We start from the raw sequence: 57671 nt of genomic DNA, 5'->3' as shown, positions 1-57671 counted from the left end.
TGCTGATACCGGCGAGCTTGGCCAGCGCGGCAGAGAAGCCGGTACAGATCTGTCTGGGGGAGGGCAATGAGTGGGCCCCCTTTACTTACTGGGAGCGCAAGGATGGGGTGCCCGATACCAGCCGGCTGACCGGCTCGGCCACCACGCTGGTGCTCGATGCCATCAAGAAAAATGGCTTGTCCTATCAGATCCGCTATCTGCCCTGGGCACGGGTGCAACAGGAGCTGGCGGATTATCACCAGAACGGCCTGTGCGAGCTGACCTGGGATGCCAGCTACAAGCCGGAGCGTGCCGAGTTCGCCTTCTACAGCGTGCCGCTCTACTACACCCATCTCGGTTTCTTCTATCTCAAGCGCCGCTATCCTGAAGCCCCCGATCTGCAGACGGTCAACAGCTCGCGGGTATGCGGCGTGATTGGCTATAACTATGCCCCCTACGGGCTTGCGCAGGAGCCACGCCGGGTCAAGCAGCTGCAACAGGCGCTCGACATGCTGGGGCGGGATCGCTGTGACTTCCTGCCAAGCGAGATTGAGCCGCTGGTTGGCGGGTTAACCCTGGGCATCTACCAGAGCGAACCCGGTCTGCTCAATCTCGCCCTGCCAAGTCGCAAGGGATTCTATCTGCTGGTCAGCAAGGGATCGCCTCGCGCCTTCGAGCTGGTTACCCGCCTGAATCAGACGTTGGTGGCATTTCAGGAGCAGGGTCATGCGGAGGAGGTGATGCGCCGCTTCCTGCCGCCGATGGAGTAAGCGCCAAGAAGGATAATCACTCAGATTTATCAGATGAAAAAGAGCCAGCCGGTGCAAACCGGCTGGCTCTTCCGTTTTATGGGAAAACCATCAGGCTGCGATGCGGGTCAGCACCTTCACCAGCAGTTCGATGCGAGGGCCAATGCTGGCCAGATCGAGATACTCCTCGTCACTGTGGAAACCGGCACCAATGGGGCCCAGACCATCCAGCGTGGGGATGCCGAGGGCGGCAGTGAGGTTGGCATCGGAGCCGCCCCCTACCTCTTGCCAGCGAATGGGCAGCCCCAGTTCGGCGCCGCACTCCTCCACCAGCTGCATCAGTGCCTGAGTGCCTTCTGACGGCACCATGGCCGGTTTATGCGCCTCGCGGGTCAGCTTGATGGTGACCCCTTCCAGATGGGGCCGCTCGACCAGGGTCAGCAGATGATCGTTGACCTGGCTGTACTCCTGATTGTCCCAGAAACGGACATCCACCACCGCGCTGGCGTGGGCCGGCACTATGTTGGCGCCGTTGCCCCCCGCGACGATACCGATGTTGAGGGTAGTGCCGCTCTCGAAGTTGGTCAGGGCATTAATGGCGAGGATCCAGTGACCCAGCTCGGTGATGGCGCTGCGCCCCTTCTGCGGCTCGTTGCCGGCGTGAGCCGCCTTGCCGGTGAAGTCGATACGATAGCGTGCCATTCCCTTGCGAGCCTTGACCAGCGAGCCATCGGCACGGGCCGCTTCGGCCACCAGCACCTGTTTCGCCTGTTTGGCCACCGCGGCCAGCCAGTCGCTGGAGTGGAGGGAGCCGATCTCCTCGTCCGGGTTCATGCAGACGCAGATGCTCAGGCGATCGCGCACCTCGCGGGGCAGGGCACGCAGGGCATAGACGATGTTGAGCAGACCTGATTTCATGTCGGAGACGCCGGGGCCGTAGGCGCGCTCGCCATCGACACTCATCGGGCGGGCGGCGGCGGTGCCGACCGGGAAGACGGTATCCATATGACCGATCAGCATGATGTCGATCTGCTCGGACTGCGGCTGGTTGCGGATCTCCAGTCCGACCCCGGCGATGCCGCAGTCGACCCGTTTGATCTGCCAGCCGCCCATGGCCTCGTATTTGGCGGCCATCAGCTCGGCCACAGTGGCAATGCCCGGCTGGTGCAGAGAGCCGCAATCCAGATTGATCAGGGGGGCCAGCTCGGCCAGATATTGATCCAAAGAAAAAGTCATTGTTTGCTCCGCTATCAGATCCGGGGTCACAGGATGATGTTCATTACCAGCATGGCGCCAAAGGCGTTGAGCACCGAGATGGCGATCATGACCGGGATATAGCGCCCTTCGGTGCCGATGCAGCCGAGAATGCGGCCCATGTACTGCACCTGTGAACCCATCAGGTAGATGGCTGGCGCCAGAATGGCGATGTGGGTGCCGTTGAGGATGCCCTGATCGAACAGGGTGATGACCACACCGACTGCACCGCCCATCGACATCCAGGCGCCGATCAGCACGGCTGCCGCTTCACCGGGCAGGCCGAAGATGGCCATGACGGGGGAGAAGATGGCGCCCATGGCGTCCAGCGCGCCGGTGATCTGCAGTGCCTTGATGATGACAAAGGCCATCAGCACGTTGGGAACGGTAGAGGTGGTGGCGATGACCCATCCCTTCTTGGCCCCTTCGACGAAGATATCGGTGACGATGGGTTTCTTGACGTTGGCCTGGCTCATTTGGCTTGCTCCTGGGTGGTAAGGGTCTGTTCGCGTTTGCTGTTGTCGGCACTCTTGCCTTCGGTGAGGTTGAGATAGACCCGGAACAGATTGGCGCCAATGAACTTGAAGACGAACATCACGGCGACTGCCAGCCCGATGGAGGAGCTGACTGCCTGGGTGCCGTCAGCCAGGGTCAGAGTGAAGAGCACGGCACCGGAGGAGAAGAAGTTGACTATGGTGGCGCCAGCGGAGAACTGGAACATGGTGAACACGTCGGTCTCACGCTTGGTGATGAGCCCTTCATCCTTGAGCTGGCGAGTCATGGCGGCACCGGCATCGGTACTCTGCAGCGAGGCGATAAGGGCGAGGCCGGTATTGCCCGGGATCCCCATCAGCGGGCGCAGCAGCGGAGTCAGCAGCTTGCGGGCGGCATCCAGCGCGCCGTAGTGCTCCAGCACGTTGATCATGCCGAGGGCAAACATCACGGTGGGGATCAGGGTCAGGGCGAACAGGAAGCCATCGCGAGCGCCATTGCCTCCCTTGCCACGCATGTCGGTCATGGCTGTTTTGATGCCATCCCCGTTTTCGCTGACGCTCTGCACCATGGTGCCGAACGAACCGTTCAGCGTGGTGAAGTCAAATACCCCGTACCACTGGTTGGACTGCAGCAGCCCGGAGAAGAAGACAATGGCAAAGGCCAGTGCCAGATAACAGCCGATCGTCACCGGACGGTTTTTATCGCTCATAGATAGCTCCACATGAATAATTATTTAATCAGATTAATTATGGTTGATACGGCTATCAATTATTTGATGGGGGTCAAGGAGCCTTGCTGATATGCGGGGTGACGTTGGTGATATGTGAGGATGATCGTCCTCTGAAAAGAAGAAGATCCGGTTTTTGTTTAATTTGTTGAAAAAGTCAGCGGCAAGGATGCATGGGGATGTTGCAATAAAAAAACCGGGCACTTGGCCCGGTTTGTTCAATCAGTTGCGCGGTGATTACTGGAGTACCAGCACCATCAGCAGACCGACGGTAATGGCAGATACCAGGAAGGCAAAGCCATAGAACACATAGTGGTGCAGCTTGGTGGTGTGGATCCCCAGATCATGCAGACCGTGGTAGATACGGTGCATACCGTGCCAGATCGGCAGGGCGATGATCACCAGCAGGATGCAGGCACCCCACCAGGAGCTGGCGAATGCCAGAACGCGGTCATAGCTCATGGTCTCTACGTCCATGATACCCATGGGTACCAGCAGACCGGTGATGAGGACAATGACCGGCAGCAGCATGGCAACGACCATGCCACCCGCACCAAACAGACCCCAGTAAATTGGCTCGTCAGAACGTCTCATTGTTTTCTCCTCAGGCCACGATGATCAGGACAAGCAGGGATACCACAGCCAGCGCCACATACTGGGCGATGACGATCGGTTTCTCCGGCACCAGGTCTTCACCACGGAAGATACGCATGGCTTTCGGCGCCAGAGCGAACCAGGTCTTGGCATGGAACAGGCAGGCTGCCAGCGCAATCACGTGGAACAGGATGGCGATCGGGCTTTGCAGGGATTCCAGCCAGCCGTTGAACGCTTCCTGACCCTGTACCAGACGCATCAGACCCCACATCAGCACAACAGCGTAGATGGAGACGAAGATACTGGTGCCTTCGCGGATCATGTAACCGGTGTAGAAGGCGTTCTTCAGCCACCAGTCTTTCTTCATTTCGCGGACGTAAGGTTTACGTTTGCTTTCAGTGTTGTTCATGGTCTCAATCCTGCTCTCAATCTGGCTTGAACATGGCGATCATGTAGTCCTTGGCACTCTCTACCTTGCCAAGCTGGATGGCCGCTGCCGGATCGACGCCCTTCGGGCACACTTCGGAGCAGTAGCCCACGAAGGTACAGCCCCAGACGCCTTCGTCCTGGCTGATGATGCGCATACGCTCTTTGGCGCCGGCATCACGGTTGTCGACGTTGTAGCGATAGGCCAGAGCCAGTGCCGCCGGACCGGTGAACTTCTTGTTGATGCCGTACTGCGGGCAGGCCGCGTAGCAGAGACCACAGTTGATGCACTGGGAGAACTGCTTGTACTTCGCCATCTCTGCCGGAGTCTGGATGTATTCGCCATCGCACAGGTTGCGCGGCTCGCTCGGGATGATGTACGGCTTGATGCTTTCCAGCTTCTCGATGAAATCGGACATGTCGACCACCAGGTCACGCTCGATCGGGAAGTTGTTGAGCGGCTCGATGGTCATCTTGCCCGGCAGATAGTCGCGCAGGAACGCTTTGCAACCCAGCTTGGGCACACCGTTGACCATCATGCCGCAGGAGCCGCAGATCGCCATCCGGCAGGACCAGCGGAAGCTCAGGGTAGAGTCCAGGTGATCCTTGATGTACTGCAGCGCATCCAGCAGAGACATCTCTCTCTGGTAAGGCACCTGGAAGGTCTGCATCCAGGGCTCGTTATCCTGCTCCGGACGATAGCGCAGGATTTCAATTTCAATCATCTCAGCCATTCTTCTTAGCCTCGTCTTGTTTCTCACCCTCGGAGCCGTACACGCGTTTTGCCGGCTGGGACTTAGTGATCTTCACATCGGAGTAATCGATGGAGGGCGTTTCGCCATTGTTGTAGAACGAGAGCGTGTGCTTGAGGAAGTTCACGTCATCACGCTCTTCGTAACCATCCAGACGCTGGTGGGAACCGCGGGACTCTTTACGATTGATGGCGGAGTGAGCCATGGCTTCTGCCACGTCCAGCATGTAACCCAGTTCGATGGCGTACAGCAGGTCGGTGTTGAAGACAGAGGACTTGTCGTTGATCTTGACCTTCTTGTAACGGGCTTTCAGCTCGTTGATCTTGTCGATGGTGCCCTGCATCAGCTCTTCGGTACGGTAGATACCGACGCCGGCTTCCATGGAGGTGCCCAGTTCGTTGCGAATATCGGCCGGGTTCTCGGTGCCATCGATGTCGAGCAGGGAGAGGTGCTGCTTGACCAGAGCCTCGGCCTTGGCGACCAGCGCTTCGGTATTGCCATGCTTCTGGGTCTTGGCGAATTCACCGGCCTGTTCACCAGCCAGCTTGCCGAATACCACGATCTCGGACAGGGAGTTGGAACCCAGACGGTTGGCTCCGTGCAGACCAACAGAGGCACATTCGCCAGCGGCGTAGAGGCCGGCCAGACGGGTGGCACACTTGTTGTCGGTCTCGATACCACCCATGGTGTAGTGGGCAGTCGGACGTACCGGGATGGGCTCTTTGGCCGGATCCACGTTGACGTAGGCTTTGGCCAGTTCGCAGATGAACGGCAGACGCTCTTTCAGGTACTTCTCGCCGAGGTGACGCAGGTCGAGGTGAACCACATCGCCCATCGGGCCCTGGATCACGCGGCCTTTCTGCTGCTCTTGCCAGAATGCCTGGGAAACGCGGTCGCGCGGACCCAGTTCCATGTATTTGCTCTTCGGCTGGCCGATCGGAGTTTCCGGGCCCAAGCCGTAGTCTTGCAGGTAGCGGTAGCCATCCTTGTTGAGCAGGACGCCACCCTCACCACGACAACCTTCGGTCATCAGGATGCCGGTACCCGGCAGACCGGTCGGGTGATACTGAACGAATTCCATGTCACGCAGCGGTACACCGTGACGATAGGCCAGCGCCATGCCGTCACCGGTCACGATGCCGCCGTTGGTGTTGTAACGGTAAACACGACCAGCACCACCAGTTGCCAGAATCACTGATTTGGCCTGGATGAAGCGGGTGATGCCGTTCTGGATGTCAAAGGTCAGAACGCCCTGAACGCGACCATCTTCCACGATCAGGTCGAGGCAGAAGTGCTCGTCGAAGCGCTTGATGCTCGGGTATTTGACGGAGGTCTGGAACAGGGTGTGCAGAATGTGGAAACCGGATTTGTCAGCGGCGAACCAGGTACGGGGAACCTTCATGCCACCAAACGGACGCACGTTGGCTTTGCCATCCGGCTTGCGGCTCCAGGGGCAACCCCAGTGCTCCAGCTGGATCATCTCTTTGGTCGCATTGTTGACGAAGTAATCGACAACGTCCTGCTCACACAGCCAGTCACCACCGGAGACGGTGTCGTTGAAGTGGTTTTCGAGGGAGTCGTCATCACGAACGACACCGGCGGCACCACCTTCGGCTGCCACGGTATGGCTACGCATCGGATAGACTTTGGAAATCAGGGCGATATCCAGGTCTGGCTGTGATTCGGCTATAGCGATAGCGGCGCGCAGGCCAGTACCGCCGGCACCGATGATGGCTACATCGGTCTTGATAATATCCACATCTGCCTCCTTAGGGATAGATTTGCTGGGCACGATTTTGCTCTATGAAAAAAATTCAGGCTTGATGCAAGTCAAACAGCTTGGTTTTATTCCATTTTTCGTAGTTATTTTTTTCTAAAACACCCTGTTCCCTGGATGAAAATGTCGTAATTTTCGTCATTTTTTGGTGTTATTGAGCAGTAAAACACCTTGCTACGAAGACTTTAACTTCCGGATTATACGTAGTTTTCTTTCAATAAAATGCGAATCACCTCTCTTTTTAGGTACTCACAAAAAAATTTTAAGTTTTTTATTAAAACTTTTTAATGATAATTATTGGCATTTAAATATATGCATAAAAATTACTAATCCTTTTCTCGGCTGAAAAAGTGGAATATATCCGATAGGAGCTACTGAATGGCGGGGGCAACAGGAAGGAGGAGAGGCGACGGTAGTGTTAGATTACTCACTGATAATTAAGCGATATTTAAAAAAGTAAAGGGGCCTGTACGGCCCCTTTTTTATCATCGTCAGATACGGAACATACCGACCTGATTACTCAATTCACCCGAAATATTTTTAAGTTGTTCAGAGAGATGGCGTGAGCTGTCGGCATCTACGGCCAGCTCGTCCGACACATCTTTTACCGCCTGAATGTTGCGGCTGACTTCGTCAGTAACGGCTCGTTGCTCCTCGGCGGCGCTGGAGATCTGGGTCGCCATGTCGGAGATCTGGTTGATGGAAGCGGTGATCTGCTCCAGCGCCTGGGTGGCGTTGTTGGCATCATCCACGCTGTTCTGAGCCAGCAACTGCCCTTCATGCATGGTACTGACCGCACCCTGGGTATTGCGCTGCAGGGTTTCGATCATGCTGCGGATCTCGACGGTGGAGCTGTGAGTACGCTGTGACAGCACCCGTACTTCGTCTGCAACCACCGCAAAGCCACGGCCCTGCTCGCCGGCACGAGCAGCTTCAATAGCGGCGTTCAGTGCCAGCAGGTTGGTCTGCTCGGCGATGCCCTGAATGGTGGAGAGGATGGTATTGATCTCCTGCGCGTTCTTCTCCAGCTCTTGAATGATGTTGGAGGCCTGCTCGACCTGAGTCGCCAGATCGGTGATGGAACGCTGGTTGCGGGCGATGACCTGCTTGCCATGTTCACAGCTGCTGCTGGAGGAGCGCGCCGCTTCGGCTGTCTGCTCGGCGTTGCTGGCTACCTCGACGGCTGTGGCTGACATTTCGTGGACGGCCGTTGCAATCTGGGAGATCTCGTTTTGCTGGCGAGCCAGCCCCTGATTGGCCTTCTCTGCCATGTTGTGTGAGGACTTGGCCTGCTGGTTGAGTTGGCCGGAGGAGTTAGATATATCCTGCACCATCACATGGATCCGCTCGATAAAGGTGTTGACGTGTTTGGCGACTACGCCGACCTCGTCTTCACGCTCGATCTTGATGCGGCGAGTGAGATCGCCATTGCCACGGGAGAGATCGGCAATCGCTTCACCCAGGGTTTTCAGCGGAGCCAGAGAGCCATTGATGGCGACATAGGAGAAACCCGCCACGATGATGATGGTGAGCAGGCCTTGCAGAAGTGCTGACGTGACCATGCGTTTGACCGACTGATAGGCCACCGCCTCATCGACCACAATGCCGTAGTACCAGTCGGTATTGGGGATCTGGTTCAGGTCAAACACGCTCAGTTTGCCGCTGATATCCATCTCTGAAATGGTGCCGTCATGAGCAATGCGATTGACCCCGGAGGCAGTCAGCTCAGGGGAGAGGGCGGTGGCTGGTTTCAGGGTCAGTGAAGCATCCGGGTGGGCAATGATGGTACCGCTGCTGTCGATAAGTACCGCGTAGGTGCCTTCGGTATTGACCGCCAGAATGTCGGAGACCAATCCGCTGATGGATACGTCACCGGCGATCACCCCCTGGGTATTGCCACGCTGGAACGGTTCGGCGATGGTGATAATCAGCTGCCCGGTGGAGATATCTGCATAGGGTGCAGTGATGGTCATTTTACCTGCGGCCATGGCGTCCTTGTACCAGGGGCGCTGGCGCGGGTCGTAGCCGGCGGGCAGATCGGTCGGCTTGCTCTGGATCATCTTGCCATCATTTGTGCCCACATAGACGAGATCAAACCCGCCCGCATTCATGGACTGGGCCAGATGGCTGATGGGGTTATCCTCTTTGGCAAACGCCTCCTTGGTGGAGCTGACCATATTGACGCGGGCATCGAGCCAGCGGGAGATCCCCTTGACGTTGGCGGCTGAACTTTCGTCGATAAAGCTCCAGATCAGTCGCTGGGTTTCGCTGCGCAGCTGCGAGGTGTTGTACCAGACCTGCAGGCCGGTGATCACCAGAATGATGATCCCGATAGCCAGAACAAGTTTGTTTTTAATGGATAAGTTCATAGTTACTTCCTTGTGAGCGTCTGTCTGAAGTGTGTTCGAGCGAATTATTGTTATGTGCCATCTCTTATCGGCCGAAGTTGGACTCTTTTTATCCCGGTCTACGACTTAAAGTTAGCGGTTAACCTCACGCTTATCCATCCGGATGCTGGTTGCTCACTGTGTTAAAAAACGGTCGGGCCGATTGGTGAATATGCCGTCGACCCCCATGGCAGCCAGCTGTTGCTGGTCGGCAAGGTGATCGACCGTATAGACCAGTACCTTTAATCCACGGCGATGTGAATCATCGACCAGCGCAGCGTCAATGAAATCAACATCGCAATTGATGGACCAGGCTCCCAGCTGTTCGGCAAAGTGTGCCAGTTCTAGTGGCAGATTGGTCGTAAGAGCGCCAATCCGGATATCGGGTCGCAGGGTCGCAAAGCGAGCCAGCTCTGGATGGTGGAATGAGGAGACCACCCATTGGTTGGCGGTGAAGCCGAGCTCGTTCTCGGCCCGTTTGGTAAGCGCTGCGACGGCATCGGCGGTATTGGCTCCCTTGAGTTCGATATGAAGCTCACAGCTGCCGTCAATCAGGCTCATCACCTGCCACAAGGTCGGAATGATCTCCCCCTCACCAGCATCGAGCTGCTCCAGATAGGAGCGGGATTGTTCGGTCAATACCCCCTTGCCGTTGGTACAGCGATCGAGCCGCCGATCGTGGAATACCCACAACTCGCCATCGGCCGCCTGCACGTCGATTTCGATAGCTGTGACCCCCAGCTCCAGCGCTTTGGCCATCGCCTTGAGGGTGTTCTCGGGGGCCAGGCCGCTGGCCCCCCGGTGAGCAATGATCTGCATGGTTTGCTCCTTTCTCATTTGCCGGGTTAGCCCCTGCTCAAGTGAATATCGATCTGTTGGTGGGGCAGGGTGAGCCCCTGTTGCTGCATCTTCTCCAGCACCAGCGAGTGAACTTCGTGGGTGATGGGCATCCGGTGATCCATGTTGTTCACGTAGAGCCGGATCTCGTAGATCAGTGCCGAGTCGGTGAACTCGATCAGGAACACTTCGGGAGTCGGGGTATCGAGTACCAGTGTTGATGCTTTGACCGACTCTTCCAGAATAGTCTGAACCAGTTTGGGATCCCGGGTCAGGCCAATACGGATCCGCAGTCTTACCCGGGTGATAGCATCGGAGAGCGACCAGTTGATGAACTGCTCGGTGATGAAGGCCTTGTTGGGGACGATGATCTCCTTGCGATCCCAATCCACTATGGTGGTGGCGCGCGTCTTGATCTTGGTCACTGTGCCGGTGAGATCGCGGATGGTGACGGTATCACCCAGCCGGATCGGTTTCTCGAACAGGATGATGAGGCCAGAGACGAAGTTGGCGAAGATCTCCTGCAGACCGAAACCCAGACCGACCGAAAGAGCTGCAACCAGCCACTGGGTCTTGGACCAGTCGATGCCGAGCATCGAGAAGCCGGTGAGGGCACCGATCAGGATCACCAGATACTTGCTGGTGGTAGTGAGCGCAAAGCCGGTGCCAGGGGAGAGGCTCAGATGCTGTAGTAGAGTCAGCTCCATCAGGCTCGGCAAGTTGCGAGCGGTGACCACGGTCAGGATGAAGACGAAGGCGGTCAGCATCAGATCCTGCAAGGTGATGGCCGAGAGCTGCTCTATGCCGCCAATCTTGCTGCTGACCTGCCACACCTCGATGTTGCTGAGGAAGCTGAAGGCGGAGTTGAGATCCGACCATTGCACCACCACCAGCAGGGTGAAGCCGAGCATCAGCAGAGTGCGGATCAGCCCCAGCGACTGGGTGCTGAGGGTATCGAGGTCAAGCTCGGTCTCCTCTACCACATCCGGGATCTCCGAGCTCAGCTCCTCGTGCGGTTCATCCCGGCCACGCAGGGCCAGGATCTCTGCCCGCTTGCTCTTGGCCCGATCGAAGGCCAGCCGGCGACGTTGGATCAGCATCCAGCGTCTGGCCAGATAGTAGACAAGCAGACAGCCAAGCCCCATCAGCAGGCTCAGCTCCAGCTGGCGTAGCAGAATGCGCGAGGTATAGAAGTAGCCAAACAGGGTGCCAATCACCGCCAATAGCGGCGCCAGCATCAGGCTGTTCCAGATGAAGTGGTGCAGCAGATGGGGTTTGGTCATATCGCTCTGGCCCCAGGTGAGCGGCAGTCGCTCCCGGTTGAGTCGGGCGAAGAAGAGCAGCAGCCAGAGGGCGCCGATGATAAAGGCCAGCCGCCCGAGGGAGTCGTAGAAGGCGTGCTCCTGATAGCTGTTGGCCATCCCCTGCACGAAAAAGCTCGGGATCAGTACCAGCAGCAGGGTGCGAAACTGTCCCCACACTTTCTGCACCTGCTCTTTTGGCCAGCGGAAGTGGTGGATCAGGATCCCCTTCTCAAGGGTGAGATGACGGGCCAGCACCAGTGCCAGCAGCAGAAACCAGATCTCGCCAAGGCCACGGCCGATAGCCACGGCAAAGGGGTATTGCCAGGCACCGCCCAGTAGCCCCCGCACCATCAGCACCATGGCGGGGAGCGGCATGGCTGCAAGCAGAGAGCGCAACAGCAGCCGGCTGGTAAGACTGAACTTGTCCTGGGTTACCTTGCCGATCCGTGGTGCTATGTGGTCGCAGTATTGGGTCAGATGGCGAGCCAGTTTGAACCAGCTCCATGCCAGCACCAGTAGTCCCAGCGTGGCCAGGGTCAGACTGAGTGGCGTGTTTTCGGCGATAGCGTGGGGGACTTGCAGCCAGTTCTCCGGATTGAAAGCCAGCGAGAGGGCGGCAGGCACCCCGAGCATGACGGAGGGGGTGAGCGGCCGCACATCCGGCATCCAGAACAGGTGACTGGCGCTGAGCTCACGGATCTCGTCGATCTTGCTGTTGCGATGGCTGTAGAGCAGCTTGAGTCTGGTTTGCTCCTGAATCAGGGTGTCGGACGCGTCGTTGAGACGGGTCAGCAGCTGGCGGCGAGCCTTGAGCAGATTGTCGAGCACTGCCTGCTGCGGGCGGTCAAGGGAGACTTCTTCATTGGCGAGGAGCTGGTCGCGCAACTGGCGGGGATCCTTGAGGGTATCCTGCTCGGTCTCGTACTGGTATTTGGCCATGCGGGCGCTGACGATTTCGGATTCGAGTTTGTCGAGGGGGTAGTAGGCGGGCAAATCGGCTAGCTTGCTGCGCAGGTTCTCGCCGTAAGCGTCGCTTATCTGCAGCCATTCAAGCTGCTCGCGCACCGAGTTGACCAGTTCGTTGAGCTCAAACAGATTCTTGTCGACACTGCGCTGTCTGTCCTGCACCTCTTCGATCTGCTCCTCCAGCCGGCCGAGCTGGATGGAGAGAGCCTGATTCTGTTGCTGCTGCTCCAGCAGCAGGGGCATATCGTCCGAGAGCTGTTTGCGCAGTCGCTCGCTCTCTTCCAGTGCCTGCTCGGTCTTCTCCCGACGCAACTGGTTTTGCTGGGCCATCAGGGTCGCTTGCCACTCGTCCTCATCGGCAATGGTCAGATTGAGCTCCTGCAATTTGAGTTTGCCAAGATCGCTGCGCTGCTGGGCCGAGAGCTGCTCCAGCTCCAGCATCTGGATCCGGTCGGAGATACTCTGCTCCTTGATCCGGGTCAGCAGCAGTTGTGCCTCCTGCAGCCGATCCGATTCGCTGCTGAAATTGAGTCTCTCCAGCTGACTGCGGGTAACTTGCAGCTGTTTGCGCAGATCATCCACCCGCAGATGATAATCCTGCCCGGTGCTCTCCAGCTGATTGAGGCTGTCCATGATGCCCTGACGCTCTTTGCGCAGCATCATCTGGCGGTTGCTGCTAAGGCCAATGGCCTGGCGCAGGCTCTCCTCCTTGAGACTGGAGAGGGCTGGGCGGCTCTTGGGCTGATAGTTGCGCAGGCTCTCCTTGAGGCGGGCCGACTCCTCGGGATAGTCGATCAATACCTGCTGATAGGCTTTGCCCTGCTCCCGGTAACGTTCTGCCTCTCGGGCAAACTGCAGTGCCTGCTGATAGCTCTCCCTCAATTTCTGGTTTTCCGGCGTATCGCTCTTGGGGACGCTTTGCAGCAGCGCTTCGGCCTGGGCGATGGTGTCATCGGCCTGTGCCGTGGTCGTGAGCAGAGCGAGGGAAAGAAGCAGGAGGGCGAGCAGGCGTTGCAACATGAAGCACGTGTCCGTTCATAAGAGGTTGCCCTAGCCTAAAGCAGGGGCAGAAGAGGGTAAAGCGTTCAATATTAATGATTTGTAACACAAATAACGGGCGATCCCGGCCCGATTTGGCTATTATTCTGGCCGTTTTTCCCTCCATTGAGCATTTTATGTCCGCAGTCGATCTGGGCACCGCCCCTCTTTCCCGCCTCTTTTGGCGCTATGTCACCCCGACCGTGGCCGCCATGCTGGTCACCGGCATCTATGTCACCATCGATGGCATCTTTGTCGGCCATATTCTGGGGCAGGATGGCTTGGCCGGACTGATGCTCGCCTATCCCATCTGCGCCGTGCTCTACGCCGTTGGTGCGCTGATCGGCATGGGCTCCTCCTCGCTCGCCTCTTTCTATCTTGGCAAGGGGGAGCAAAAACGGGCGCGCCATATCGTCGGCAATGCACTGGTGATGGTGCTGGTGGCCGCCGCCGTGCTCGCTTTCATCGGCATCAACTATGGCGATGAGATGCTGGCCTGGATGGGGGCAGAAGGGGATATTTTTACCGCCGGTCTGGCCTATTTGCAGTGGTATGCCTGGCTCGGCGTCTTTGCCGTGCTCTCCATGGCCTTTACCGCCCTGCTGCGCAACGACGGGCGGCCGGGACTGACTACCTGGATCTTGGTCGGGGGCGGTTTGCTCAACGTGCTGTTCGACTATCTGCTGATGGCGGTCATTCCATGGGGGCTGGCGGGTGCCGCGATTGCCACCATGCTCTCCCAGGCGGTCACCGGTGGCCTCTGCCTGTGGCACTTCTTTACCCCGCGCAGCAAGTTGCGTATTGGTTGGGATACCCTGCTGCCCGACTGGCGGCTGATGCTGGAGACGGTGAAACTCGGCTTCTCCAGCTTCCTGATGTACCTCTATCTCTCGGTGGTGCTGGCGCTGCATAACAAGGCACTGCTGGCTGTCGGCACCTCTTTGCATGTCGCTGCCTACGGGGTGATCAGCTATACCGAGGCCTTCTTCTATCTCATCTTCGAGGGAATCGCCATGGGGATCCAGCCCATTGCCAGCTTCAATGCCGGCGCGGGCAACTGGCAACGGGTGTTGCGGATCCGCAATCTGGCGCTGGGGGTGACCGTCGTCATCGCCCTGTGTGGCATGGTGCCGCTCTATCTCTGGCCCGAGGGGGCGGTCTACCTCTTTGCTGGCGACAATGCGACTCTGCTGCCGGTGGCAACGCTCGGGATCTGGCTTTACTTCTGGGGGCTGCCGATGGAGGGATTGCTGCTGGTGGGCGCCACCTATTTTCAGGCGATCAACCGCCCCCGCATCGCCTCGTTGCTGACCGGTGGCAAGCTGCTGCTGATCGGTGGCTTCCTGTGGGGATTCTCGACCCTCTGGGGCGTGGCCGGGGTGTGGCTGGCACTGCCGACCTGCAGCACTCTGCTGGTGTTGCTGATGTGGCGGGCGATGCGTCAGGAGTCCGGCTCCCACACACCGGTCTAGTCAGAATACCGGGCGTTTTATACAACAAAGGCAGCCATTGGCTGCCTTTGTCATTATTAGGGTTTGAACGCGCCGATAAAGATGGCGGGATCGACCCGGGTGTCGTTGAGGCTGACGTTCCAGTGCATATGGGGCCCGGTGGCGCGACCGGTTGAACCGACCCGTCCGACAATGCCGCCGCGCGGCAGACTCTGGCCCAGCTTCACATCGATTTTCGACATGTGGCAGAACATGCTGATGAGCCCCTGACCGTGGTCGACAAAGACGGTATTGCCGTTGAAGAAGTAGTTGCCAATCAGGATCACCTTGCCGGCAGCGGGGGATTTGATCGGGGTACCGGCGCCGACGGCGAAGTCGAGCCCGGAGTGCGGATTGCGCTCCTCACCATTGAAGAAGCGGCGCAGGCCAAACGGGCTCGACAGCGGGCCATTGACCGGCTTGTCGAACATCAGGTTGCTCGGCTGGTTGGGACTAAAGGTTTGATAAGCACGGGTCTGTTCGGCCAGTTCACGGTTGATGCGGGTCATGTCTTCGGCGAGCGGATTGACCTGACGACTGTTCTTGAGCTTGATGTGCTGCTCGCGGTAGTGCTTCGGTGTCACGGTAAAGGCGAGGGTGCGACCATCGCTTGTGGTCAGGTTTTGGGTACCAAGCGGGCTTTTGAGGGAGATGCCGACGATGGCGACCCACTGGCCATCTTCCTGCACGACCAGGACGGGCTTGCCCTGATAATGGGCTTGTGGCGCCGGGGATGCCTTGCCAAGGGGCACGACGGCGACGCCGCCCGGCACCGGATGGTTGAGCAGACGGCTGATAAAACCTTCGGCAAGCGCCGACTGGCTGGCCAGCAATAACAACAGACAACACACAACTCTCATGACGATACCACTCGCTGTTAAAACGCCTCAGATGGCGGAAAGGGCGCCCCGTGGACTGGCTGATTGGCCTGCGGGCGCAGGGAGAGGATTTTGCCCTCTCTGCGTAGTTGCAGCCAGTGCCGGGTGGTGAAAAGAGCGGACAATCGGGGTTGGCTGCGTCAGGTTTTATGTCGCTGACAATCCGCTTCGCCATTGAGTCACTGGTGTCCAGCCTCTAGAATCGGCATCCGGCACTGATGCCTGCGATACACCGAGGAGACGACATGAATGGATTATCCCCTTTGCGCCAAGCACCGGCCCGCCACCCGCTCAGCCGTGGCTGGGTCTGGGTTCGCAGCGGGTTTGATATCTTCAACAAGGGGATGGGTGCCAGCGTCGCCATGGTGGTGTTCTGGTTCGGCGTTGGCATGGTGCTCGACCTGCTGCCAGCCGGCGGGTTGATCTCCCAACTGCTCTACATGGTGTGGGGGGCGGGGTGGGCCGTTGTGGCTGCCAGGGGATACCGCGGTGAAGCGCTCAACTTCAACGACCTCTTTGCCGGTTTTCGCCACAAGCTGACCCCCCTGATGCTGGGTGGTCTGCTGGTATTGGCACTTTTCACCCTGATTGGGCTGGTTTGCGTGGGGTTGCTCTCCATGTGGGGTCTGCTCTCGGTGTTGACTCAGGATCCCGATAGCATGGTGGTCTCTGCCCTGCAGGTGCAGCAGCTGTTGATCGTGCTGCTGGTGGGGATGGTACTGGTTATTCCGGTGTTGATGGCGGTCACCTTTGCGCCGGCCCTCATCTATTTTCACGATATCGGTATTTTGCAGGCGGCTCGCCTCAGCTTTGCCGGTTGCTGGCGCAACATGTGGCCCTTCTTCTGGTGGGGGATCCTCTGCGCCATCCTGCTGCTCTTTGGCGCTGTGCTGCTACTGGTGGGTCTGCTGGTGGTAATCCCAGCGCTCAACTACTCCATCTATGTGGCGTACCGCGACATCTTCGTCGACGAAGAGGGGGAGGTAACGCCTCCGGTTACTCCATTTGGTTTCGAAGCCTGACGCAGTCTTGAACCATTGATTAAGGAAGGGGCCCTCTGTGGCCCCTTCTGCATTGCTGGATGTTTCACTCCCGCCAAAGCGGGTCGGCCGCCATGCGGGCCAGCAGAAAATCGAGGAAGCTGCGCAGCAGCGGTGACATCTGCTTGCGGGTGGCATACACCCCGTAAACGCCGAGTCGCTTGGGCTGCCACTGAGTCAGCAGAGGAACCAGCTCTCCCCGCTCAAGATAGGGTTGGGCCGAGTAGCGTGGTTGCAGGCTGATCCCGGCGCCGCCCAGGGTCGCCTCCAGCAACAGGTTGGAGATATTGGCACTCAGGTTGCCGCTGACCGGCACCGATTCGGGGCCGTCCGGGCCGTTGAACTCCCACAGACTCTTGCCGAAGTAGGTGTAGGTGAGGCAGTTGTGCAGTGCCAGATCCTGCACCTTTTGCGGTGCCGGGTGGTTGGCCAGATAGGCCGGGCTGGCGCAGACCACCGAATGGCAGGTGCCAAGTCGGCGAGCCACCAGATTGGGGTCGAGATCGTTGGTGATGCGCACGGCCAGATCGATCCGCTCCTCCACCAGATTGACGGTTCTATCCAGCAGCAGGATATCGATGGCGGTGCCCGGGTATTGCGCCAGATAGTCGTTGGCCGCGCCAACCAGCAAGGCTTCCGAGAGGGAGTAACTGCTGGTGATCCGCAGTTGCCCCTTGGGGGCATCATCCCCCTTCACGGCGATCTGCTCCATCTCCTCTCCCAGCGCCAGCATGGCGCGGGCCCGGTTCAGCGCCTCCTCGCCCGGGCCGGTCAGGCTTAGACGCCGGGTGGTGCGATGCAGCAGCCGGGCCCCCATCCAGCTCTCCAGCTCAGCCAGGTAGCGCGACACCATGGCGCGCGACATATCCAGTTTCTCGCCAGCGCCACTCAGGCTCCCCTGTTCGACTACGCTGACGAAGACCCGTAAAGCGGTCAGTCGATCCATGTATGGCTCTCTATATGTTCGATTTGTGCAACAGTGATGCGCTGTTAGTGCTGTATTTGCACCTTAAGTGATCTAATAAACTCTGTCCATCAAATGAACCCCCGAATGATTAATGAGGAAAACATGATGAACAACCTGATCCGCAACCTGACTCTGACCACCACCCTGCTGAGTGGCGCCGTTCTGGCGGGCCCGCTGAGCGTGACCGTCTACAACCCCGGTGAAAAGGCGATCTTCCCGGTCTCCTCCTCGCTGGTAGCGGGAGATAAAGAGGCCATCCTGATCGATGCCCAGTTCGACGTACAGAATGGTCAGGCGCTGGTCGACATGATCAAGAAGAGTGGCAAGCAGCTGACCACCGTCTATATCAGCGCCGGTGACCCCGACTTCTACTTTGGTCTGGAGCCGGTACTGGCCGCCTTCCCGAACGTGAAGGTGCTGGCCGACCAGCATGTGGTCGACCACATCAAGGAGACCAAGGATGCCAAACTGGCTTACTGGGGACCGATCCTGGGCAAAGGGGCACCGAAGAGCCTGACCGTGCCGCAAGTGATGACTGCCAGCCAGCTGACCCTTGATGGCGAAAAGATCGAAATCAAAGAGATGAACACGCCGAATGCCTACCTCTGGGCACCTTCCATCAAGACCGCTTTTGGTGGTGTGCCGGTTTACCACGGTGTGCATGTCTGGATGGCCGACAGCCAGACCAAAGCTGCCCGCAGCAACTGGGTTCAGGCTCTCGACAAGCTGCTGGCGCTGAAACCCGAGCGGGTAGTGCCGGGCCACTTCCTGGGTGCTGAACCGAAAGGGAGCGAAGCAGTGACCTTTACCCGTGACTATGTGCAGCGCTTCGAGCAAGAGCTGGCGAAAGCGAAGAACTCCGGCCAGCTGATCGATAGCTTGAAGAAGGCCTACCCCTCCCTGCCGGTTGACGATGGTCTGGCCATCGGTGCCAAGGTCAATACCGGCGAGATGAAGTGGTAATTCACTGAGCCGTATCCCTGTGTTTTTTTACCGGGCCAGAGGGCCCGGTTTTTTATCCTGAATGTGAAGAGAGATACCATGAAGCAACAGAATCCCGTTCTCCATTATGTTTACGACCCCCTCTGTGGCTGGTGCTACGGTGCAGCGCCCCTGCTGCAAAGTGCTGCCACCATTACCGGGCTGAAGATTGAGCTCCATGCTGGCGGACTCTGGCTGGGTGTGCGTCGTCAGCCGATGGGCGAAGCGCTGCGCGACTACGTCCGGCCTCATGATCAGCGGATCGAAGCGCTGACCGGTCAGCCTTTTGGCGAGCGCTATTTCAACGATCTTCTGCTGCGCGATGGCTGTTTGCTGGACTCCGAACCGCCGATCCGTGCGGTACTGGCAGTCACCGCACTGGGTGGTGATGGCCTGACCATGCTGCACCGGATCCAGCAATCCCATTATCGGGATGGGATCTGGGTGGGCTCTGCCGAACATCTGGCCACGCTGGCTGCAGAGCAGGGGATCAGTGAAGAGGCGTTCCAGCAAGCCTATCTGCAGGCCCCTCTGCTGCAACATCTGGCTGACAGCCAGGGGTGGATGAAGAGGGTTGATGGTCAGGGCTACCCCACGCTTGGGTTGGAGTGTGATGGCAAGGTGAGCCCTGTCCGAGTGTCCGACTTCTTGGGTGACCCGGCCGGGTTGCGTCAGCAGCTGCTGGAACTGATGAAATAGTTATTAAAGTGTGAACAGATAATGCACCTTTAGCGCGGAGGGGGCGGGCCGATATTCCGGTATGCAGAAGCGATATGAAACACTTCGATTTTCTGCTTGCAGGCTATGCTCTATATGACCATTCCCGAGGGATGTTGCGGGAGTGCAGACCTATTTCAAGGAACCCCTCCTATGTTCAAAAACATGTCTATTGGCCAGAAGCTGAGTGCTGGTTTCGCCATACTGGCTTTGCTGGTGCTGGGCTTGGCTTGGTTCTCCATCAGCCAGTTGGCCAAGCTTTATGATGATACCGAAACCATCACTACCAATTTGCTGCCTTCCACCCGCTATGCCAGCCAGATGCATGTGGCCATTCTGGATGCACGCCGTTCTGAACTGGCTCAGGTCATTGGCGGGCTCAACAAGGATGCGCAGGAGGTGAGTGAACGGACGATCACCTTCAACAAGGCCAAGCAGGAGTTTGAGACTGCGGCAGATAAATATGGTGCCTTGCCTTTCACCACCGATGAAGAGAAGCAAGTTTATGATCAACTCCGCAGTGCCGGAGCCAAGTATTTCTCGGTGCACGAAGAGTTGATGAGCGCCTTTGCTGCCGGTGATCTGGATAAAGTCAGAAGCCTGCGCAAAAACGAGACCAGAGCTGCGTTGGAAGAGACTGGGGCCAAATCCTATCGCCTGCGGGAGATCAACAATGAAATCGCCGAGCAGATGACCAAAGGGGTGGCCGATCTCTACGACAGTGCCAGAACCATGAGCATCGTCGTTAGCCTGATCACCCTTGGCTTTGTCGTTGTGATTGCCTGGTTGCTGACTGGCCAGATCCGCAATCCGGTGATGGCCCTGCTTGAGCAGACTCGCAGAGTCTCTGCCGGGGATCTCACCTCGCGTATCGATATGCAGCAGTTCAACAACGACGAATTGGGTACGCTGGCCAAGGGGTTTGGCGAGATGCAGACCAATTTGCGAACTCTGGTCAGCGAAGTATCAGGTTCCGTGGTGCAACTGAGTTCGGCTGCCGAGGAGATTAGCTCGGTTGCCAGCCAGTCTGCCAACAATATGCATTCCCAGCAGCATGAACTCAATCAGCTGGCAACGGCGATGAACGAGATGCAAGCCACAGTGCAGGAGGTATCGCGCAACACCAGCGATGCCGCCAGTGCGGCCACTTCTGCCAGTGAAACTGCTGAACTGGGGGCCAAGACGGTCAATGACTCCATCCAGCGCATTGAGCGGGTGGCGAGCGCTATCGAGAGTACCGCGGTGGTGATCCGCCAGTTGGGTGATGACAGTCGCAACATTGGCATGGTGCTGGAAGTGATTCGCGGCATTGCCGAGCAGACCAACCTGCTGGCGCTCAACGCGGCTATCGAGGCTGCCCGTGCCGGTGAACAGGGGCGCGGGTTTGCGGTGGTGGCGGACGAGGTGAGAACCCTGGCCAAACGTACTCAGGACTCCACTTCCCAGATCAACAACATCATCGCCGAGCTGCAACAACGTGCCGAACAGGCGGGCAGCACTATGCAGCAGAGCCAGGATCTGATGAATACCACTGTGGCCACGGCGCGGGAAGCTGGCGAGTCTATCTCCCAGATCAGTGGCTCGGTCAGCAGCATATCTCACATGAATATCCAGATCGCGACAGCGACCGAAGAGCAGGGGGCGGTGAGCGAAGAGCTCAACCGCAACGTGGTCAATATCAGCCACGCCTCCGAGGAGGTCGCCTCCGGTGCAACCCAGATGGCGCAGGCGTGCAACGAACTGAACCATCTGGCAACCCAGCTGCAGGAGATGGTGCGCCGTTTCCGAGTTTGATTGTTACAAAAGCAAGGCCGACAACCGCAAGGTTGTCGGCCTTTTTTATTAACGTAGCAAGATGGTGTAAGCCCTGGGATGGTGATGGCTTGTTCCTGGTGAGGATATTGGGCATTCTGTTGACCCATTTGCCGGGCAGGACTCTTGCTGTATGAACCTTCGTGATCTCGAATATCTGGTGGCACTGGATGAGGAAAAGCACTTTCGCAAGGCGGCCGAGCGCTGCTTTGTCAGTCAGCCAACCCTGAGCGGCCAGCTGCGCAAGCTTGAGGATGAACTCGGGGTGATCCTGATAGAGCGCACCTCACGCAAGGTTCTGTTTACCCCTGCAGGGGATGCCATGGCCCAGCAGGCGAGACGCGTGCTCAAGGAAGTGCGTGAGCTCAAGAGTATCGGCCAGCATTTTTCAGAACCCATGTCGGGGGAGATCCATATCGGATTTATCCCGACGGTGGGGCCTTACCTGTTGCCCCGTATCATTCAAGCCCTGCGCGAGAGCTTCCCCCAGCTGGAATTCTATCTCTATGAAGAGCAGACCCAGAGCTTGCTCAAGCGGCTGGAGGAGGGAGAGCTGGATTGCGTCATTCTGGCCGAGATGGCTGGCATGGAGGGCTTTGGTTCCATCCCGCTTTATCACGAGCCGATGTGGCTGGCAGTGCCTTGCCAGCACCCGGAGGCAAGTGCCAAAGAGGTGCCGCTCGGGCATCTCAAGGGTAAAAAGCTGCTGATGCTGGAGGATGGCCACTGCTTGCGGGATCAAGCCATGGGCTTCTGCTTTGCCGGCGGCATCGGTGAGGATCAGCGGTTCAAGGGAACCAGTCTGGAGACGCTGCGCAACATGGTGGCTGCTGGTAGTGGCATGACCCTCATCCCCCGTCTGGCAGTGCCTGCCGATCGTGATGAAGGGGGCGTCAGTTATCGACCTGTTATCGATCCGGTTCCCGGTCGCACGATCTCTTTGCTCTACCGTCACTACTCGGTACGTCGCCCATGTTTCAATGAACTGGCAACCAAAATTGCGGGCTTGATGAAGGTCGCTCTGGCGCAATAAAAAAACCGGCAGCGCAGGCTGCCGGTTTGATTTGAACCATTGAGCTGATTTAGAAGATATCGTCGGTGGAGACGGGGCCTTCTACATTCGGATTATCTCCGCCATACACCTGATTGCCATCAGAGGTCGGTGTCGCATAGCGGGTTGGTTCGGTTCCTTCCTTGAAGTATTCATCGGTACCGCCACCCGTGGCCAGCAGCCCTGTTTCATTGTCAATCTTGACGGTCATGATCCCTTCCGGCACCGGCATCTTGTGCTCGGGGATATTCTTGAGCGCCACCTTCATGAAGTCGATCCAGATAGGCTGAGCAGCGCCACCGCCAAACTCGGCACGGCCCAGACCGCGCTGGTGGTTGTCAAACCCGATCCAGGATGTGGCGACAATATCCGGGGTATAGCCGGAGAACCAGGCATCACGAGATTCGTTGGTGGTACCGGTTTTACCGGAAATATCGTGACGTTTCAGGTCACGCGCTGCACGCCAGCCGGTACCACGCCAACCGTTGCCGCCCCAGATCGCGGTGCTCAGGGTATCGGTAATGAGGAAAGAGCTCTGGGCACTGATGGTATGCGGAGCTATAGCAGCAGTTGCACTGGGAGCTACACCTTCAGTGGCAGGTGCAGTCTGTACGGTCTGTTGCTGCGGGTCACTCTGCTGTTCGCAGGTGGCGCAGGCGATCGCCGGATTGGCTTGATAGAGGGTGTTCTCCTGGCTGTCGGTTACCTTGTCGATAAAGTAAGGGGTGACCAGGAAACCGCCGTTAGCCAGTACCGAGTAGCCGCGCACCACTTCAAGAGGCGTGAATTCAGCTGCGCCCAGCGCCAATGCTTCATGAGGTGAAATGAAGTCGCGCGGGAAACCGAAGCGGGTCAGGCCGTCGATATAGGTATCGAGGCCAATGGCGCGCATCAGGCGTACCGACATGACGTTCTTGGACTTGGCGAGACCCAAACGCAGTGGTGTCGGACCATCGTAGACGGCCGGCGAGTTTTTGGGTTGCCACATCGGCCCCTTGGAGGGATCCCACTGGTTGATCGGCGCGTCGTTGATAAGTGACGCCAGGGTATAACCATGCTCCAGCGCGGTGGCATAGAGGAAAGGCTTGATGTTGGAACCAATCTGGCGACGAGCTTGATCAACTCGGTTGAACTTGGATAGTTCGAAGCTGAAGCCACCGACCAGCGCTTCCAGCGCACCATTTTTCGGGTTCATGGCAACCAGTGCCGCGTTGACATCCGGGATTTGAGCCAGCAGCAGCTCTTCGCCCTGCTCGCGAACCCAGATCCTGGCTCCCACTTTCAACACATCCCGTGCGGATTTGGGGGCATAGCCCTGGCGGTCGTCGGTAATAAAAGCGCGAGCCCATTTGATGCCGTTCCAGCCAAGGGTGGCTTCTTTGCCATTTTTCAGAACCAGGGTGGCATTACGGTCATCCAGCTTGGTGACGACGGCAGCCATCAGCGGATCATAGGTAGGCTGTTTGGCCAGATGGGCGACGATCTGCTCGTAGTCCCAGCTCGGCTCGCCAGCTTTCCACAATTGTTCGCTCGGTCCGCGGTAGCCGTGGCGCATGTCATAGGCAAAGACACCGTCCAGCAGGGCCTGTCTGGCCGCGCGCTGACGTTCGGCAGAGACGGTGGTGTAGACATGCAGGCCCATGGTGTAGGCATCTTCACCAAACTGCTCGACCATTTTCTGGCGCACCATCTCACCCAGATAGGGGGCATGCAGGGTCACTTCGGCGCCGTGATAACGAGCCTTGATCGGCATCTTGGAGGCTTCGTCAAACTGGGCCTGAGTGATCTTGCCTGTCTCCAGCATCCGACCCAGCACCACATTGCGGCGTGCAAATGCGCGTTCCGGCGAACGGATTGGGTTGAGCATGGAGGGGGCTTTTGGCAGACCGGCGATGATGGCGATCTCGTCGAGTCCCAAATCTTTTACTTCTTTACCGAAGTAGACCTGGGCTGCTGCGCCGACACCAAATGCACGGTAACCAAGGGGAATCTTGTTGAGATAGAGCTCGAGGATCTCGTCTTTGGAGAGGTTTTGCTCAATCCGCCAGGCAAGGAAGACCTCCTTGATCTTGCGGATCAAGGTTTTCTCGTTGCTCAGGAAGAAGTTGCGGGCAACCTGCTGGGTGATGGTACTGGCACCCTGACGGGCTTGGCCGGAGACAGCCCAGACAGTTGCTGCGCGCAGGATGCCGATGGGGTCGATCCCCGGGTGCTCATAGAAGCGGGCATCTTCCGTTGCCAGTACGGCATCGATCATCGGCTTTGGAATTTCATCCAGACGCAACGGAATGCGACGGATCTCGCCATATTGGGCGATCAACTCGCCATCACGACTATAGACCCGCATCGGAGTTGCCAGTTTGACGTCACGCAGTGCAGTAACGTCAGGCAGTTGAGGCTTGATGTAGAAGTAGATACCGATGAGGCTGGCAACACCCAGCACAGCACCCAGCATCATGACAATAAACAGGCGAACGAGCCATTTCAGCATGGAAGAACTACCAATCGTCTTAAAATTAGCCAACGGGCGCAGAGTATAGCCCTTTTGCTATCTGGAATTCGAGGTTTTCCTGTGGCGAGCCACCCACCTCGAAGGATGCGAGAGGTTAGCACTCCGGGGCGCAATAACCAAGGAGACGTCTTCCGATTAAGAAAGCGAGGCAAGTCACTTTTCGGTATAAACTTTATGACATTGATAGATAGAGCATTTAGGATAGCCAAAGACCTCTTCGGGTGGGCTGTCCTACACTCAACCCAGAAACCAAACCCAATAACGCATGGATGTGTATATGTTTGGGCTATTCAACAAGGGATCCCTCCTCCCGTTGGTGGGCGTTGATTTTGGCAGTCAGACCATCAAGGCGGTCACCCTCAGTGGACGTCCCGGCAAGCTGCATATCGATTCCGTCGCAGATATCGTTACCCCGAAGGGGACACTGGTGGATTACCAGTTACAGGATATCGAGCGAGTCAGCCAGTCCCTCAAAAGCCTTAAACGCCTGCTCCCCGGTAACAGCGACTATGCCGCCACGGCTGTGACGGGTTCCAACGTGATCACCAAAGTTATTCAACTTGATGCCGCTCTCAGCGACAAGGAGCTGGAGAATCAGGTTCAGCTCGAGGCCGAGCAAATCATTCCCTTTCCGCTTGATGAGGTCAGCCTCGATTTTGAGGTGCTGGGTAATAGCCTTAACAATGAAGAACGTCTTGATGTGCTGCTGAGTGCAGCACGAACCGAAAGTGTGAATGGCAGGTTTAGTGCGCTTTCAGAGTCAGGTTTTATGGTCAAAGTGGTTGATATCGGGTCACACGCACTGGGACGTGCTGTGGTGACTTGTCTGCCTGACCTGCTGGAAAACGAACGGCCTGTGGGGGTAATTGATATCGGTGCCAGCTCAATGACCTTTGCTGCGCTGGTTAAGGGAGAGGTTATCTACTCCCGGCTGCAAAACTTCGGTGGCGATCAATATAGCCAGGCACTCTCCTCCTTTTATGGCATGACGCTGGAAGAAGCAGAGCAGGCCAAGATCAAGGGTACGCTACCGGTGGATCACGAGCTGGATGTGCTGATGCCCCATATCAACTCACTGCTTCAGCAGGTTCGCCGCAATATTCAGCTCTTTTGCAGCTCTTCCGGCTATCGGGAAGTATCCAGGCTGGTGTTGAGCGGTGGAGGGAGCTTGTTGCCGGGTCTGGTGGTGCAGCTGAAAGAGGAAGTCAACTGCGAGGTATTGCACCCGGATCTCTTTGCCTTGTTTGGCAAACCCAAAAGTGAAGTCGAACAGTCACATGGTGCGAAATATATGACTGCTTTCGGGCTGGCCTTGAGGAGCTTCACTCCATGTCAAATATAAACCTCCTGCCCTGGCGCGAGGTACGAGCGCAGCGCCAGAAGAAACAGTTTGGTGTCTTATTGGGAGCCTTTGTGCTGGCTACAGTGGCACTCGGGTTCTTTGTCGACTGGTTGGTTGAACATCAGGTGGGCTCGCAGCAGCAGCGAAATCAGCGTCTTGTTCAGGAGATGGCTATTTTGGATGCGCATCTGGGAGAGATCCGGTTGCTCAAGGAGCGGCGCAAAGAGCTGATCGACAGAATGCAACTGATTGAGCAGTTGCAGATGCGCCGCAACTTGCCGGTTCGCCTCTTCAACCAACTGCCATCTTTGGTGCCTAACGGGGTTTATCTCAATACTCTCGCCTTGCAGAACAATACGATAGATGTAAATGGCAAGACGGAGGCATATGGTCGGGTAGCCAGCATGATGCGCAGGATTGATGCTTCCGGTTGGCTGGGGCAGTCCAAGATCAGCACTATTTTTACTGCCGACGTTGAGCCTGTTTCCCTCAGCCAGTTTTCCATGATGTTCCTTATCGCCAACAATGCGGCAGCTGCCGATGAAGCGAACAAGGAGAAAAAATGAATATTCAGCAACTTAATGAGCTGGATTTCAACAACATAGCGAGCTGGCCCAAGGCTGCAAAAGTGATCTTTATTCTGTTTTGCTGTGTGTTGACTGGTGGGCTCCTCTACTACTACGTGATAGCCAATTCACTTGCTGTGCTGACACAAGAAACGGAGAAGGAGACTGAACTGAAGTCTCAGTTTGAGAGCAAAGCGATGCTTGCTGCGAACTTGGGGGTATACAAGGCTCAGATGGTTGAGCTGGAGCATCTGGTCGATACCCAGCTAAAGCAGCTGCCCAATACTCATGAAGTAGCGGGGTTGCTGGATGACATCAGTTTTATTGCCACTGATAACGGCTTGAAGCTGAATCGAATTAATTGGGAACCTGAAGTGAAACACGAATTTTCGACCGAGCTTCCCATGCGTATCGAGGTGGTAGGAACCTATCATGAACTTGGCAAGTTCACGGCTGACATGGCGGCGTTACCTCGTATCGTCATCCTCGACTCCTTTACGCTCGATCAGAACAAGGATTCGGGAGACCTGATCTCGATGTCGATGCTGGCCAAGACCTACAAATATAACGGCAAAACAGTGGGGTCTAAATAATGAAGCGTATCTGCTGGTTGTTACCTGCTCTCCTGCTGGCGGGGTGTGGTGGCCAGGAGGACATGGATTCCTATATTGCCGACGTCAAAGCAAGGCCGCCGATCCCCATTGAACCATTGCCAGAGCTCAAGCCATTTTCTCCCATGCACTACCAACAACAGGAGTTGCGTAGTCCCTTCATGATGCCTCAGCCCGAGGCGAGCAGTGGGGCCGAGAATAGTGCCAAGCTAAAGCCTGATTGTGCACAAGTAGTAAGCGATCGGGAAAAAGAGGTGTTGGAGAATTACTCGTTAGCCAGCCTGTCGATGCAAGGTTCATTGGCCAAGGCCGGGCAATTGTGGGCGTTGATCCGAACTCCCGATGGTCAGTCTATGCGGGTCGGGCTAAACCAGTATATGGGGCTTGATCAGGGGCGGGTCATCAAAATTACCGATACTGCAGTGGATTTGCTGGAAACCATACCGGATGGGAAGGGGTGCTGGGTAACAAGAGAAACCCAGTTGGCCATGGCCAATACGCAGGCAAAACAATAATCAGGGATGAGCAGCAATGAGAAGAACAATGGAACATGTAACCAAGGTGGCCCTGCTGTTTTGTGCCAGTGCCTTTACTCAGGCCTGGGCGGTTGCAACCCTGCAAGAGATCAAGGTCAATCCTCTGCTTGCTGACCAACTGCAGCTTGAATTGAGTTTTAGTGAGCCAGTCAGCAGTTTTACCGATCGTCTCTCCTACCAACCCAATCAGCTACTGTTACATATTCCCGGTGCAGTAGGTGCCCTCAAGGTCAATCCGTTACCAATCCAGAGACAGGGGGTTGATAACATCAAGGTGGAGGGTAAAGGCGCCGGACTTGATATCAAGATCGCTCTTGATCAGTTGGCCCCCTACCAGGTACAGCAGCAGGGCAGCAAATTGCTGGTATCGCTGGGGGAGGGGGCATCAACGACGTCTTTTAGTGCACAGAATGCTCTGCTGACCCCAGCTGCGACACCTGCTTCTACTTCAGCAACGCCTGTCACCACATCGGCATTGATCAATTCCAACGTTGTAGCCAGTTCGCAGTCTATTCAACCGCAGGCGATGCCTGTTGCCTCAACGGCCTCAGCCAAACCCGTTCTCAATAATTATCAGAACAGTGGCAGTGGCGCCTATTTCAATACGGTAACGGGCGTTGATTTTCGTCGTGGCAAGGATGGTCAGGGCGAGTTTCTGGTAACACTGGACAACAGCTCCGCTGCGGTGGATGTGAGCAGTCGCGGCCAGACTGTGATGGCCAAATTCCACGGTACCAGCGTGCCTGACGGCTTGCTCAACCTTATCAATGTGCAGGATTTCGCGACCCCGGTTTCTCAGGTCGAAGTGTCCCGTCAGGGCAGTGATACCCTGTTCGAGTTATCGGTAAATGGTCAGTTTGATTATCGTTATGATCAGGCAGACAAAATGTTCATTATCGAGGTGAAAAAGCGCACGGCCGCGGCTGGTTCCAAGCAGTATCAAGGAAAACCCATCTCATTGAACTTTCAGGATATTCCTGTAAGGACCGTGCTGCAGCTCATTGCTGACTTCAATAACCTCAACCTGGTTACCACCGATTCTGTATCCGGTAACATCACGCTGCGTCTTGATGGCGTCCCCTGGGAGCAGGCACTCGATATCATCCTGAAGGTGCGTGGGCTGGATAAGCGGCTGGACAACAATATTCTGCTGGTTGCCCCTGCTGACGAGATTGCTACTCGCGAGAAGCAGCAGTTGGAGAGTCGCAATCAGGTTGCTGATTTAGCCCCGCTCTACACCGAATATCTGCAGATCAACTATGCCAAGGCATCTGAAGTTGCGGCATTGCTCTCCTCCCAAAGTACCAAGCTGCTCTCGTCCCGCGGTGCAGTCAGTGTGGACGAGCGTACCAACGTGCTGGTGGTGAAGGATACGGCTGAGGTGATCAGCAATATCAAGCGAATGCTGGATATTCTCGATATACCGGTCAAGCAGGTCGTTATTGAAGCTCGCATGGTGACCATTGACGATGGCTTTGATGAGGCTCTCGGGGTGCGTTGGGGTGTGACCAAGAATGATGGTCATGGTAACAGCACCTCGGGATCCATCCAAGGTAACGATACTTCGGGTAATAACAACGGTACGTCGGCGATTACCAGACCTACCGTTGATGACCGTATGAACGTCAATCTGCCTGTGACCAATGCCGCTGGCACACTTGCCTTTCAGGTAGCTCGTCTGGCTGATGGCACGCTTCTGGACCTTGAACTCTCTGCGCTGGAGAAGGAGAGCAAGGCCGAAATCATCGCAAGCCCCCGGGTGACAACAGCCAACCAGAAACCGGCGCTGATTGAGCAGGGTACCGAGATCCCCTATGTAGAATCATCTTCCAGTGGTGCTACCTCTGTTACCTTCAAAAAGGCGGTACTGAGTCTGAAGGTGACTCCTCAGATCACTCCCGACAACCGGGTGATCCTCGATCTGACCGTGACGCAGGATACCAAGGGTGAGACAGTGCCAACCGGCACAGGCGATGCCGTATCCATCAACGCCCAGTCCATCACCACCCAGGTGCTGGTGAACAATGGCGAGACCCTGGTGCTCGGCGGTATCTACCAACAGACCATCAAGAGCGATGTGACCAAGGTGCCGCTACTGGGTGATATTCCCGGATTGGGGGCCCTGTTTCGCAAGACAACCAGCGAGAACAAAAAGCGTGAGCTGTTGATTTTCGTGACACCCAAGATAGTCACCGACGCTTTTTGAATGCTTTACATGTGAGGGTAAAACACATATAACCTTACGCCCCGACACGGCTGGGGCGTAAGGGCTGCGGTTGCCAGTCCCGATTTCTATTGAGATAATCCCCCACCTGATCCATCGCAAGATAAGGTTCACAGGTACCCCGATCCAGTATTTATCGGGGTCGTACAGTTTGTAATTACTAACGAAAAGACATGGCTGAGAAACGCAATATTTTCCTGATAGGTCCCATGGGTGCGGGCAAGAGCACCATAGGTAGACATCTGGCAGAACAACTGCACATGGAGTTTTTCGACTCAGATCATGAGATTGAGCGCCGCAGTGGTGCTGATATCAGCTGGGTGTTCGATGTTGAAGGCGAAGAGGGTTTTCGGATCCGCGAAGAGAAGGTGATCGGCGAGCTGTCTGAACAGCAGGGTATCGTGCTGGCGACCGGTGGCGGTGCCATCAAGAGTCGCGAAACTCGCAATAAACTCTCTGCTCGTGGCATCGTGGTCTACCTCGAAACCACCATTGAAAAGCAGCTGGCGCGTACACAACGCGACAAGCGTCGCCCTCTGCTGCAGACCGAAGAGCCAGCTCGTGAAGTGCTTGAGCGTCTGGCACAAGAGCGTAATGCCCTGTATGAAGAGGTTGCCGACTTTGTGGTGCATACCGATGAGCAGAGTGCAAAAGTGGTTGCCAATCAAATCGTCAAGCTGATCGGTATGTAAACAAGAGGACGTCCATGGAACGGTTGAAGGTTGAATTGGGTGAACGCAGCTATCCCATCGAGATAGCCGCAGGCTTGTTGCAGCGTGCTGATGTGCTGACATCGGCTATCAAGGGCAAGCGGGTAATGATAGTGACCAACACGGTCGTTGCCCCGCTCTATCTTGAGCTGGTTACCTCCCGACTCTCCGGTTTTCAGGTCGAGCACCTGATCCTGCCGGATGGCGAGGCTTACAAGAACCTGGCAACCTTCGAGCAGATCATGTCTGCTCTGCTTGAAACCAACCATGGTCGCGATACGACACTGATCGCTCTGGGGGGCGGTGTGATCGGGGATGTGGTGGGCTTTGCGGCAGCAAGCTATCAACGTGGCATTCCTTTTATCCAGATCCCGACCACCCTGCTCTCCCAGGTTGACTCCTCTGTGGGCGGTAAAACCGCTGTCAACCACCCCCTCGGCAAGAACATGATTGGGGCTTTTTATCAGCCCAAACAAGTTGTTATCGATACCGAGTGTCTCTCTACCTTGCCCGCCCGCGAATTTGCTGCGGGAATGGCCGAGGTGATCAAGTACGGCATCATTTGGGATGCTGATTTCTTCAGCTGGCTGGAGCAGAACATGGTTCTGCTGCAACAGCTTGATCCTGCTGCGTTGGCATACGCCATCAAGCGCTGCTGCCAGATCAAGGCGGATGTGGTCGGTCAGGACGAGACCGAGCATGGCGTACGAGCACTGCTCAATCTGGGCCACACCTTTGGTCATGCTATCGAAGCGGAACAGGGCTACGGCAACTGGCTGCACGGTGAAGCGGTGGCGGCTGGCATCATGCTGGCGGCCTGGACGGCTCAGGCCCGTGGCGAGATGACCGAGCTGGAAGTTGCTCGCGTTCGCGCTCTGCTGCTGGCGGCAAACTTGCCGATCAAGTCACCGGCCGAGATGGATTTTGCCGCTTTTATTCGCCATATGCGTCGCGACAAGAAGGTACTGGAAGGCAAGCTGCGTCTGGTTTTGCCGGTCGGTATCGGTTATGCACAGGTGGTTGCAGATGTCTCCGACGCAGAGTTGTTGGCGGTGATCGAGTCAGGTCGTGAGTAAACTCCTTCAATTTCCTTCCCAGCGGCAGCTGGTTGACCGGCTGCTGCATCTGATTGAATTCAATCACCCTTTTATCTTTCTCTCCGGCAAGCCCGGGAGCGGTCGCGGTACCCTCTGCGAGTCATTGCTCGGCAAACTGCCGGAAAAAGTACGCGTCGTCAGCCTGATAGGCACTCCTGCCATGAAGATGGTGGATGTGCGTCAACTGCTGCTGCCTCAAGTGGTGGCGCGCCCGCTGTTCAACCCGCAGGATGCGCTGGCTGACAGCTTCTTTCGCATGCTGGAGGGGAGCAAACCAGCCACCCTGTTGCTGATGATTGAGCGGGCAGACGAGCTGCCTGCCGAGCTGCTGGGTGAGCTGTGGGCCATCAGCCGCCACAACGATACGCTGGCGGCACCGCATCGCCTGGCCATCATCGTCTCCGGGAGCGATCACTGGTGTCGCAGCCAGCGTCCTCTGCTCAAAGGGCGAGCCATGCCGGCGCTGGAGCTGGAGGTGCCGCCACTGAGCCCACCGGAGCAACGCATCTTCTTGTATGAAAAGGCCAAAGAGCTCAAGATCCCGACGACCCTCTTGCCCAAGGTCAAAGTGGAAGAGATCCTGACTACGGCGAATGGACATCCGTCCACCATCATGCAGTTACTGGAGGATATCATGACCGACAGAAGGCCCAAGAAGCGTCAGGCCGAGTTGCCCGTCAAGAAGATTGCCACCGTCATCGCGGTGGTGGCTGGTGGTCTGCTGGCGATGAGCTATCTGCTGCCTGCACTGTTTAGCAGCGACAGCAAACCTGCCATGCAAGACCCTGCTCAGACAACCCCCTTGCCCATCCCTGTTTCAGGCGGCGATCCTCTGACCGTTGGCGGTGGCGATAGCAGCCAGCAGGCTGCACAGGATAATGGCAGCGGCGGTGCAAGCAGTGCTACTGGCGTAGTGAAGGATTGGCAACCGGAGGCCAAGGTGCTGCCCAAGTCGGTCGACAGCGATACCGTCACGACCGAATCCACCAACTACGAGGGGCGCCGGGTGGTGATCTCTGACGAGGTGGTGCAAAAGCTGATGAGCGAGCCTAAGGTGAGCGGTGCATTGCCGACCGATGTGGTTGACGAGCTGACCGGCAAAGGCACGGCGGTGGCGAGTGGTGCTGCTGCGACTGGCACGGCCACGACCACTGCCAAGGCAGCGACCAGTGCGCCGGTTACCGCAACGAGTAAACCCGCTACGCCTGCGCCAACCACCCGCAGCGAACCGGCCGCCGCGCCAGCGCCCAAGGTGGAGCTTACGCCCGTGGCGACTCTCACCAAGAAGCCGCGCAACCACTACAGCATCCAGTTGATGGGGGCGAGCAACACCAAGGCGGTGGATCAGTTTGTTGCCGAGCATGGTTTGGCGGGCAAGGTGTGGGTCTATCAGACCAAGTTCCGCGGTAGCCCCTGGTATGTGGTTCTACAGGGGGATTACGCCGGCCTGAGCCAGGCCAAAAGTGCCATTCGCAAACTCTCCCCCGAGCTGCTGAAAGGGCAGCCCTGGCCCAAGTCGTTTGCACAGGTACAAAAAGAGCTGAAGCAATAGCCTTGATACCGGATAAGGGGGTAGAATCGACCCCCTTTTTGGGTCTTGCCTTCTTACACACCGGATTTCCATGAAAAAAACACGCGCTTTTTTAAAATGGGCCGGGGGAAAATACTCCCTGGTTGAAGAGATCGCCGAGCGTTTGCCAGCCGGGCGTGTGTTGCTGGAGCCTTTCGTCGGGGCCGGTTCTGTCTTCCTCAATACCGACTACGACGCCTATGTGCTCAATGACATCAATCCGGATCTGATCGCCCTCTATAACCATCTCAAAGAGACGCCGGATCATTTCATCGACGAAGCGCGCAAGCTGTTTGTGGCCGAGCATAACCACAAGGCTGCCTACTACCGGCTGCGTACCCAGTTCAACCAGACCGATACCAGCTTCGAGCGCTCCCTGCTGTTCCTCTTCCTCAACCGCCACGGCTTCAATGGTCTGTGCCGTTACAACAAGAAGGGGGGCTTCAACGTCCCGTTCGGTTCCTACAAAAAGCCCTACTTCCCGGAGAAGGAGCTGTGGGCCTTTGCCGAGAAGGCGCAGAAAGCGACTTTTATCTGCCAAAGCTACGCCGATGCCATCAAGCGGGCCGAAGAGGATTGGGTTATCTACTGCGATCCTCCCTATGCGCCGCTCTCGACCACGGCGAGCTTCACCACCTATGCAGCCGGCGGCTTTACGCTGGACGATCAGGCGGTACTTGCCCGTCTGGCGCGGCACACCGCGGCCCATAAGGGCGTGCCGGTACTGATCAGCAATCACGACATCGAACTGACCCGCGAGCTCTATCGCGGCGCCCGTCTCGACGAGATCCTGGTCAAGCGCACCATCAGCCGCAACGGTGGTACCCGCAACAAGGTAGCCGAGTTGCTGGCGCTCTATCCGCCCGGAATCGAACCGGAGCAGGGCTACTACCCCAGCGACAGCGAGCTGTTGCCGCTGAGCTAGCAACAAGACGGCACCTTCGGGGGCCGTTTTTGTTTGGCGAGCCGACCTGAATGGAAGCAGGGGAGGGGATTGTCCCATTTCTCCCGCTTTCGAGTCGTTTTCGCCCGTCATTTACGTTAAAATTGCGCCGCTTTTTCTCCCTGGCTGCCAATGGATGATGCTGATGAAAGACTTTCTGATTGCCCCCTCGATCCTCTCTGCCGATTTTGCCCGTCTGGGTGACGATGTAGCCAAGGTACTGGCTGCCGGTGCCGACGTGGTTCACTTCGATGTGATGGACAACCACTATGTCCCCAACCTGACCATTGGCCCCATGGTCTGTCAGGCGCTGCGTGACTTTGGTATCGAGGCACCCATCGACGTGCATCTGATGGTCAAGCCAGTGGATCGCATCATTCCCGATTTTGCCAAGGCGGGTGCTTCCCTCATCACCTTCCATCCGGAAGCCTCCGACCATGTTGACCGCTCTCTGGGCCTCATCAAGGAGATGGGCTGCCAGGCGGGTCTGGTGCTCAATCCGGCTACCTCGCTCTCCTGCCTCGAGTATGTGATGGACAAGCTGGACGTGATCCTGCTGATGTCGGTCAACCCGGGCTTCGGTGGCCAGAGCTTCATCCCCGGCACCCTCGACAAGCTGCGTCAGGTACGTCGCCTGATCGACGAGAGCGGCCGTGATATTCGCCTCGAGATCGATGGCGGGGTCAAGGTCGACAATATCCGTGAAATCGCCGAAGCGGGTGCCGACATGTTCGTCGCCGGCTCTGCCATCTTCGGCAAGCCCGATTACAAAGCGGTGATCGACCAGATGCGTGCGGAGCTGGCTCATGTCAAACGCTGAGCGCGCATTTGACCTGGTGCTGTTCGATCTGGACGGCACCCTGATCGACAGCGCCGCCCAACTGGCGCTGGCTGTCAATCTGACTCTGGCTGATCTGGGTCTGGAACAAGCTGATGAAGCGGTTATCCGTACCTGGGTCGGCAATGGTGCCGACAAGCTGATCCAGCGGGCCCTTGCCTATCGCGAGGCCGACCCCGAGCTGTTTGCCAAGGCCCGTCCGATCTTTTTCCAGCACTACAACGCCTGTTTGCTGCAGGGACTGGCAATGTATGATGGGGTTGCCCGGAGTCTGCGCCGCCTGCAAACCCTGGGCTACAAGCAGGCGATCGTCACCAACAAGCCGAGCGATTTTGTCGCGCCTATTCTTGATGCCCTCGGTATCAGCGATTGCTTCGCGCTCTGGCTCGGTGGCAACTGCGTACCGGTCAAGAAGCCGAGCCCGGAGCCCTTGCTGCACGCCTGCCAGGAGCTGGGAGTGAGTCCGGCTCGTACCCTGATGGTGGGTGACTCCGAAAATGATGTGCTGGCTGCCAAAGCGGCCGGCATGAAGGTGGTGGGGCTCACCTACGGTTACAACTATGGCCGCCCCATTGCCGACTCCCGGCCCGACTGGGTGTTCGAACACTTTTCCCAGCTCGATGCGCTGCTGAGCTAAGCGCGCCGCCGGACTGGCTGAATTACAAGGATTACTACTCTCATGACCAAACCAATCGTATTGAGCGGGGCGCAGCCCTCCGGTCAGCTGACCATCGGCAACTACATGGGGGCCCTGCGTCAGTGGGTCAACATGCAAGATGAGTACGACTGCCTCTACTGCATCGTCGACCTGCATGCCATCACCACCCGCCAGGATCCGGTTGCCCTGCGTAAGGCCTGCCTCGATGCGGCTGCCCTCTATCTGGCGGTCGGTATCGATCCCAAGAAGAGCACCGTTTTCATCCAGTCTCACGTGCCGCAGCACGCCGAGCTGGGCTGGATCCTCAACTGCTACACCCAGATGGGTGAGCTGTCGCGCATGACCCAGTTCAAGGACAAGTCCGCCCGTTTCGAGAATAATGTCAACGTCGGCCTGTTCGGTTATCCGGTGCTGATGGCAGCTGATATTCTGCTCTATCAGGCCAATCAGGTGCCGGTCGGCAACGACCAGAAGCAGCATCTCGAGCTGACCCGCGATATCTGCACCCGTTTCAACAACCTCTATGGTGAGGTGTTCACCATGCCGGAGCCCTTCATTCCGACCGAAGGGGCGCGGGTGATGAGCCTGCAGGATCCGACCAAGAAAATGTCCAAGTCGGATGACAACGAGGCCAACTTCATCGGCCTGCTGGAAGATCCCAAGCAGATCGTCAAGAAGATCAAGCGTGCGGTAACCGACTCCGACGATCCGGCCGTGGTGCGTTTCGACCCGGAAAACAAACCGGGCGTCTCCAACCTGCTGACCCTGATGTCCGGTGTGACCGGTCGCTCCATCCCCGAGCTGGAGCAGCATTTCGAAGGCAAGATGTACGGTCACCTCAAGACCGAAACCGCCGAGGCGGTTGTCGCTCTGCTGGAGCCGATTCAGGCCCGTTTCAATGAGCTGCGTCAGGATGAGGCCCATCTGATTGCGATTTTGGCCGAAGGGGCACAAAAGGCGCGTGAAAGGGCTGAAAAAACTTTGACCAGCGTATATGATGTAGTCGGCTTCGTTCCTCGAGCCTGACATACTGGGAAGGTGTAGTAGAAGAGAGCTGGGTATTTGCCTGGCTTTCTTTATTTTCCCCAGCTCTATTTTTGTTTGATTTTATTATTCCAACCCGGGATATATCCCCAAGAGTACCCATGTCTGTTCAACCGAATATTTCAATTGAAGAGCTGAGTGACAAAGGTCACTGGCTGCGCAAGTTTCGCAAGGCGAAAAACCTCAATACCCTGCAATTGATGGTCTCCAATGCCATCGACAAGCATCACAAGACCGCTGCCATTGCTGCCGCCATCTATCTGGCCGAATGTCAGCGTGAGCGGGAAATGGAGCAGGGTCGTTTTCTCGATCGTTAATTCTCCGCTGCTGGTTATCTCATGTTGCTGTTAATTGATAACTACGACTCCTTTACCTGGAATCTGGTGCAATATTTTGGTGCGCTGGGTCAGGAGGTAGAGGTCAGACGCAATGATGAACTGACGCTGACCGATATCGAGCAGTTATCTCCCCGTTTTCTGGTTATCTCTCCCGGCCCCTGTACTCCCAACGAGGCTGGTATCTCTCTCGACGCCATCACCCATTTCGCTGGCAAGCTGCCCATTCTCGGCGTCTGCCTTGGTCATCAGTCGCTGGCGCAGGCGTTTGGTGCCCGCGTGGTTCGCGCGCGTCAGGTAATGCACGGCAAGACCTCCCTCATTCGCCATCGCGGCGAAGGGGTATTCTGCGGCCTCAAGGATCCCTTGCGGGTGACCCGTTATCACTCACTGGTCGTGGAGCGCGAGACGCTGCCCGACTGCTTCGAGATCACCGCCTGGAGCGAGCATGCTGATGGCTCGTTCGACGAGATCATGGGAGTGCGTCACAAGACGCTCAACATCGAGGGTGTGCAGTTCCATCCGGAGAGTATTTTGAGCGAACAGGGTCATTTGTTACTGGCCAATTTTCTGACCTGTTCATAAAAAGTTGTGACCGCCTTCTCAATATCGAGAGAAGGCAAAAAAAATTTCTCTGACACTTTATTCACCCCCTCTCCTGCCCAAATTATCTCTTGCCAAGCCCCCCTGAGTCGTTATGCAATGCGGTTGCCTAAAATATCAGGGGCAGTCGAACATTGTTCCTTACAGGCCCTCTTGTTACAGACTTTTTACTTTATTTCTGTGATAATCCCGTCACGTTTACACGGATTTAACTTTTGGGCGGTGGATTATTCTGTCGCCGAATCGAAGGAGAGCTATATGTCAGAGTTGTTGGCAGTGACACGTGAAGTGTTTGATGAAGTGATGGTTCCCAACTATGCGCCGGCCAAGATCATCCCGGTTCGTGGCGAAGGATCACGTGTCTGGGATCAGGATGGTCGCGAGTATGTCGACTTTGCCGGGGGCATTGCCGTAAACGGCCTTGGCCACTGCCATCCCAAGCTGGTCGAGGCCCTGAAAAGCCAGGGCGAGAAGCTGTGGCACCTCTCCAACGTGATGACCAACGAGCCGGCCCTGCGTCTGGCCAAGAAGCTGGTCGCAGCCACCTTTGCCGACAAGGTCTACTTCTGCAACTCCGGCGCCGAGGCCAACGAGGCCGCCCTCAAGCTGGCCCGCCGCTACGCCATCGAGAAGTTCGGTGAGCAGAAGACCCAGATCATCGCCTTCAATCAGGGCTTCCACGGTCGCACCTTCTTTACCGTCAGCGTCGGCGGTCAGGCTGCCTACTCCGATGGTTTCGGGCCCAAGCCCGGTGACATCACCCACGTCCCCTACAACGATCTGGCCGCGCTGGCTGACGTGATCTCCGACAACACCTGTGCCGTGGTGATGGAGCCGCTGCAGGGGGAGGGGGGCATCATTCGTCCCACCGACGAGTTTGCCAAAGGGGTGCGCGAGCTGTGCGACAAGCACAATGCCCTGCTCATCTATGACGAAGTGCAGTCCGGTGTCGGTCGTACCGGCGAGCTCTACGCCTATATGGGGCTTGGTGTCACGCCGGACATCCTCACCAGCGCCAAGGCACTGGGTGGCGGTTTCCCCATCGGCGCCATGCTGACTACCAGCGAAATAGCCTCTTACCTGAAAGTGGGCACTCACGGCTCTACTTACGGTGGCAACCCGCTCGCCTGTGCGGTGGCGGAAGCGGTGATCGATGTGATCAACACCCCGGAGGTGTTGGCGGGTATCAAGCAACGCGAGCAGCTGTTCCGTGATGGGCTTGAAGCCATCAATGCCAAGTACCACTGCTTTAGCGAAATCCGCGGCAAGGGGCTGCTGCTGGGCGCTGCTCTGAGCGAAGAGTACAAGGGGCGCTCGCGCGACTTCCTGCTGGCCTCCATCGATCAGGGGCTGATGGCGCTGGTTGCCGGCACCAACGTGGTTCGTTTTGCTCCTTCGCTGGTGATCCCGGAAGCGGACATCAAGGAGGGGTTGGCCCGCTTCGAGAAGGCGGTCGCCCAGGTGGTTAACGCCTGATCCAAATTGAGGTGGGGAGCCCTCCCGGCAGGAGCCGGGACCCCACCTGACGTCAATGAAAGGGAGTTGTCATTTATGTTGGTTATCCGTCCCATCGAGCAAAAAGATTTTGCCGGGCTCAAGACCTGCGCCATCGAGTCCGGCACCGGCATGACCTCGTTGCCCGTCAACGATGAGCTGCTGCAGCGCAAGATCGACGCTTCTACCCAAACTTTTTCCGACAAGCCGGCCGGCAAGGGGGACTGCCTCTACTTCTTCGTAGCCGAGGATCTCGAGACCGGCGAGATGGTTGGGACCTGCGCCATCGATGCGGCAGTCGGTCTCTCCCAGCCGTTTTACAACTATCACATCGGCAAGGTGGTGCACTCTTCGCCCAAACTCGGTATCTACAATGTGGTCGAGACGCTAACTCTCTCCAACGACTACACCGGCAATACCGAGCTTTGCACCCTGTTCTTGCGCGAATGTGCCCGCGAGGGGCTCAACGGCCGCCTGCTCTCCAAGCACCGTTTTCTCTTTATGGCCGAGCACCCGGAGCTGTTTGACGAAACCGTCTTTGCCGAGATGCGCGGCGTTTCGGATGGCAATGGCCACAGCCCCTTCTACGAGTGGCTGCAGACCCATTTCTTCTCGATGGACTTTCCCACCGTCGACTATCTCACCGGGATCGGCAAGAAGCGCTTTATCGCCGAGCTGATGCCCAAGTACCCCATCTACGTCAACTTGCTGAGCAAGGAGGCGCGCGCCGTCATCGGCCAGACCCACGAGAAGACCCGTCCGGCCATCAAGATGCTGCAGGACGAGGGATTCGTGAATCGCGGCTATGTCGATATCTTCGATGCGGGGCCGGCGGTCGAGTGCGAGTTGAAGAACATCCGCAGCGTGCGTCGCAGCCAGAAACTGCGGGTGCTGGTGGGCGAGCCCATCGGCGGCCGCACCCACCTGCTCTGCAACAGCCGTTTCGAACAGTACCGTGCCTGCTACGGCAATATCCGGGTCGATCTCGACAAGCATGAGGCCATCATCCCGCCCAAGATGGCGGCAGCACTCAAGGTGCAGGATGGCGACATGGTGCGGGTAGTCGACCTCGACTGAGGCAGACAGGACCAGCAAACCGATTATCAAGCAGGCAGCCGAGGCTGCCTGTCAGCGACAGGGAGTGAATGGATGAGCCAGTTAGTGCAATTTATCGACGGTCAGTGGCTTGCCGGTGAAGGCAAGCCGTTCGAGTCACGGGATCCGGCCAAAAACGAGGTGATCTGGCAGGGCGCTGCCGCCAGTGCGGCTCAGGTCGATGCGGCCGTCAAGGCCGCCCGCGCCGCCTTCTACCACTGGTCTGATATGGATCTCGAGGATCGCCTGACCATAGTGCGTCGCTATGCCGACCTGCTGGGTGAGCACAAGGAGGCGCTGGCACTCACCATCGCCCGCGAAACCGGCAAACCGCTGTGGGAGACCCGTACCGAAGTGGCCGCCATGCAGGGCAAGATCGCTATCTCCATCCGCGCCCATGACGAGCGCACCGGTACGGTGGAAAACCCCATGCCGGGCGCCAAGGCGTTTGTCCGTCACAAGCCCCACGGTGTGGTGGCGGTCTTTGGCCCCTACAACTTCCCGGGCCATCTTCCCAACGGTCATATCGTACCGGCGCTGATCGCGGGTAATGCCGTGGTGTTCAAACCCTCCGAACTGACCCCCATGGTGGCGGAAGCCATGCTCAAGGTGTGGCAGGAGGCGGGGCTGCCCAAAGGGGTCATCAATCTGGTGCAGGGCGAAGTCGAGACCGGCAAGGCGCTGGCTGGCAACCCCGATATCGATGGCCTCTTCTTTACCGGTTCCTCCCGTACCGGTCATTTCCTCCATCAGCAGTTTGCCGGCCAGCCGGGCAAAATTCTGGCCCTCGAGATGGGTGGCAACAACCCGCTGATCGTGAAAGAGGTGAGTGACATCGACGGCGCTGTCCATGCCATTATCCAGTCGGCGTTTATCACCTCCGGTCAGCGCTGCACCTGCTCGCGTCGCCTGTTTGTCGAGCGCGGCGAGCGTGGCGATGCGCTGGTCAAGCGACTGGTCGAGGTGGTGGGCAAGATCAAGGTCGGCCTCTACGACGCCGCCGAACAGCCGTTTATGGGGGCGATGATCAGCGAGAAAGCGGCGATTGGCATGGTCGAGGCACAAACCAACCTGCAACAGCTGGGCGGTGAGAGCCTGCAGGTGCTTGAGCACCTGAAAGCGGGCACCGGCTTTGTCTCCCCGGGCATCATCGACGTGACTGCGGTCAGCTCGCTGCCGGACGAAGAGTACTTCGGCCCGCTGCTGCAGCTCATTCGCTATGACGATTTCGATGCGGCCATCGATCTGGCCAATGCCACTCGCTACGGCCTCTCGGCCGGTCTGCTGGGTGACAAGGAGGCGGACTGGAATCACTTCTTCAAGCGGATCCGCGCCGGCATCGTCAACTGGAACAAGCCCATTACCGGTGCTTCCAGTGCCGCGCCGTTTGGCGGTATCGGCGCTTCCGGCAACCACAGGGCGAGCGCCTACTACGCTGCTGACTACTGTGCTTATCCTGTTGCATCCGTCGAGGATAGCAAAGCGGCAATGCCGGAGCAGCTGTCTCCCGGTCTGAGCTTCTGACAATAACAAAACGGGGCATCCGGCGGGTGCCCCAACCTGTACCCGCAATCAAAGGAAAGAGAGATGCAAAAGGATATCGACACCCTGTTCAGTCATCTGTGGGACAACTACATCAAGGTGACGCCGAGCGCCCTTAAAGTGCATGCCCTGCTGGGGGGCGGTGAGCCCATCATCAACGACCACATCGCCTTTCGGACCTACAACCTGCCCAAACTGAGGTTGGAGAAGCTGGCCGCCCACTTTCTGGCGCTGGGTTACGAGCAGAAGGGGGAGTATGTGTTCAAGGCGAAGAAGCTCAACGCCAAACACTTCGAGCACAAGGATCCCGATGCTCCCAAGGTGTTTATCAGCGAGCTGAAGGTCGAAGAGCTCTCCGCAAGCGCGCAGGCCATCATCCACAAGCTGGCGGATCAGGTGCCCGAGCATCTGACCGATACCCCGGCATTTCTCTACGCCGGAGCCCCCTGGCAGGTCTCTTACGCCGACTACCAGACCCTGCTGGCGGAGAGCGAGTATGCGGCCTGGATGGCAGCCTGGGGTTATCGTGCCAACCACTTCACGGTCAATATCAACAAGTTGAAGGACTTCGATACCATCGAGCAGGTCAATGCGGCGCTCAAGGCTGCAGGTTTTGTCCTCAACAGCGTGGGTGGCGAGGTGAAGGGGGATCCGCAGGTCATGCTGGAGCAATCCTCCACCATGGCCGACAAGGCGGATGTGCCGTTCAGCGATGGGGTGCGCACCATCCCGAGCTGCTTCTACGAATTTGCCCTGCGCTACCCGCAGCCAGATGGTGTGCTCTATCCGGGCTTCGTCGAGGCGTCGGCCGACAAGATCTTCGAATCGACCAACGCGATGTAAGGGTCGGTGACCGGCACGGGTTGTGCCGTGCCACTTGGCATGAGAACGCCTCCCCTGTGGAGGCGTTTTGTTTGGCGCGGGTGGTGATGCCCTCTTAGGTTATCAATGACTTAAGAGGAGATGGGGTATGGGTTTTGCTGGTGTTTGGTGTGGCCGAATTGTTGATAAAAATGTGAACGAGATCACTCGATACGCCACAGATTGACGCAGGCAAGCGTGCAAAAAGGAGTAGAATGACGCTTTATTTTTGCGGGGCCAATCGATGCCTAACTATCACTTTTTCAAGCAAGGTCAGTCGCTTACCTATCTCGATGCGAATGCGCCCAGCTATAGCGATGAGCGTCGACATCTGGTTGCGCAGGGTTTTGCTGCCATTGCTGCGCCCACCTTTGCGGATAGTCCGAGCAAGGCGCTGGAGCTGCTGTGCGCTCATCAGAAGCAGCATGAGTTGCATGCCGATGGCTTTACTCTCACGGTGTCTGAAGTACCCGCGTCTGCGGCTCCCTTCTCGGGCAAATAGGTCGGGCAAACAGGCGCCAGCCAGTTACGAGTCGGGGAGCTGTCAGGCTCCCCGAAAATGATTGCAGTTGTGCCCTGGCACGGTGGCGATGTCCCTGTTATCTCGGGTGCCACTCTCCCTCAAGCACCAGCACGGTATCCATACCTGCCGCCTTGCCTGCCTCAAGCCCGATCTGGGTATCTTCAAACACCAGACAGTTGGCCGGATTGGCCCCCAGCTGTTCGGCTACCTGCAAGAAGGTGTCCGGGTGCGGCTTGTGGTTGATGACGTCATCGGCGCTCACCACCACAGAGATATAGGCATCGAGACCGGTACTCTTCAGGATCGACTCCGCCTGATTGCGCGGTGAACCGGTACCAATCCCCATCGGCACCTTGCCGTGGTAGTGCCTGACCAGCTCCCACATCCGGGGGAAGACGCTGACCTTGTCGATATGCTCCATATAGAGGGCAATCTTGCGGCGGGCGAAGGCGGCGGTGTCTACCTCCAGTCCCTGCTGCTCGGCCAGCATGGCGATGATCTTGCGAGTCGGAATGCCGCCGTACTGGTAGAGCTGCTCGCGCTTGAAGGGGATGTCGAATTCGGCGCAGGTGAGCTCCCAGGCATCGAGGTGGAGGGGCATGGAATCAACCAGAGTGCCATCCATATCGAAAATCAGGGCATCATAGTGATCAAACCGGTACTGCTCGCTCATGGGGACTCCTTGGCTAAATAGGGCAGGCTAGCAGATCAGGGACCTGGATTGTGGGATCGGCCTCATGGTTGAGGATGGCCGGCCGTGGTTTTTTCTCTCTCTTGCTGATTTGTGAGACAATAATTCGCTCAATGCCGGATCCTTTGGCATATCAGATTAGCGAGTCCTCTTATGTCCCCGAAAACCATCTTCTCGAGTGTGGCGCTGGTGATCGCACTGGGATCACTGGAAAAAAGCATCGTCACTACCCCGCTGCCCATGATTGGCGCCGAACTGCATGCCGGTGGCGCCCTCACCTGGGTGGTCACCGCCTACCTGTTGGCAGCCACCGCCGTGTTGCCCCTCTACGGCAAGCTGAGCGATCTCTTTGGTCGGGTGCGGATGCTCAATATCGGCATCGGCCTGTTTCTGGCGGGCTCGGTGGCCTGCGCCCTCTCCCAGGATCTGCAGACCCTGCTGGCAGCGCGTGTGCTGCAAGGGCTGGGGGGCGGCGGTCTGATTGCCCTCGCGTTTACCGTGATTGCCGACACCATTCCGCCGCGGGAGGTGGGCAAGTATCAGGGCTACATTTCGGCGGTCTATGCGGTCTCCAGCATCGCCGGCCCCTTGCTCGGCGGCTACTTCACCGAGCAGCTCAGCTGGCGCTGGATCTTCTGGATCAATCTGCCGCTCGGGGCGCTGGCAGTCTTTCTCATCAACCGCAACCTCAAGCAGCTCAACGTGCGTCGCCACAGTCGCTTCGACTGGAAGGGGGCGGGTCTGCTGATTACCGTCACCACGCTCACCCTGTTGCTGCTCTCGCCGGAGGCGGCGTTACCTGCCGTCTGGCTCTCGGCAGCGCTGGGCGTTGCACTGCTGCTGCTGATTCTGATTGAACGGCGTGCCCACGACCCCATATTGCCTGCCCATCTGGCGCGGTTGCCCGGCTATCTGGTGAGCGTGCTGCTGGTGATGCTCTCCCAGTTGCTGATGTTTGCCGTGCTGGTCTATCTGCCGTTGCAGATGCAGTGGCAGAAGGGGATGAGCGCCAGCGAGAGCGGCACCATCATGGTTATCTTCATGATTTGCATCACTGCCGGCGCCTTTGTCGGCGGCAAGCTGATTGGCCGTACCGGCCACTACAAGAGCTTTGTCGCGGTGGGCTTTGGCCTTGCGGCGGTGGCTCTGTGGCAGATCCACTTCGATGCCTGGGTCAGACTGGCGCTCGGGTTTGCCGGTATTGGTCTCGGTCTGGTGCTGCCCGCCCTCTCGGTAGTAGTGCAAAATGCCCTGCCACGGCAGGATCGCGGCATCGGCATGTCGCTGTTCAACTTCGGACGGGAGCTCGGCGGTGCCGTCGGCGTGGCCATCTGTTCCATGCTGTTCCACTTGCGCCTGCCAGCCGGCAGTGATGGCGATCTGAGCCGGCTCGCGCCCGATCTGCTGGCCCCGGGCTTCAGCGCGACCTATATCGGCATGGCACTGATCGCCACGCTGGCGCTGCTCATCACCCTGTTGGCGTTGAAGCGCCATGAGCTGGCCTCCATCAGCGCCTGATTTGGCCTGCGCCGACATTGGCTCACCATAGATAGCATCAGGGCTCCCCGCGGGGAGCCCTGATTGTTATTTGGTGAACAGAGTGGCTGCTGCCATCAAGCCGAACGCGGCTTACTCCTGCGCCGGGCTCTCCTTGCCCGCCAGTTGGCTCAGCCAGGCGAAGCGGCGATTGGCCTCCTGCTCCGCCTCTTCATAGAGCTGGCTGGCCACCTCCGGCAGCTGGCGCTCCAGCCGCTGGAAGCGGGGCTCGTGGCGCAAGGTCTCGGCCAGCGAGGCATTGGGTGCCCGCGAGTCGAGTGCCAGCGGCAATTTACCCTCGTCAGCGCGGCGCGGATCAAAGCGGTAGAGCGGCCAGAAGCCGGTGGCGGTCAGCTGCTTCATCTGCTCGTGGCTCTCGGCCATGTCGTAGCCATGCTCCTCGCAGGGGCTGTAGGCAATGATGAGTGAGGGGCCCGGGTAGGCTTCCGCCTCCTGAATCGCCTTCACCGTCTGGTTCATCTGGGCGCCGAGGGAGATCTGCGCCACATAGACATGACCATACATCATCACGCTGGCGCCGAGATCCTTGCGACCCTTGCGTTTGCCCTGCTCACCAAACTTGGTGATGGCTCCAAGCGGGGTTGCCTTCGACTGTTGGCCGCCGGTGTTGGAGTAGCACTGGGTATCGAGCACCAGCACATTGATGTTCTCCCCCAGACTCAGCACATGGTCGAGCCCGCCAAAGCCGATGTCGTAGGCCCAGCCATCGCCGCCGATGAGCCAGACCGATTTTTCCACCAGATAGTCCGCATCGCGAGCCAGCTCATGGGCTGCCGGGGTCTGGCTCCCCTGCAGCAGCGCTCGCAACTGCTGGATATGGGCCCGCTGCTCGGAAACTGGCTGATTGGCATCGCCGAGCGCCTCGCGCAGCGCTTCCGGTATGGTGTCGCCCAAGCTCGCCAGCAGACGGCGCACCCGCTCCCTGTGCTGATCGACGGTAAGACGGAAGCCCAGTCCGAACTCGGCGTTGTCTTCAAACAGCGAGTTGGCCCAGGCCGGCCCGCGCCCCTCGGCGTTGGTGGTGTAGGGAGTGGTAGGCAGGTTGCCGCCATAAATGGACGAGCAGCCGGTGGCGTTGGCAATCAGCAGCCGATCGCCATAGAGCTGGGTCAGCAACTTGATATAGGGAGTCTCGCCACAGCCGGAGCAGGCGCCCGAGTATTCAAACAGCGGCGAGATGAGCTGGGAGGTGCGAATATCGATGCGCTCCAGCTGCTCGGCGCTGCGCTCTGGCAGGTCGAGGAAGAAGTCGTAGTTGGCCTTCTGCTCGTCGAGGTGATCGAGCCGTGAAGCCATATTGATCGCCTTGCGATCCGGGTTGCTGCGATCCTTGGCCGGGCACACCTCGACGCAGAGATTGCAGCCGGTGCAATCCTCCGGTGCCACCTGCAACACGTACTGTTGGCCGCGCATGTCACGGGATTTCACATCCAGCGCATCGAGAGTGGTGGGAGCAGCGGCCAGCGAATCCGCTTCCACCACCTTGGCGCGAATGGCCGAGTGGGGACAGGCGGCGACGCAGTAGTTGCACTGGGTGCAGAGCTCCGCCTCCCAGATGGGGATCTCCTTGGCGATATTGCGCTTTTCCCAGCGGGTGGTGCCGACCGGCCAGGTGCCATCCGGCGGGAAGGCGGAGACCGGCAGGCTGTCACCCAGTCCCGCCAGCATGGCGGCGGTGACGGTCTGGACAAAATCGGGGGCCTTGGCCGAAACCACCGGTGGGCGCGGGCGGCTGGCGGGATCCAGCTCGCCAAGTTGCACTCGGGTCAGAGCGGCGCAGGTTGCCTCCAGTGCCTGCCAGTTGCGCTCGACCAGTGTCTGTCCCTTGCTGCCATAGCTGGTGGCGATGGCCTGCTTCAGCAGGCTGGTCGCCTCTGCGTGGGGAATGATGGCGCTGAGCTGGAAGAAGGCCATCTGCATCACGGTATTGATGCGGTTGCCGAGCTGGCAGTCGCGGGCAATTTTGGCGGCGTTGATGATGTAGAAGCGCGCCTCTTTCTCGCGCAGGGCATGCTGTACCTCGCTGGGGAGGCGCTGCCAGATCTCCGCTTCGCTGTAGGGGGTGTTGAGCAGGAAGATTCCACCCGCTTTCAAGCGTTCCGCCATCCGGTACTTGTCGACAAACTGCCACTGATGGCAGCCGATAAAGTCCGCCTCTTCCACCAGATAGGCCGATTGCAGCGGCCGCTCGCCCACCCGCAGGTGAGAGACGGTGAGGCCGCCCGCCTTCTTGGAGTCGTAGACGAAATAGCCCTGCGGATAGAGGTCGGTGTGGTTGCCGAGGATCTTGATGCTGTTCTTGGCCGCCGAGACGGTGCCATCGCTGCCAAGACCGTAGAAGAGCGCCTCCAGCTTGTGTTGCTGGCTGTGGATGGGGCTGTGCGAATTGAGCGCGGGCAGCGGTAACGAGAGACCTGTGATGTCATCGAAGATGCCGACGGTAAAGCGCGGACGCGGGTTCTCCTGCGCCAGTTCGGCAAACACCGCCAGGGCGCAGGCGGGGCCGAACTCCTTGGAGGAGAGGCCATAGCGGCCGCCGATGACCCGCGGCAGGCTTGCCCGCTCGCCCCGGCTGACCGCTTCGGCCAGCGCCGTCATCACGTCGAGATAGAGGGGCTCGGCCTGTGCGCCCGGCTCCTTGGTGCGATCCAGTACGGCGATGGTGCGGGCACTCTTGGGAATCGCGGCCAACAGGTGCTCGGCCGAGAAGGGACGGAACAGCCGCACCTTCACCAGCCCCACCTTCTCCCCTTGGGCCAGCAGGCGCTCGATCACCTCTTCACAGGTGCCGATGGCCGAGCCCATCAGCACCACAATCCGCTCCGCCTGCGGGTGGCCGACATATTCAAACGGCCGGTAGTGGCGGCCGGTCTGCTCGCCAAAAGCCTGCATCGCCTCACTCACATGGCCATAGGCGGCGTCATACCAGGGGTTGCTCGCCTCCCGACACTGGAAGTAGGTGTCCGGGTTGGCAGCGGTGCCGCGAATGACCGGTTTGTCGGGGGTGAGCGCCCGGTCACGATGAGCACGGATGGCATCTGCGGGCAGCAGGGCACGCAGGGTGTTGTCAGCGAGCGGCGCTATCTTGGCGATCTCGTGAGAGGTACGAAAGCCGTCGAAGAAGTGGATAAAGGGGAGGCGGCTGTTGAGGCTCGCTATCTGGGAGATCAGGGCAAAGTCCTGCGCCTCCTGCACATTGCTGGCACAGAGCATGGCACAGCCGGTCTGGCGCACCGCCATCACGTCCGAGTGATCGCCAAAGATCGATAGCGTGTGGGTCGCTACGGTGCGTGCCGCCACATGCAGCACGAAGGGGATAAGCTGGCCCGCCAGCTTGTAGAGGTTGGGGATCATCAGCAGCAAACCCTGCGACGAGGTAAACGAAGTCGCCAGCGCGCCGGTCTGCAGGGCGCCGTGGACGGCGGCGATGGCGCCCCCTTCCGACTGCATCTCGACAACCCGGGGGACATCCCCCCACAGGTTCTTGCCCCGTTCGCTCGACCAGGCCGACGACTGCTCAGCCATGGCCGAGCTGGGGGTGATGGGGTAGATGGCGATGACTTCGCTGGTGCGGTACGCCACCGAGGCGACTGCGTTATTCCCGTCTGTGGTGATCATGTGTTTTCCACTTTGCTATGCCAGTTTGAAAGCCGATAGTTGCATCGGCAATGGATAGGTCGCAGGCATAGTAAGAGGGGCAATGAGAGCGTATCAAACGGGATAAATAATCAATTAATAAGTCAGTAATAGTGGTTAATTTAATCCCGCTGCGTAGATGCATGATTTTCTGCTGACATCCAACGGGAGGTGGCTGACGGGCCATTGGCATGGCCCGTCAGCACGGGGTTAACCCTGATCCACTTGCAGCCAGATGGCGCACTGATAAGGGGCGAAGAGCTGCATCGGTTCGCTTGGGTAATTGGCCAGCAGCAACCGCATCTCGTCTGCCACCTTGTCGAAGTGGGGCATCGGCAAGGGGGTCGCCGTGAGATTGGCGAGCAGCAGCAGGGTGTGCCGCTCTCCGCTAGCCGGATCCTGCCAGTGGCGGCGATAGCTGATGCGCTCGGGATCATCCCCATCCAGCAGTTCGAAATTGCCGTAGCGAACGACAGGGTGAGCCTTGCGCAGGGCGATGAGCTGGCGATAGCAGTGAAACGGCGAGTCGGGACGGGCCAGCTGCTCGTCAGCATTTATCTCGACGTGGTTGGCATTGAGGGCAATCCAGGGCGTGGCCGTACTGAATCCGGCGTGGGGGCCGGCGTCCCACTGCATCGGGGTTCGGGCGTTGTCGCGGCCAATGGCATCGAGCCGCCGACTCAGCTCGGCAGGATCCAGCCCTGACTGGCTGGCGCGATAGTTGATGGCCTCCACATCGCGCAGCTCACCCGGCTGCCAGTGGCGGTTGGTCATGGCGAGCTCCTCCCCCTGATAGATGAAGGGAGTGCCCTGCATCAGGTGCAGCACCATGGCCCACAGCTTGGCGCTGGTTTCCCGCCACTCTGGCCTGTCATCGCCAAAGCGGGAGACGGCGCGAGGCAGGTCGTGGTTGCCGAGAAACAGGCTGTTCCAGCCACGTCCGTGCAGCCCTTGCTGGTGGCGGGCCATGGCTCGCTTGAAGGCGAGGGGATCAAAGCGGGATGACCACTTGTTACTGCCCAGCCCCAGATGCTCGAAGTTGAACACCATGCTGAACTCGCTGCCATCCGTGCTGGAGTAGCGCTGCATATGGGCGAGATCGGCACCCCAGGTTTCCCCCACCGTAATGATCCCCTTGCCGCCGAAGCTCGCGGCATTGATCTCGCGGATATAGTCGTGCAGGCGCGGGCCATTGCTCATGGCCAGTCGGTCCCACTCCTTGCTCACCATATCGATCACATCGAAGCGAAATCCCTTGATCCCTTTGCCCAGCCAGAAGTTGATCACCTCTGCCATCTCGGCGCGCACCGCCGGGTTGTCCCAGTCCAGATCGGCCTGACTCGCATCAAAGTTGTGCAGGTAGTAGCGATCAAGCGCTGGCACATACTGCCAGCCGCTGCCGCCAAAAATCGAGGTAATGGGGTGAGCATCGACAAAGGCTTGATCCCGGAATACGTAATAACCCTGATAACGGGGATCGCCGGCCAGTGCCTGCATAAACCACTCGTGCTCGGTGGAGGTGTGGTTGGCGACGATATCCATCATGATGCCGATGCCGTGAGCGGCCGCTTCGGCGATCAGCTGCTCCATCTCGGTCAGGGTGCCGAAGGCGGGGTCGATGGCACGGTAGTCCGCCACATCGTAGCCGTTGTCCCGTTTGGGGGAGCGATAGATGGGGGTGAGCCAGAGCATATCGACCCCGAGGGTGGCCAGATAGTCGAGGCGCTGACGGATGCCGTTGATATCGCCCATGCCGTCGCCATCGCTGTCCTGAAAACTCATGGGGTAGATCTGGTAGATGACGCAGCTATCGAGGTCGATATCGGGCGTGTGAAGGGAGTGCGTATTCATCAGCTTGGCCGGTTGGGGGAGAAGATTTTCTATCTTACGCAGATGAGCTGCTACTCGACAGGGCAGAGGAAACCTTGAAAAGGGTTCCATAGTTGGCTGATTGCCAAAAGTGCGGGAAGGGTCACAAAGGTGCCATCCCAAGCCACGGCTGTGGTCGGGATGACACTGCACTTAGCGCTGATACTCTGCAGGAATAGAGGTTATTGAGCAGCCTTGGCCTGCTCGCTGCGCTGCTCCTGCTGGCGTTCGGTCTGGGCTTCCAGCTCCTTGCCGAGGAAGTAGTTCAGGAAGGTGCGGATCACTGCAATGATGGCGAGACGGATCAGCTCCTCCTTGCTTGGCGCGACCGTGGTTGCCAGGATGTCGGCGGCGAGCTGGAACTCCAGCGCCAAGATGAGCCAACTGCCGAAACAGAGGCGAATGCGCGGAAAGCCCGGTTCGTGATCCTCCATCCGTGCCGCCAGCCAGAGGGTCTTGCCAAGCCCTATTACCACACAGGCGATGGAGATGATCTCCAGCAGCAGCTGGAACAGCTCGACCCCGTGCATCATCCCTTCTCTCAGGCTCGCTATCTCAAACACTCGGGTCACCTCCATGATTCAAAAGAGGACACTATTAACATATCGCTCGGCAAAGGCCAAATCAGAGTCTCCTGATAAGCAGTGAGAGCTGTTCAATGAGCTGACGCGCAGTGGGGCTGACTCCGGCCAACTGGAAGAAGCCGTGTATAACACCCAGTTGCCGCTGACAGGTGGTTCTGACACCGGCTTGCAGCAGTTTGCGATAGAGGGCTTCCCCTTCATCGCGCAGCGGATCATATTCCGCCGTTACGATATGGGTCGGTGGTAATCCTGACAGGGCGGGATGGTGGAGCGGGCTGGCTTCGGGATGAGTGGCGGGTAGCTCGCCCAGATAGGCGTGAAAACCGCTTAACAGCATGTCGCGGGTGATGAGGTAGTCATCCCCTAGCTGCCGATAGCTGTCACTGTCGCCCGCAGCATCGAGCATCGGATAGATGAGCAGTTGGGCTGCAGGCAAGGGTGCGCCTTGCTCCTTGAGTCGCAAGGTGGTGATCAGGGCGATGTGCCCGCCGGCACTGTCGCCCGCAAGGACAACCCGCGCCGGATCCCCATGCCATTTCTCCATATCGGCCATGATGGCGAGCGTAGCAGCCAGTGCATCGTCGTGTGCGGCAGGATAGGTGTGTTCGGGGGCAAGGCGGGTATGTACCGCGAACACCAGTGCTTCGGCGCGATTACACAGCATGCGCATCTGGCGGTCGTGGGTGTTGAACTCGCCACTGACAAAACAGCCGCCATGAAAGTAGATCAGGGCCGGACGGCTTGCACTTGAGGTGGGCGCTGGCTGATAGAGGCGAATGGAATAATGGCCATGTTGCCACTCTTCGATAGCGCCAACCTCCTCCCGTTCACCGCCCAATATGGCCGAAGCAAGATAGCCTTCACGTCGCGCCTGCCAGCTCAGGCTACTCGCCTTGGGGCGGCCTGCAGCGATGAACTCCGCCACCATGGCCGCAATGGCCGGTTCAAGTTGTATATCCATAACGCACCAATAACTGTATATAAAAACAGTTATTTTGCGCCTTTAGCCAGAGAGCGCAACCGGCGTTAGCTGAGGCAGCTCACAAAATCAGACTTCAAGCAGATGGAATTCAATCACATAGAGCGGCGGCAGAGCGGGGTAGATATCGCGGATCACCTGTTTGAGCTCGGAGAGGGTCATGTTCTCCTGACGGGCGTGCTCCTCATTCAGTTCATCGAAGGCCACTGCATTGACGGAGAGCACCTCTATGGTGCCGAAGGGCTGGTGCTCCGGGTTGGTGAACAGCGCCAGCCGCTGGCCAGGCTGCCAGTTGGCCTCGCTCTCGTCGCGGATGGTGATGGTCTTGCGGCCCGCCTGAATGTCGGCAACGAAGCGGCTGAAGAAGGTGAATTCGGGATGGGTAGACATGGCTCTCTCCTGACAGGGTGAATCGAGATGGGATGAATGGAAATCAAAGGTCGAGATAGGCGCGCAGCCTGGTCAGATCGGCGATAACGGGGCCGTCGCTGCCGTCGGCCACTATGCCCTGTTCGACCAGCTCCTTGAGGGCGCGGCGGTAAACCCGCTCTGTGGTGCCGAAGCGCGCCGCCTCGTGGGCCCGCTTGCGTGACCCCAGCATGGGGGTGCGCTGGCGTTCTCGCCACAACTCATAGGCGATGTTGTAGGCAATGGGGTGGAGCAGCCGGCTGGTGGTGATCTCCAGGGTATCGAGATAGTCGCTGGCAAGTGCCGCGGCGAAAAAGAGGGTCAGCTCGGGTTCGGCCAGCAGCCGCTGGGCCAGCTTGTCGGCACAGATGACCCGTGCGTCCAGCTCGGTCTCGGCCACCACGTTCCACTGCACCGGAGTGGCGCTGAAGAACTCCATTTCTCCAAAGATCTGGCTGTGACACTCAATCTCGCCAAGCTGGAAGATGCGGCCCGAGTGGACGGCGCTATTGAGGGAGACCCGCCCTGCACCCACCAGATAGAGCTGCTCGCTCAGCTCCCCCTGTCGCATGATGGATTCGCCCGGCAGGTAGCGACGCAGAAACAGGGTGCACGCTTCCAGCGCCGCGGCAAAGCGGGGTTCCAGTTTGGCGAGTTCGGCGTGAAAACGACCGAGGGGATAGGGCTGTTGCTGCATGACGTACCTGTCGCACCGATGACGAGGGCCATGAGGCTAGCAAGAGCGCGGGCCGGATACCAGCCCGCCTCCTGTCGAATGTGCCGTGATTAACGATTTGCGGGTTATTGCACCAGGGCGTGGAGGGCGGCGGCGATGGCGTTTCGCTCGCCGTTCATCATGGCCTGCTCGGCGTTGGCGTACTCATTGACCCCATCCTGCACATCCTGCTCGAACAGCACCACGTTGCAGAGCACGGCGGCAACCCGCACCTTGCGCAGGCGCCCCACGGTCAGCAGGGAGGCGGTCTCCATGTCTGCCCCGAGCACGCCACGGGCATGCCAGTAGCGGCATACCTCCTGCTCATCATCCCGATAGAAGCTGTCGTGGGAGCGCACCAGCCCGTGCCAATGAGGTTGGCCACTGGCCGCCACCTGATTGAGCAGGGCGGCCTGCAGCCAGATGTCGGCGCAGGCGGGGTACTCTGCAGGCAGATAGGCCTGCGAGGCCCCCTCATTGCGTACCGCCCCTTCCACCACGATAAGGTCGCCAAGACCGATGTCGTGCTGCAGGGCGCCGGCAGAGCCGACCCGAATAAGCGAGCGGGCACCTGCCTGCACCAGCTCTTCCAGCGCTATGATGGCCGAGGCGCCGCCGATGCCGGTGCTGCAAACAGTGATCGGCACTCCCTGATAACGGCCATTGATGAGACGAAACTCCCGGTGCTGGCCCAGCACTTCACACTGTTCGAGCTGGCTGGCGATGCGATCAACCCGGGCCGGGTCGCCGCACAGCACCACCCGCTCGGCAATCTGATCGGGGCGGCACTGGAGATGGGGTAGCAGCGTCATGGCTTATACCCCCTGTGGCTGGCGCTTGGCGGCAATCACCCAGAGGCGGGTGCCGTTGGCGGCGATAAAGAGCAGGAGCAGGTATTCGAGCGACATGGCGTAGACACCCTGCGCCGCATAGATACCGATGCTGATGATGTTGATAACCACCCAGAGGATCCAGTTCTCCACATATTTGCGGGTCATCAGGATCTGCGCGACCACCGAGAGCACCGTCATGGTGGCATCCCAGAACGGGAAGGCATCGGGGGAGGGCTCGGGAGTGGCAAGGTTGGCACCAAACAGGTTGAGCAGGGAGACCGAGGTGCGCGCCAGCGCAGCGAACACCGGGTCGATATAGCGGGTCAGCAGGGCGATGGCCAGCACGCTCACCAAGGCAGTGACGATGAGCTTGGATTTGCTGAGCCAGCGGATCTGCAGGGTATCCCCCTGATCGTTGGCGGGGCGGGTCCAGGCGTACCAGCCGTAGACGTTGGCGCAGAAGAAGAACAGCTGCAGCAGCAACAGCCCGTAGAGCTGGATCTGGAAGAAGATGATGGCAAACAGGGTGACGTTGATAAGACCGAACAGGTAGTTGATGGTCTTCTCCTGACTGGCGAACCAGATGCAGGCCAGCCCGAACAGGGTACCGATGGCTTCAATCCACGACATGGCGTAGCCGCCGCCCAGCGGTATGGTCACCAGGGTGTTATTGATGCTGAACAGCTCGAATATGCTCATTTTCTGATCCTTGGCATGGAGGTAGTGCGAGGGTGCCATTCTAGGTGGTGCGGCAGCTGCCGGGCAGGACTTTTGTCCCCCCTGTGCTTGGCACACATCAAAGAAATCCAATCCGATGACCGCCTATTCAAGCGCTGATGGGTTATGGTGCGATAGCTGGCCGGACTTTATTGATATGTAACAAGACCATAGCCTCACGGCTGTGGTCTGATAGAGTCCACTCTCCGGGAGGAGAATCGTGTTGTAAAAGGAGGTTTCATTGAATTCCGAGCTTGTCTGGGTGCTCTCTCTGCTGGCGGGTGCCATCTATCTCTTCATGACCAATAAAGTCCGGATGGACGTGGTCGCCCTGTTGATCATCATCCTCTTTGTGCTGAGCGGCACCCTCACTCTGCCGGAGGCGCTGGCGGGTTTCAGCGATCCCAACGTTATTCTGATTGCCGCCCTGTTCGTGGTCGGGGATGGGTTGGTGCGCACCGGTATCGCCTATCAGGTGGGGGATGCGCTGGTGAAGGTGGCGGGCAGCAGCGAGACCAAGCTGCTGGTGCTGTTGATGGTGGCGGTGGCAACGCTGGGGGCTGTGATGAGCAGCACCGGGGTGGTGGCCATTTTCATCCCTGTGGTGCTGAGCGTGGCGAACCGGATGGGGATCCCTGCCGGTCGGCTGATGATGCCGCTCGGCTTTGCCGGGCTTATCAGCGGCATGATGACGCTGGTGGCGACACCGCCCAACATGGTGGTCAACAGTGAACTGATGCGCCACGGTATTCACGGCTTCACCTTTTTCAGCTTCACACCGCTCGGCGCCCTGATCCTGCTGTGCGGGATTGTCTACATGCTGCTGGTACGCGGCTCCCTGGTGGGCGAGGGGGAAGAGGGCAAAGGCAAGCAGAGCGGACGGCGCACCTTTCGCGACCTTATCCGCGACTATCGCCTTACCGGCCGGGCTCGCCGGTTGGCGCTACGCCCCGATTCACCACTGATTGGCCATACCCTGGATGAGTTGCAACTGCGCGCCCGCTATGGCGCCCACGTCATCGGGGTGGAGCGCTGGCGCAAGTTTCATCGGGTGATGGTGCCGGTCTCGGGGATCAGTGAATTTCAGGCCAGGGATGTGCTGCTGATCGATATGTCCGATCCCGAGGTGGACGTGCGGGAGTTTTGCAGCGAGGCGCGCCTTGAGCCGATGATCCTGCGCGGCGAGTACTTCTCCGATCAGGCGCGGGAGGTGGGGATGGCCGAGGTGTCGCTGATCCCAGAGTCAAGCCTGCTTGGTAAAACCGTGCGCGAGGTGACCTTCCGCTCCAGCTACGGTTTGAGCGTGGTGGGGCTGCGCCGGGATGGCGAGACGATGGGTGGCAAGCTGGTGGATGAGCCGCTGCAGATGGGGGATACCCTGCTGGTGGTGGGCAACTGGAGTCATATCCGGCTGCTGCAAACCCACAGCCGTGACTTTCTGCTGATGGGGCTGCCGGCCGAGGTAGACGAGATGGCGCCGGCTCGCAGTCAGGCCATTCACGCCCTTATTTGCCTCGGGGTGATGATCCTGCTGATGGTGACCGACCCGGTGCCCAACGTCATTGCCGCGCTGATCGCCTGCCTGCTGATGGGCAAGTTTCGCTGCATCGACATGGAGAGCGCCTACAAGTCGATCCACTGGCCGACCCTGATCCTGATTGTCGGCATGTTGCCCTTCGCGCTGGCGCTGCAAAAAACCGGCGGGGTGGATCTTATCGTGGGCGGATTGATGAGCGCAGTGGGAGAGATGGGGCCGCGAGTGATGCTGGCCAGCCTGTTTGCCCTCTGCGCCGTGATCGGTTTGTTCATCTCCAACACGGCGACGGCGGTATTGATGGCGCCGATTGCCTTGGGCACGGCGCAGCAGATGGGGGTGTCGCCCTATCCGTTTGCCATGACCATCGCCATCGCCGCTTCGGCCGCCTTCATGACGCCGGTCTCGTCACCGGTGAATACCCTGGTTCTGGGGCCGGGCAACTACAAGTTCGCCGACTTTATCCGTATCGGCGTCCCCTTCACCCTGCTGGTGATGGCGGTGAGCGTGATAGCTATTCCCTGGTTCTTCCCGTTCTGACCATTCGATGCAAATAGATGTTTATCTGGCGGCCTGCGGGCCGCTTTTTTGTGGGCGAGTGAAAGCCGTATCGGGAAGATCGGGAAGGGGGAGCCGCAGGAAAGTGGGTCAAAAGAGGCAAATTTCAGATACAAAAAAACCAGCATAAAGCTGGTCTGTTTGGTACTTCGTTCAATGGTGCGGAAGGAGAGACTCGAACTCTCACGCCTAGGGCGCCAGAACCTAAATCTGGTGCGTCTACCAATTTCGCCACTTCCGCAAATTGATGGTGGCTATGACGGGA

The 57671-nt window shown here is 58.3% G+C and carries 50 protein-coding genes and 1 tRNA gene (1 of these 51 running past the window's edge); 28 read left to right on the top strand and 23 right to left on the bottom strand.

Annotated elements, in window-relative coordinates:
• On the top strand, positions 1-749 hold the 3' portion of the coding sequence (locus AACR93_RS04880) for a substrate-binding periplasmic protein (protein WP_043850150.1). 43 nt of this gene lie to the left of the window's left edge; the window shows 749 of its 792 coding nt (coding positions 44-792); the start codon falls outside the window, past its left edge; the stop codon is at positions 747-749.
• A gap of 90 nt (positions 750-839) precedes the next feature.
• Here AACR93_RS04880 and AACR93_RS04875 read toward each other — a convergent pair whose 3' ends face one another.
• The 10 genes from AACR93_RS04875 to mscM form a co-directional block, all read right to left on the bottom strand.
• On the bottom strand, positions 840-1964 hold the full coding sequence (locus AACR93_RS04875; RefSeq protein ID WP_043850149.1) for a M20 family metallopeptidase: 1125 nt from the start codon (positions 1962-1964) through the stop codon (positions 840-842).
• Positions 1965-1990: 26 nt separating this feature from the next.
• The gene (locus tag AACR93_RS04870) at positions 1991-2458 is read right to left on the bottom strand and encodes a YjiG family protein (protein WP_041210001.1); all 468 of its coding nucleotides are present in this window, start codon (positions 2456-2458) and stop codon (positions 1991-1993) included.
• A complete protein-coding gene (locus AACR93_RS04865) occupies positions 2455-3186 on the bottom strand; it encodes a nucleoside recognition domain-containing protein (protein WP_043850148.1) in 732 nt (243 codons plus the stop codon). Before AACR93_RS04865 ends, AACR93_RS04870 begins: the two co-directional genes overlap by 4 nt.
• 255 nt (positions 3187-3441) lie before the next feature.
• A complete protein-coding gene (gene frdD, locus AACR93_RS04860) occupies positions 3442-3798 on the bottom strand; it encodes a fumarate reductase subunit FrdD (RefSeq protein WP_033112665.1) in 357 nt (118 codons plus the stop codon).
• A gap of 10 nt (positions 3799-3808) precedes the next feature.
• Positions 3809-4207 (bottom strand): fumarate reductase, encoded by a 399-nt coding sequence (locus AACR93_RS04855; RefSeq protein WP_033112664.1) that lies wholly within the window; start codon positions 4205-4207, stop codon positions 3809-3811.
• A 16-nt stretch (positions 4208-4223) separates the two neighbouring features.
• A complete protein-coding gene (locus tag AACR93_RS04850; protein ID WP_005347973.1) occupies positions 4224-4958 on the bottom strand; it encodes a succinate dehydrogenase/fumarate reductase iron-sulfur subunit in 735 nt (244 codons plus the stop codon).
• Complete coding sequence (gene frdA, locus AACR93_RS04845) at positions 4951-6735, bottom strand: fumarate reductase (quinol) flavoprotein subunit (protein ID WP_041210004.1); 1785 nt, start codon at positions 6733-6735, stop codon at positions 4951-4953. The genes AACR93_RS04850 and frdA overlap by 8 nt, the downstream gene beginning before the upstream one ends.
• A 509-nt stretch (positions 6736-7244) precedes the next feature.
• On the bottom strand, positions 7245-9122 hold the full coding sequence (locus tag AACR93_RS04840; protein ID WP_041210005.1) for a methyl-accepting chemotaxis protein: 1878 nt from the start codon (positions 9120-9122) through the stop codon (positions 7245-7247).
• Between the two features lie 153 nt (positions 9123-9275).
• Entirely contained in the window at positions 9276-9959 is a 684-nt protein-coding gene (locus AACR93_RS04835) for a glycerophosphodiester phosphodiesterase (protein WP_043850147.1), read from the bottom strand.
• A gap of 26 nt (positions 9960-9985) precedes the next feature.
• Positions 9986-13267 carry a miniconductance mechanosensitive channel MscM gene (gene mscM / locus AACR93_RS04830; RefSeq protein WP_041210007.1) on the bottom strand — a complete coding sequence of 1094 codons (3282 nt, stop codon included), beginning with the start codon at positions 13265-13267 and terminating at the stop codon, positions 9986-9988.
• Positions 13268-13422: 155 nt separating this feature from the next.
• On the opposite strand from mscM, the gene AACR93_RS04825 reads away from it, so the two are divergent.
• Positions 13423-14757, top strand: a complete 1335-nt coding sequence (locus AACR93_RS04825; RefSeq protein WP_043850146.1) for an MATE family efflux transporter — start codon at positions 13423-13425, stop codon at positions 14755-14757.
• 56 nt (positions 14758-14813) lie between these two features.
• Here AACR93_RS04825 and AACR93_RS04820 read toward each other — a convergent pair whose 3' ends face one another.
• Positions 14814-15635, bottom strand: coding sequence for a M23 family metallopeptidase (locus AACR93_RS04820; RefSeq protein WP_043850145.1), 822 nt, complete (start codon positions 15633-15635; stop codon positions 14814-14816).
• 263 nt (positions 15636-15898) lie between these two features.
• Here AACR93_RS04820 and AACR93_RS04815 point away from each other — a divergent pair, with 263 nt between their 5' ends.
• The gene (locus AACR93_RS04815; protein WP_043850144.1) at positions 15899-16675 is read left to right on the top strand and encodes a BPSS1780 family membrane protein; all 777 of its coding nucleotides are present in this window, start codon (positions 15899-15901) and stop codon (positions 16673-16675) included.
• A gap of 64 nt (positions 16676-16739) precedes the next feature.
• Here AACR93_RS04815 and AACR93_RS04810 read toward each other — a convergent pair whose 3' ends face one another.
• Positions 16740-17639, bottom strand: a complete 900-nt coding sequence (locus AACR93_RS04810) for a LysR family transcriptional regulator (RefSeq protein WP_041210011.1) — start codon at positions 17637-17639, stop codon at positions 16740-16742.
• A 123-nt stretch (positions 17640-17762) separates the two neighbouring features.
• Here AACR93_RS04810 and AACR93_RS04805 point away from each other — a divergent pair, with 123 nt between their 5' ends.
• The 4 genes from AACR93_RS04805 (at position 17763) to oxyR (ending at position 22203) form a co-directional block, all read left to right on the top strand.
• A complete protein-coding gene (locus AACR93_RS04805; RefSeq protein WP_043850210.1) occupies positions 17763-18623 on the top strand; it encodes a Vmh family MBL fold metallo-hydrolase in 861 nt (286 codons plus the stop codon).
• Positions 18624-18701: 78 nt separating this feature from the next.
• Entirely contained in the window at positions 18702-19340 is a 639-nt protein-coding gene (locus tag AACR93_RS04800) for a DsbA family protein (protein WP_043850143.1), read from the top strand.
• Positions 19341-19511: 171 nt separating this feature from the next.
• The gene (locus AACR93_RS04795) at positions 19512-21152 is read left to right on the top strand and encodes a methyl-accepting chemotaxis protein (protein WP_043850142.1); all 1641 of its coding nucleotides are present in this window, start codon (positions 19512-19514) and stop codon (positions 21150-21152) included.
• Between the two features lie 151 nt (positions 21153-21303).
• Positions 21304-22203, top strand: a complete 900-nt coding sequence (oxyR, locus tag AACR93_RS04790) for a DNA-binding transcriptional regulator OxyR (RefSeq protein ID WP_043850141.1) — start codon at positions 21304-21306, stop codon at positions 22201-22203.
• 49 nt (positions 22204-22252) lie between these two features.
• On the opposite strand, the gene AACR93_RS04785 is transcribed toward oxyR, so the two are convergent.
• Complete coding sequence (locus tag AACR93_RS04785) at positions 22253-24712, bottom strand: penicillin-binding protein 1A (RefSeq protein WP_043850140.1); 2460 nt, start codon at positions 24710-24712, stop codon at positions 22253-22255.
• Between the two features lie 298 nt (positions 24713-25010).
• Between AACR93_RS04785 and tapM the strand changes: the two genes are divergently transcribed.
• The 19 genes from tapM (at position 25011) to AACR93_RS04690 (ending at position 43304) form a co-directional block, all read left to right on the top strand.
• The gene (gene tapM, locus AACR93_RS04780) at positions 25011-26075 is read left to right on the top strand and encodes a PilM family type IVa pilus assembly protein TapM (protein WP_043850139.1); all 1065 of its coding nucleotides are present in this window, start codon (positions 25011-25013) and stop codon (positions 26073-26075) included.
• Positions 26063-26641: a PilN family type IV pilus biogenesis protein TapN gene (gene tapN, locus AACR93_RS04775; RefSeq protein WP_043850138.1), complete on the top strand. Its 579-nt coding sequence runs from the start codon at positions 26063-26065 to the stop codon at positions 26639-26641. The genes tapM and tapN overlap by 13 nt, the downstream gene beginning before the upstream one ends.
• Complete coding sequence (gene tapO / locus AACR93_RS04770) at positions 26638-27234, top strand: PilO family type IV pilus biogenesis protein TapO (protein WP_043850137.1); 597 nt, start codon at positions 26638-26640, stop codon at positions 27232-27234. The genes tapN and tapO overlap by 4 nt, the downstream gene beginning before the upstream one ends.
• Entirely contained in the window at positions 27234-27767 is a 534-nt protein-coding gene (locus tag AACR93_RS04765) for a pilus assembly protein PilP (protein WP_033112648.1), read from the top strand. The genes tapO and AACR93_RS04765 overlap by 1 nt, the downstream gene beginning before the upstream one ends.
• A gap of 16 nt (positions 27768-27783) precedes the next feature.
• The gene (locus AACR93_RS04760; protein WP_043850136.1) at positions 27784-29994 is read left to right on the top strand and encodes a type IV pilus secretin PilQ; all 2211 of its coding nucleotides are present in this window, start codon (positions 27784-27786) and stop codon (positions 29992-29994) included.
• A gap of 191 nt (positions 29995-30185) precedes the next feature.
• Positions 30186-30704, top strand: coding sequence for a shikimate kinase AroK (gene aroK / locus AACR93_RS04755; protein WP_033113859.1), 519 nt, complete (start codon positions 30186-30188; stop codon positions 30702-30704).
• A gap of 14 nt (positions 30705-30718) precedes the next feature.
• Positions 30719-31798, top strand: coding sequence for a 3-dehydroquinate synthase (gene aroB / locus AACR93_RS04750; protein WP_043850135.1), 1080 nt, complete (start codon positions 30719-30721; stop codon positions 31796-31798).
• Positions 31791-33371, top strand: coding sequence for an SPOR domain-containing protein (locus tag AACR93_RS04745; RefSeq protein WP_043850134.1), 1581 nt, complete (start codon positions 31791-31793; stop codon positions 33369-33371). The genes aroB and AACR93_RS04745 overlap by 8 nt, the downstream gene beginning before the upstream one ends.
• 70 nt (positions 33372-33441) lie before the next feature.
• Positions 33442-34314 (top strand): Dam family site-specific DNA-(adenine-N6)-methyltransferase, encoded by an 873-nt coding sequence (locus AACR93_RS04740; protein WP_043850133.1) that lies wholly within the window; start codon positions 33442-33444, stop codon positions 34312-34314.
• A gap of 163 nt (positions 34315-34477) precedes the next feature.
• Positions 34478-35152: a ribulose-phosphate 3-epimerase gene (rpe, locus tag AACR93_RS04735; protein WP_041210023.1), complete on the top strand. Its 675-nt coding sequence runs from the start codon at positions 34478-34480 to the stop codon at positions 35150-35152.
• On the top strand, positions 35139-35807 hold the full coding sequence (locus AACR93_RS04730) for a phosphoglycolate phosphatase (protein ID WP_040066901.1): 669 nt from the start codon (positions 35139-35141) through the stop codon (positions 35805-35807). The genes rpe and AACR93_RS04730 overlap by 14 nt, the downstream gene beginning before the upstream one ends.
• A 42-nt stretch (positions 35808-35849) precedes the next feature.
• Positions 35850-36854: a tryptophan--tRNA ligase gene (gene trpS, locus AACR93_RS04725; protein WP_019446357.1), complete on the top strand. Its 1005-nt coding sequence runs from the start codon at positions 35850-35852 to the stop codon at positions 36852-36854.
• Positions 36855-36973: 119 nt separating this feature from the next.
• Entirely contained in the window at positions 36974-37189 is a 216-nt protein-coding gene (locus AACR93_RS04720) for a hypothetical protein (protein WP_019446358.1), read from the top strand.
• Positions 37190-37210: 21 nt separating this feature from the next.
• Positions 37211-37792, top strand: a complete 582-nt coding sequence (locus AACR93_RS04715; RefSeq protein WP_019446359.1) for an aminodeoxychorismate synthase component II — start codon at positions 37211-37213, stop codon at positions 37790-37792.
• A gap of 276 nt (positions 37793-38068) precedes the next feature.
• The gene (locus tag AACR93_RS04710) at positions 38069-39286 is read left to right on the top strand and encodes an aspartate aminotransferase family protein (protein ID WP_043850132.1); all 1218 of its coding nucleotides are present in this window, start codon (positions 38069-38071) and stop codon (positions 39284-39286) included.
• A gap of 75 nt (positions 39287-39361) precedes the next feature.
• Positions 39362-40381, top strand: coding sequence for an arginine N-succinyltransferase (astA, locus tag AACR93_RS04705; RefSeq protein ID WP_043850131.1), 1020 nt, complete (start codon positions 39362-39364; stop codon positions 40379-40381).
• A gap of 72 nt (positions 40382-40453) precedes the next feature.
• Entirely contained in the window at positions 40454-41923 is a 1470-nt protein-coding gene (gene astD / locus AACR93_RS04700; RefSeq protein WP_043850130.1) for a succinylglutamate-semialdehyde dehydrogenase, read from the top strand.
• Positions 41924-41986: 63 nt separating this feature from the next.
• Positions 41987-42784, top strand: coding sequence for a DUF1338 domain-containing protein (locus tag AACR93_RS04695; protein WP_043850129.1), 798 nt, complete (start codon positions 41987-41989; stop codon positions 42782-42784).
• Positions 42785-43046: 262 nt separating this feature from the next.
• Positions 43047-43304: a hypothetical protein gene (locus tag AACR93_RS04690; RefSeq protein WP_043850128.1), complete on the top strand. Its 258-nt coding sequence runs from the start codon at positions 43047-43049 to the stop codon at positions 43302-43304.
• Positions 43305-43401: 97 nt separating this feature from the next.
• Here the strand turns inward: AACR93_RS04690 and AACR93_RS04685 are convergent, their stop codons facing one another.
• Positions 43402-43998, bottom strand: coding sequence for an HAD family hydrolase (locus AACR93_RS04685; protein WP_043850127.1), 597 nt, complete (start codon positions 43996-43998; stop codon positions 43402-43404).
• A 171-nt stretch (positions 43999-44169) separates the two neighbouring features.
• Between AACR93_RS04685 and AACR93_RS04680 the strand changes: the two genes are divergently transcribed.
• Positions 44170-45534: an MDR family MFS transporter gene (locus AACR93_RS04680; RefSeq protein WP_043850126.1), complete on the top strand. Its 1365-nt coding sequence runs from the start codon at positions 44170-44172 to the stop codon at positions 45532-45534.
• 111 nt (positions 45535-45645) lie between these two features.
• On the opposite strand, the gene nifJ is transcribed toward AACR93_RS04680, so the two are convergent.
• From nifJ to pnuC, 8 genes are all read right to left on the bottom strand, one after another.
• Positions 45646-49191: a pyruvate:ferredoxin (flavodoxin) oxidoreductase gene (nifJ, locus tag AACR93_RS04675; protein WP_043850125.1), complete on the bottom strand. Its 3546-nt coding sequence runs from the start codon at positions 49189-49191 to the stop codon at positions 45646-45648.
• A gap of 228 nt (positions 49192-49419) precedes the next feature.
• On the bottom strand, positions 49420-51060 hold the full coding sequence (locus tag AACR93_RS04670; protein ID WP_043850124.1) for an alpha-glucosidase: 1641 nt from the start codon (positions 51058-51060) through the stop codon (positions 49420-49422).
• 200 nt (positions 51061-51260) lie between these two features.
• Positions 51261-51641: a DUF1622 domain-containing protein gene (locus tag AACR93_RS04665; RefSeq protein WP_033115688.1), complete on the bottom strand. Its 381-nt coding sequence runs from the start codon at positions 51639-51641 to the stop codon at positions 51261-51263.
• A 61-nt stretch (positions 51642-51702) separates the two neighbouring features.
• Positions 51703-52623, bottom strand: coding sequence for an alpha/beta hydrolase (locus AACR93_RS04660; protein WP_043850123.1), 921 nt, complete (start codon positions 52621-52623; stop codon positions 51703-51705).
• Positions 52624-52710: 87 nt separating this feature from the next.
• Positions 52711-53031 carry a N(4)-acetylcytidine aminohydrolase gene (gene yqfB, locus AACR93_RS04655; RefSeq protein WP_043850122.1) on the bottom strand — a complete coding sequence of 107 codons (321 nt, stop codon included), beginning with the start codon at positions 53029-53031 and terminating at the stop codon, positions 52711-52713.
• A gap of 43 nt (positions 53032-53074) precedes the next feature.
• Complete coding sequence (locus AACR93_RS04650; protein ID WP_043850121.1) at positions 53075-53746, bottom strand: Crp/Fnr family transcriptional regulator; 672 nt, start codon at positions 53744-53746, stop codon at positions 53075-53077.
• A 104-nt stretch (positions 53747-53850) separates the two neighbouring features.
• Positions 53851-54576, bottom strand: a complete 726-nt coding sequence (locus AACR93_RS04645) for a nucleoside phosphorylase (RefSeq protein ID WP_043850120.1) — start codon at positions 54574-54576, stop codon at positions 53851-53853.
• Positions 54577-54579: 3 nt separating this feature from the next.
• Positions 54580-55296: a nicotinamide riboside transporter PnuC gene (gene pnuC, locus AACR93_RS04640; protein WP_043850119.1), complete on the bottom strand. Its 717-nt coding sequence runs from the start codon at positions 55294-55296 to the stop codon at positions 54580-54582.
• Positions 55297-55555: 259 nt separating this feature from the next.
• Here pnuC and AACR93_RS04635 point away from each other — a divergent pair, with 259 nt between their 5' ends.
• Positions 55556-57388: an SLC13 family permease gene (locus tag AACR93_RS04635; RefSeq protein WP_043850118.1), complete on the top strand. Its 1833-nt coding sequence runs from the start codon at positions 55556-55558 to the stop codon at positions 57386-57388.
• Positions 57389-57563: 175 nt separating this feature from the next.
• Here the strand turns inward: AACR93_RS04635 and AACR93_RS04630 are convergent.
• Positions 57564-57647 (bottom strand) — tRNA-Leu (locus AACR93_RS04630).
• Between the last annotated feature and the right edge of the window lie 24 nt (positions 57648-57671).

The organism is Aeromonas sp. L_1B5_3, from assembly GCF_963866575.1.
GTDB lineage: Bacteria > Pseudomonadota > Gammaproteobacteria > Enterobacterales > Aeromonadaceae > Aeromonas > Aeromonas jandaei.
The sequence above is the reverse complement of the archived record's forward strand: the minus strand, read 5'-3'. Positions and strand labels throughout refer to the sequence as shown.

Coding starts and splice junctions, on each gene's coding strand:
- AACR93_RS04875 (WP_043850149.1), bottom strand. CDS start 1,964: ATGACTTTTTCTTTGGATCAATATCTGGCCGAGCTGGCCCCCCTGATC.
- AACR93_RS04870 (WP_041210001.1), bottom strand. CDS start 2,458: ATGAGCCAGGCCAACGTCAAGAAACCCATCGTCACCGATATCTTCGTC.
- AACR93_RS04865 (WP_043850148.1), bottom strand. CDS start 3,186: ATGAGCGATAAAAACCGTCCGGTGACGATCGGCTGTTATCTGGCACTG.
- frdD (WP_033112665.1), bottom strand. CDS start 3,798: ATGAGACGTTCTGACGAGCCAATTTACTGGGGTCTGTTTGGTGCGGGT.
- AACR93_RS04855 (WP_033112664.1), bottom strand. CDS start 4,207: ATGAACAACACTGAAAGCAAACGTAAACCTTACGTCCGCGAAATGAAG.
- AACR93_RS04850 (WP_005347973.1), bottom strand. CDS start 4,958: ATGGCTGAGATGATTGAAATTGAAATCCTGCGCTATCGTCCGGAGCAG.
- AACR93_RS04840 (WP_041210005.1), bottom strand. CDS start 9,122: ATGAACTTATCCATTAAAAACAAACTTGTTCTGGCTATCGGGATCATC.
- AACR93_RS04835 (WP_043850147.1), bottom strand. CDS start 9,959: ATGCAGATCATTGCTCACCGGGGGGCCAGCGGCCTGGCCCCCGAGAAC.
- mscM (WP_041210007.1), bottom strand. CDS start 13,267: ATGTTGCAACGCCTGCTCGCCCTCCTGCTTCTTTCCCTCGCTCTGCTC.
- AACR93_RS04825 (WP_043850146.1), top strand. CDS start 13,423: ATGTCCGCAGTCGATCTGGGCACCGCCCCTCTTTCCCGCCTCTTTTGG.
- AACR93_RS04820 (WP_043850145.1), bottom strand. CDS start 15,635: ATGAGAGTTGTGTGTTGTCTGTTGTTATTGCTGGCCAGCCAGTCGGCG.
- AACR93_RS04815 (WP_043850144.1), top strand. CDS start 15,899: ATGAATGGATTATCCCCTTTGCGCCAAGCACCGGCCCGCCACCCGCTC.
- AACR93_RS04810 (WP_041210011.1), bottom strand. CDS start 17,639: ATGGATCGACTGACCGCTTTACGGGTCTTCGTCAGCGTAGTCGAACAG.
- AACR93_RS04805 (WP_043850210.1), top strand. CDS start 17,763: ATGATGAACAACCTGATCCGCAACCTGACTCTGACCACCACCCTGCTG.
- AACR93_RS04800 (WP_043850143.1), top strand. CDS start 18,702: ATGAAGCAACAGAATCCCGTTCTCCATTATGTTTACGACCCCCTCTGT.
- AACR93_RS04795 (WP_043850142.1), top strand. CDS start 19,512: ATGTTCAAAAACATGTCTATTGGCCAGAAGCTGAGTGCTGGTTTCGCC.
- oxyR (WP_043850141.1), top strand. CDS start 21,304: ATGAACCTTCGTGATCTCGAATATCTGGTGGCACTGGATGAGGAAAAG.
- AACR93_RS04785 (WP_043850140.1), bottom strand. CDS start 24,712: ATGCTGAAATGGCTCGTTCGCCTGTTTATTGTCATGATGCTGGGTGCT.
- tapM (WP_043850139.1), top strand. CDS start 25,011: ATGTTTGGGCTATTCAACAAGGGATCCCTCCTCCCGTTGGTGGGCGTT.
- tapN (WP_043850138.1), top strand. CDS start 26,063: ATGTCAAATATAAACCTCCTGCCCTGGCGCGAGGTACGAGCGCAGCGC.
- tapO (WP_043850137.1), top strand. CDS start 26,638: ATGAATATTCAGCAACTTAATGAGCTGGATTTCAACAACATAGCGAGC.
- AACR93_RS04765 (WP_033112648.1), top strand. CDS start 27,234: ATGAAGCGTATCTGCTGGTTGTTACCTGCTCTCCTGCTGGCGGGGTGT.
- AACR93_RS04760 (WP_043850136.1), top strand. CDS start 27,784: ATGAGAAGAACAATGGAACATGTAACCAAGGTGGCCCTGCTGTTTTGT.
- aroK (WP_033113859.1), top strand. CDS start 30,186: ATGGCTGAGAAACGCAATATTTTCCTGATAGGTCCCATGGGTGCGGGC.
- aroB (WP_043850135.1), top strand. CDS start 30,719: ATGGAACGGTTGAAGGTTGAATTGGGTGAACGCAGCTATCCCATCGAG.
- AACR93_RS04740 (WP_043850133.1), top strand. CDS start 33,442: ATGAAAAAAACACGCGCTTTTTTAAAATGGGCCGGGGGAAAATACTCC.
- rpe (WP_041210023.1), top strand. CDS start 34,478: ATGAAAGACTTTCTGATTGCCCCCTCGATCCTCTCTGCCGATTTTGCC.
- AACR93_RS04730 (WP_040066901.1), top strand. CDS start 35,139: ATGTCAAACGCTGAGCGCGCATTTGACCTGGTGCTGTTCGATCTGGAC.
- trpS (WP_019446357.1), top strand. CDS start 35,850: ATGACCAAACCAATCGTATTGAGCGGGGCGCAGCCCTCCGGTCAGCTG.
- AACR93_RS04720 (WP_019446358.1), top strand. CDS start 36,974: ATGTCTGTTCAACCGAATATTTCAATTGAAGAGCTGAGTGACAAAGGT.
- AACR93_RS04715 (WP_019446359.1), top strand. CDS start 37,211: ATGTTGCTGTTAATTGATAACTACGACTCCTTTACCTGGAATCTGGTG.
- AACR93_RS04710 (WP_043850132.1), top strand. CDS start 38,069: ATGTCAGAGTTGTTGGCAGTGACACGTGAAGTGTTTGATGAAGTGATG.
- astA (WP_043850131.1), top strand. CDS start 39,362: ATGTTGGTTATCCGTCCCATCGAGCAAAAAGATTTTGCCGGGCTCAAG.
- astD (WP_043850130.1), top strand. CDS start 40,454: ATGAGCCAGTTAGTGCAATTTATCGACGGTCAGTGGCTTGCCGGTGAA.
- AACR93_RS04695 (WP_043850129.1), top strand. CDS start 41,987: ATGCAAAAGGATATCGACACCCTGTTCAGTCATCTGTGGGACAACTAC.
- AACR93_RS04690 (WP_043850128.1), top strand. CDS start 43,047: ATGCCTAACTATCACTTTTTCAAGCAAGGTCAGTCGCTTACCTATCTC.
- AACR93_RS04685 (WP_043850127.1), bottom strand. CDS start 43,998: ATGAGCGAGCAGTACCGGTTTGATCACTATGATGCCCTGATTTTCGAT.
- AACR93_RS04680 (WP_043850126.1), top strand. CDS start 44,170: ATGTCCCCGAAAACCATCTTCTCGAGTGTGGCGCTGGTGATCGCACTG.
- nifJ (WP_043850125.1), bottom strand. CDS start 49,191: ATGATCACCACAGACGGGAATAACGCAGTCGCCTCGGTGGCGTACCGC.
- AACR93_RS04670 (WP_043850124.1), bottom strand. CDS start 51,060: ATGAATACGCACTCCCTTCACACGCCCGATATCGACCTCGATAGCTGC.
- AACR93_RS04660 (WP_043850123.1), bottom strand. CDS start 52,623: ATGGATATACAACTTGAACCGGCCATTGCGGCCATGGTGGCGGAGTTC.
- yqfB (WP_043850122.1), bottom strand. CDS start 53,031: ATGTCTACCCATCCCGAATTCACCTTCTTCAGCCGCTTCGTTGCCGAC.
- AACR93_RS04650 (WP_043850121.1), bottom strand. CDS start 53,746: ATGCAGCAACAGCCCTATCCCCTCGGTCGTTTTCACGCCGAACTCGCC.
- AACR93_RS04645 (WP_043850120.1), bottom strand. CDS start 54,576: ATGACGCTGCTACCCCATCTCCAGTGCCGCCCCGATCAGATTGCCGAG.
- pnuC (WP_043850119.1), bottom strand. CDS start 55,296: ATGAGCATATTCGAGCTGTTCAGCATCAATAACACCCTGGTGACCATA.